The 55,235-nt window shown below is 71.1% G+C and carries 53 protein-coding genes and 1 tRNA gene (2 of these 54 only partly in view); 26 read left to right on the top strand and 28 right to left on the bottom strand.

The features are described 5' to 3' along the window. Window positions 1-348: the beginning of an ABC transporter substrate-binding protein gene (locus tag ASG32_RS17205; protein ID WP_056528456.1), read on the bottom strand. The gene continues 912 nt to the left of window position 1, outside the view; only the first 348 of its 1,260 coding nucleotides appear in the window; its start codon is at window positions 346-348; its stop codon lies off the left edge, out of view. A 119-nt stretch (window positions 349-467) separates the two neighbouring features. On the opposite strand from ASG32_RS17205, the gene ASG32_RS17200 reads away from it, so the two are divergent. The 5 genes from ASG32_RS17200 to ASG32_RS17180 all read left to right on the top strand — a co-directional run bounded on the left by ASG32_RS17200 (window position 468) and on the right by ASG32_RS17180 (window position 7,811). After that, window positions 468-1,181: a GntR family transcriptional regulator gene (locus tag ASG32_RS17200; protein ID WP_056528453.1), complete on the top strand. Its 714-nt coding sequence runs from the start codon at window positions 468-470 to the stop codon at window positions 1,179-1,181. 2 nt (window positions 1,182-1,183) lie between these two features. After that, window positions 1,184-1,951 (top strand): SDR family oxidoreductase, encoded by a 768-nt coding sequence (locus ASG32_RS17195; protein WP_056528451.1) that lies wholly within the window; start codon window positions 1,184-1,186, stop codon window positions 1,949-1,951. 156 nt (window positions 1,952-2,107) lie between these two features. Then, on the top strand, window positions 2,108-3,913 hold the full coding sequence (locus ASG32_RS17190) for an IlvD/Edd family dehydratase (protein ID WP_056528448.1): 1,806 nt from the start codon (window positions 2,108-2,110) through the stop codon (window positions 3,911-3,913). 208 nt (window positions 3,914-4,121) lie between these two features. Further along, window positions 4,122-7,109, top strand: coding sequence for an FAD-binding and (Fe-S)-binding domain-containing protein (locus ASG32_RS17185; RefSeq protein WP_056528445.1), 2,988 nt, complete (start codon window positions 4,122-4,124; stop codon window positions 7,107-7,109). Between the two features lie 21 nt (window positions 7,110-7,130). Next, a complete protein-coding gene (locus ASG32_RS17180) occupies window positions 7,131-7,811 on the top strand; it encodes a GntR family transcriptional regulator (RefSeq protein ID WP_056528442.1) in 681 nt (226 codons plus the stop codon). A 29-nt stretch (window positions 7,812-7,840) separates the two neighbouring features. Here the strand turns inward: ASG32_RS17180 and ASG32_RS17175 are convergent, their stop codons facing one another. Together ASG32_RS17175 and ASG32_RS17170 are read right to left on the bottom strand one after the other, a co-directional pair. Further along, window positions 7,841-8,770 (bottom strand): class I SAM-dependent methyltransferase, encoded by a 930-nt coding sequence (locus ASG32_RS17175; protein ID WP_056528439.1) that lies wholly within the window; start codon window positions 8,768-8,770, stop codon window positions 7,841-7,843. A gap of 181 nt (window positions 8,771-8,951) precedes the next feature. After that, window positions 8,952-9,605 (bottom strand): GntR family transcriptional regulator, encoded by a 654-nt coding sequence (locus ASG32_RS17170; RefSeq protein WP_056528436.1) that lies wholly within the window; start codon window positions 9,603-9,605, stop codon window positions 8,952-8,954. A 193-nt stretch (window positions 9,606-9,798) separates the two neighbouring features. On the opposite strand from ASG32_RS17170, the gene dctP reads away from it, so the two are divergent. The 4 genes from dctP to ASG32_RS17150 all read left to right on the top strand — a co-directional run bounded on the left by dctP (window position 9,799) and on the right by ASG32_RS17150 (window position 13,523). Beyond that, on the top strand, window positions 9,799-10,821 hold the full coding sequence (gene dctP, locus ASG32_RS17165; RefSeq protein WP_020091898.1) for a TRAP transporter substrate-binding protein DctP: 1,023 nt from the start codon (window positions 9,799-9,801) through the stop codon (window positions 10,819-10,821). Beyond that, window positions 10,818-11,510, top strand: a complete 693-nt coding sequence (locus ASG32_RS17160; protein ID WP_056528433.1) for a TRAP transporter small permease — start codon at window positions 10,818-10,820, stop codon at window positions 11,508-11,510. The genes dctP and ASG32_RS17160 overlap by 4 nt, the downstream gene beginning before the upstream one ends. After that, the gene (locus tag ASG32_RS17155; RefSeq protein WP_020091896.1) at window positions 11,507-12,859 is read left to right on the top strand and encodes a TRAP transporter large permease; all 1,353 of its coding nucleotides are present in this window, start codon (window positions 11,507-11,509) and stop codon (window positions 12,857-12,859) included. Before ASG32_RS17160 ends, ASG32_RS17155 begins: the two co-directional genes overlap by 4 nt. Window positions 12,860-13,055: 196 nt before the next feature. Then, a complete protein-coding gene (locus tag ASG32_RS17150) occupies window positions 13,056-13,523 on the top strand; it encodes a YbaK/EbsC family protein (protein ID WP_056528430.1) in 468 nt (155 codons plus the stop codon). A gap of 254 nt (window positions 13,524-13,777) precedes the next feature. On the opposite strand, the gene ASG32_RS17145 is transcribed toward ASG32_RS17150, so the two are convergent. From ASG32_RS17145 to ASG32_RS17130, 4 genes are all read right to left on the bottom strand, one after another. Beyond that, window positions 13,778-14,590, bottom strand: coding sequence for an enoyl-CoA hydratase/isomerase family protein (locus tag ASG32_RS17145; RefSeq protein WP_056528427.1), 813 nt, complete (start codon window positions 14,588-14,590; stop codon window positions 13,778-13,780). Between the two features lie 24 nt (window positions 14,591-14,614). Beyond that, window positions 14,615-15,835 (bottom strand): CoA transferase, encoded by a 1,221-nt coding sequence (locus ASG32_RS17140; protein ID WP_056528425.1) that lies wholly within the window; start codon window positions 15,833-15,835, stop codon window positions 14,615-14,617. Between the two features lie 6 nt (window positions 15,836-15,841). Beyond that, complete coding sequence (locus ASG32_RS17135; RefSeq protein ID WP_020091892.1) at window positions 15,842-17,134, bottom strand: MFS transporter; 1,293 nt, start codon at window positions 17,132-17,134, stop codon at window positions 15,842-15,844. 225 nt (window positions 17,135-17,359) lie between these two features. Next, window positions 17,360-18,622 (bottom strand): MFS transporter, encoded by a 1,263-nt coding sequence (locus tag ASG32_RS17130; RefSeq protein WP_056528422.1) that lies wholly within the window; start codon window positions 18,620-18,622, stop codon window positions 17,360-17,362. Between the two features lie 512 nt (window positions 18,623-19,134). Here ASG32_RS17130 and ASG32_RS17125 point away from each other — a divergent pair. Next, window positions 19,135-20,082 (top strand): L,D-transpeptidase, encoded by a 948-nt coding sequence (locus ASG32_RS17125; protein ID WP_056528419.1) that lies wholly within the window; start codon window positions 19,135-19,137, stop codon window positions 20,080-20,082. Window positions 20,083-20,139: 57 nt separating this feature from the next. Here ASG32_RS17125 and glpX read toward each other — a convergent pair whose 3' ends face one another. The 3 genes from glpX to ASG32_RS17110 form a co-directional block, all read right to left on the bottom strand. Further along, window positions 20,140-21,123, bottom strand: coding sequence for a class II fructose-bisphosphatase (gene glpX / locus ASG32_RS17120; protein WP_056528416.1), 984 nt, complete (start codon window positions 21,121-21,123; stop codon window positions 20,140-20,142). Window positions 21,124-21,268: 145 nt separating this feature from the next. After that, complete coding sequence (locus ASG32_RS17115; RefSeq protein ID WP_056528413.1) at window positions 21,269-22,585, bottom strand: homoserine dehydrogenase; 1,317 nt, start codon at window positions 22,583-22,585, stop codon at window positions 21,269-21,271. 109 nt (window positions 22,586-22,694) lie between these two features. Continuing rightward, window positions 22,695-23,381: a ceramidase domain-containing protein gene (locus tag ASG32_RS17110; RefSeq protein WP_056528411.1), complete on the bottom strand. Its 687-nt coding sequence runs from the start codon at window positions 23,379-23,381 to the stop codon at window positions 22,695-22,697. 95 nt (window positions 23,382-23,476) lie between these two features. Between ASG32_RS17110 and xth the strand changes: the two genes are divergently transcribed. Both xth and ASG32_RS17100 read left to right on the top strand, forming a co-directional pair. Continuing rightward, window positions 23,477-24,271, top strand: a complete 795-nt coding sequence (gene xth / locus ASG32_RS17105) for an exodeoxyribonuclease III (protein ID WP_020091886.1) — start codon at window positions 23,477-23,479, stop codon at window positions 24,269-24,271. 23 nt (window positions 24,272-24,294) lie between these two features. Then, window positions 24,295-24,918 (top strand): glutathione S-transferase family protein, encoded by a 624-nt coding sequence (locus ASG32_RS17100; protein ID WP_056528408.1) that lies wholly within the window; start codon window positions 24,295-24,297, stop codon window positions 24,916-24,918. Between the two features lie 36 nt (window positions 24,919-24,954). On the opposite strand, the gene ASG32_RS17095 is transcribed toward ASG32_RS17100, so the two are convergent. The 6 genes from ASG32_RS17095 to ASG32_RS17070 all read right to left on the bottom strand — a co-directional run bounded on the left by ASG32_RS17095 (window position 24,955) and on the right by ASG32_RS17070 (window position 32,325). Further along, window positions 24,955-25,857: a tetratricopeptide repeat protein gene (locus ASG32_RS17095; protein WP_056528405.1), complete on the bottom strand. Its 903-nt coding sequence runs from the start codon at window positions 25,855-25,857 to the stop codon at window positions 24,955-24,957. Beyond that, window positions 25,844-27,574, bottom strand: coding sequence for a dihydroxy-acid dehydratase (gene ilvD, locus ASG32_RS17090; RefSeq protein WP_020091883.1), 1,731 nt, complete (start codon window positions 27,572-27,574; stop codon window positions 25,844-25,846). Before ilvD ends, ASG32_RS17095 begins: the two co-directional genes overlap by 14 nt. A 736-nt stretch (window positions 27,575-28,310) precedes the next feature. After that, a complete protein-coding gene (locus tag ASG32_RS17085; protein WP_020091882.1) occupies window positions 28,311-29,171 on the bottom strand; it encodes a transglutaminase family protein in 861 nt (286 codons plus the stop codon). A 240-nt stretch (window positions 29,172-29,411) separates the two neighbouring features. Further along, entirely contained in the window at window positions 29,412-30,017 is a 606-nt protein-coding gene (locus tag ASG32_RS17080; RefSeq protein ID WP_056528402.1) for an LUD domain-containing protein, read from the bottom strand. Next, window positions 30,014-31,585: a lactate utilization protein B gene (locus ASG32_RS17075; RefSeq protein WP_056528400.1), complete on the bottom strand. Its 1,572-nt coding sequence runs from the start codon at window positions 31,583-31,585 to the stop codon at window positions 30,014-30,016. The genes ASG32_RS17080 and ASG32_RS17075 overlap by 4 nt, the downstream gene beginning before the upstream one ends. Continuing rightward, window positions 31,582-32,325 (bottom strand): (Fe-S)-binding protein, encoded by a 744-nt coding sequence (locus ASG32_RS17070; RefSeq protein WP_056528397.1) that lies wholly within the window; start codon window positions 32,323-32,325, stop codon window positions 31,582-31,584. Before ASG32_RS17070 ends, ASG32_RS17075 begins: the two co-directional genes overlap by 4 nt. Window positions 32,326-32,541: 216 nt before the next feature. Here ASG32_RS17070 and ASG32_RS17065 point away from each other — a divergent pair, with 216 nt between their 5' ends. Then, window positions 32,542-32,934 carry a DUF2267 domain-containing protein gene (locus ASG32_RS17065; protein ID WP_012319882.1) on the top strand — a complete coding sequence of 131 codons (393 nt, stop codon included), beginning with the start codon at window positions 32,542-32,544 and terminating at the stop codon, window positions 32,932-32,934. A gap of 174 nt (window positions 32,935-33,108) precedes the next feature. Further along, entirely contained in the window at window positions 33,109-33,327 is a 219-nt protein-coding gene (locus ASG32_RS17060) for a hypothetical protein (RefSeq protein WP_012319883.1), read from the top strand. A 3-nt stretch (window positions 33,328-33,330) separates the two neighbouring features. On the opposite strand, the gene ASG32_RS17055 is transcribed toward ASG32_RS17060, so the two are convergent. Next, a complete protein-coding gene (locus tag ASG32_RS17055; protein WP_056528394.1) occupies window positions 33,331-34,224 on the bottom strand; it encodes a hypothetical protein in 894 nt (297 codons plus the stop codon). 84 nt (window positions 34,225-34,308) lie between these two features. Continuing rightward, the gene (locus tag ASG32_RS17050) at window positions 34,309-36,378 is read right to left on the bottom strand and encodes a M3 family metallopeptidase (RefSeq protein WP_056529264.1); all 2,070 of its coding nucleotides are present in this window, start codon (window positions 36,376-36,378) and stop codon (window positions 34,309-34,311) included. A gap of 183 nt (window positions 36,379-36,561) precedes the next feature. Between ASG32_RS17050 and ASG32_RS17045 the strand changes: the two genes are divergently transcribed. The 3 genes from ASG32_RS17045 to ASG32_RS17035 all read left to right on the top strand — a co-directional run bounded on the left by ASG32_RS17045 (window position 36,562) and on the right by ASG32_RS17035 (window position 39,415). After that, the gene (locus tag ASG32_RS17045; protein WP_082557922.1) at window positions 36,562-37,569 is read left to right on the top strand and encodes an extensin family protein; all 1,008 of its coding nucleotides are present in this window, start codon (window positions 36,562-36,564) and stop codon (window positions 37,567-37,569) included. Window positions 37,570-37,645: 76 nt separating this feature from the next. Further along, window positions 37,646-38,755, top strand: coding sequence for a L,D-transpeptidase (locus ASG32_RS17040; RefSeq protein ID WP_056529258.1), 1,110 nt, complete (start codon window positions 37,646-37,648; stop codon window positions 38,753-38,755). Window positions 38,756-39,025: 270 nt separating this feature from the next. Further along, window positions 39,026-39,415, top strand: a complete 390-nt coding sequence (locus ASG32_RS17035; RefSeq protein ID WP_012319888.1) for a response regulator — start codon at window positions 39,026-39,028, stop codon at window positions 39,413-39,415. Between the two features lie 38 nt (window positions 39,416-39,453). Here ASG32_RS17035 and ASG32_RS17030 read toward each other — a convergent pair whose 3' ends face one another. Together ASG32_RS17030 and rsmI are read right to left on the bottom strand one after the other, a co-directional pair. Beyond that, window positions 39,454-39,843, bottom strand: coding sequence for a YraN family protein (locus tag ASG32_RS17030; protein ID WP_056528391.1), 390 nt, complete (start codon window positions 39,841-39,843; stop codon window positions 39,454-39,456). Then, complete coding sequence (gene rsmI / locus ASG32_RS17025) at window positions 39,840-40,811, bottom strand: 16S rRNA (cytidine(1402)-2'-O)-methyltransferase (protein ID WP_056528388.1); 972 nt, start codon at window positions 40,809-40,811, stop codon at window positions 39,840-39,842. The genes ASG32_RS17030 and rsmI overlap by 4 nt, the downstream gene beginning before the upstream one ends. Before the next feature lie 135 nt (window positions 40,812-40,946). On the opposite strand from rsmI, the gene ASG32_RS17020 reads away from it, so the two are divergent. Further along, a complete protein-coding gene (locus ASG32_RS17020) occupies window positions 40,947-42,209 on the top strand; it encodes a penicillin-binding protein activator (RefSeq protein ID WP_056528385.1) in 1,263 nt (420 codons plus the stop codon). On the opposite strand, the gene hemW is transcribed toward ASG32_RS17020, so the two are convergent. Genes hemW through rph form a run of 3 tightly spaced genes read right to left on the bottom strand, consistent with a single transcriptional unit; the run spans window position 42,210 to window position 44,763 of the window. Further along, window positions 42,210-43,397 carry a radical SAM family heme chaperone HemW gene (hemW, locus tag ASG32_RS17015; protein WP_199866131.1) on the bottom strand — a complete coding sequence of 396 codons (1,188 nt, stop codon included), beginning with the start codon at window positions 43,395-43,397 and terminating at the stop codon, window positions 42,210-42,212. A 26-nt stretch (window positions 43,398-43,423) separates the two neighbouring features. Beyond that, complete coding sequence (rdgB, locus tag ASG32_RS17010; protein WP_020091869.1) at window positions 43,424-44,053, bottom strand: RdgB/HAM1 family non-canonical purine NTP pyrophosphatase; 630 nt, start codon at window positions 44,051-44,053, stop codon at window positions 43,424-43,426. Then, complete coding sequence (gene rph / locus ASG32_RS17005) at window positions 44,050-44,763, bottom strand: ribonuclease PH (protein WP_056528382.1); 714 nt, start codon at window positions 44,761-44,763, stop codon at window positions 44,050-44,052. The genes rdgB and rph overlap by 4 nt, the downstream gene beginning before the upstream one ends. A gap of 167 nt (window positions 44,764-44,930) precedes the next feature. Between rph and hrcA the strand changes: the two genes are divergently transcribed. Further along, entirely contained in the window at window positions 44,931-45,986 is a 1,056-nt protein-coding gene (gene hrcA, locus ASG32_RS17000; RefSeq protein ID WP_020091867.1) for a heat-inducible transcriptional repressor HrcA, read from the top strand. Window positions 45,987-46,193: 207 nt separating this feature from the next. Here hrcA and ASG32_RS16995 read toward each other — a convergent pair whose 3' ends face one another. Then, on the bottom strand, window positions 46,194-47,000 hold the full coding sequence (locus ASG32_RS16995) for a DUF1236 domain-containing protein (protein ID WP_056528376.1): 807 nt from the start codon (window positions 46,998-47,000) through the stop codon (window positions 46,194-46,196). Window positions 47,001-47,239: 239 nt separating this feature from the next. Here ASG32_RS16995 and ASG32_RS16990 point away from each other — a divergent pair, with 239 nt between their 5' ends. The 3 genes from ASG32_RS16990 to ASG32_RS16980 all read left to right on the top strand — a co-directional run bounded on the left by ASG32_RS16990 (window position 47,240) and on the right by ASG32_RS16980 (window position 50,228). Then, a complete protein-coding gene (locus ASG32_RS16990) occupies window positions 47,240-48,604 on the top strand; it encodes an MFS family transporter (protein WP_056528373.1) in 1,365 nt (454 codons plus the stop codon). An 82-nt stretch (window positions 48,605-48,686) separates the two neighbouring features. Next, a complete protein-coding gene (locus tag ASG32_RS16985) occupies window positions 48,687-49,892 on the top strand; it encodes an alpha/beta hydrolase (RefSeq protein WP_056528370.1) in 1,206 nt (401 codons plus the stop codon). A 54-nt stretch (window positions 49,893-49,946) separates the two neighbouring features. Further along, window positions 49,947-50,228, top strand: coding sequence for a DUF2312 domain-containing protein (locus ASG32_RS16980; protein ID WP_020091862.1), 282 nt, complete (start codon window positions 49,947-49,949; stop codon window positions 50,226-50,228). Between the two features lie 54 nt (window positions 50,229-50,282). Here ASG32_RS16980 and ASG32_RS16975 read toward each other — a convergent pair whose 3' ends face one another. Beyond that, window positions 50,283-51,260, bottom strand: a complete 978-nt coding sequence (locus tag ASG32_RS16975) for a phosphoribosylaminoimidazolesuccinocarboxamide synthase (protein ID WP_056528367.1) — start codon at window positions 51,258-51,260, stop codon at window positions 50,283-50,285. Window positions 51,261-51,472: 212 nt separating this feature from the next. Between ASG32_RS16975 and ASG32_RS16970 the strand changes: the two genes are divergently transcribed. Beyond that, window positions 51,473-52,225, top strand: a complete 753-nt coding sequence (locus ASG32_RS16970) for a Crp/Fnr family transcriptional regulator (RefSeq protein ID WP_056528365.1) — start codon at window positions 51,473-51,475, stop codon at window positions 52,223-52,225. A gap of 104 nt (window positions 52,226-52,329) precedes the next feature. On the opposite strand, the gene ASG32_RS16965 is transcribed toward ASG32_RS16970, so the two are convergent. The 3 genes from ASG32_RS16965 to ASG32_RS16960 form a co-directional block, all read right to left on the bottom strand. After that, a tRNA-Phe gene (locus ASG32_RS16965) sits at window positions 52,330-52,405 on the bottom strand. A 103-nt stretch (window positions 52,406-52,508) separates the two neighbouring features. Continuing rightward, window positions 52,509-52,694 (bottom strand): DNA gyrase inhibitor YacG, encoded by a 186-nt coding sequence (gene yacG / locus ASG32_RS32660; RefSeq protein WP_082557921.1) that lies wholly within the window; start codon window positions 52,692-52,694, stop codon window positions 52,509-52,511. Then, complete coding sequence (locus ASG32_RS16960) at window positions 52,691-53,344, bottom strand: Maf-like protein (RefSeq protein ID WP_056528362.1); 654 nt, start codon at window positions 53,342-53,344, stop codon at window positions 52,691-52,693. Before ASG32_RS16960 ends, yacG begins: the two co-directional genes overlap by 4 nt. A 379-nt stretch (window positions 53,345-53,723) precedes the next feature. Here ASG32_RS16960 and ASG32_RS16955 point away from each other — a divergent pair, with 379 nt between their 5' ends. The 3 genes from ASG32_RS16955 to phaZ all read left to right on the top strand — a co-directional run. Continuing rightward, entirely contained in the window at window positions 53,724-53,933 is a 210-nt protein-coding gene (locus tag ASG32_RS16955) for a hypothetical protein (RefSeq protein WP_020091857.1), read from the top strand. Window positions 53,934-54,103: 170 nt separating this feature from the next. Further along, window positions 54,104-54,349, top strand: coding sequence for a hypothetical protein (locus tag ASG32_RS16950; protein ID WP_056528359.1), 246 nt, complete (start codon window positions 54,104-54,106; stop codon window positions 54,347-54,349). A gap of 235 nt (window positions 54,350-54,584) precedes the next feature. Beyond that, window positions 54,585-55,235 carry the 5' portion of a polyhydroxyalkanoate depolymerase gene (gene phaZ, locus ASG32_RS16945; protein WP_056528356.1) on the top strand. Its footprint extends 558 nt past the window's final position, so only the first 651 of its 1,209 coding nucleotides appear in the window; the start codon lies at window positions 54,585-54,587; its stop codon lies off the right edge, out of view.

The following is a 55,235-nucleotide window of genomic DNA, read 5'->3' as shown; positions in this document are numbered from 1 at the left end:
GGAGTTGATCTCGCCGACGAGGCAGGCCACGCGGTCGCGCTGGACCATGCGCTCGGCCTTGGCCGAGGCGGTCTGCGGATTGACGCTGTCCTCCGACAGGAGCTCGACCTTCCGGCCCGCGATGCCGCCGGCGGCGTTGATCTCCTCGACCGCGAGCTGGGCCGCCTGCACGGCGAATTCGCCGAGCGGCCCGAGGAAGCCGGTCCGCGGCGTGAGGTGACCGATCCGGATCACCTCGGACTGTCCCTGGGAGAGCGCCGGGCTCGCGAGGGCCGGCGCAAGGAGCGCCGCGCCGCCGGCGCGCAGGAAGCTGCGGCGAGAAAGGGAATTCCCGTACCGGTCCGTCATCGTTCCGCTCCCGTGCGTGTCCTCCAGCCGGGTTGTTGTGGCGGGCTCTGACGGCCCTCACCCGAACTGTGATCACAGATCACTAGCGCGATAGTGCCGGATCCGTCTAGTGTCGGCATATGAATTCCACTTTGGCCCTCGCCGACCTGCCCCAGCTCGCGCGGCGGACCCTGTCGGACACCGTCTACGAGGCCCTGTCGGATCTCCTCGCCTCGGGGCGGCTGGCGCCGGGCGACCGGCTGTCCCTCCGGCAGAGCGCAGCGGCGCTCGGCGTCTCCGTCATGCCGGTGCGCGAGGCGGTGAGCCGGCTCGCGGCGGACGGCGTGCTGGAGGTGGCGCCGAATCGCGTGATCCGGGTGCCGGTCATGGGCGCGGCCGCGTTCCGGGCCCTGGTCGAGACCCGCATCGCGGTCGAGGGCATCGCGGTGGCGCGGGCGGCCGAGCGGCGGACGGCCGCCGAACTCGCGGCGATACGGAGGGCCGAGGCGGCCTTCCGGGCCGAGGCCGAGGCGGCGGAGCCCGACAGGGCGCGCGCCGTCCAGCTCAACCGCGACCTGCATTTCGCCATCTACGGTGCCTGCGGGCTGGCACCCCTGCAGGAGATCATCGCGCGGCTCTGGCTGAAGGCCGGCCCGGTGATCAACCTGGATCTGCGCGCCCACCCGGAGCGCCTGCTCCAGGGCTTCGCGCTCCGGCGGCACGCCGAGGCCGTGGCGGCCATCGAGATCCGGGACGGCGCGGCGGCCGCGGCCGCGATCGCCGCCGACATCCGGGAGGCCGCGGAGTTCATCTTGACCCGCGGCGGATTGCGGGACGTTCAGGGAGAGGATTGATCATGGATCTGGGGATTGCCGGCCTGCGGGTCCTGGTGACGGCGGGCGCTGCCGGGATCGGCCGCGAGATCGTCGACGCCTTCCTGGACGAAGGCGCGCGCGTCTTCGCCTGCGATATCGACACGGACGCCCTGGCCGCGCTGCCGGACACCGTCGGGCGCAGCCGGACCGACGTCGCCGACCGCGACGCCGTCGCCGCGATGATGGACCAGGCGGTCGAGTTCCTCGGCGGCCTCGACGTGCTCGTCAACAATGCCGGGATCGCCGGCCCGACCGGTCGGGTCGAGGAGATCGCGCCCGAGGAGTGGGATCGCTGCCTCACGGTCTGCCTGACCAGCCAGTTCAACTGCGCGCGGCTGGCTGTGCCGCACCTGCGCCAGAGCGCCAACGCCTCGATCGTCAATCTCTCCTCGGCCGCGGGCAAGTTCGGCTTCGCGCTGCGCAGCCCCTACGCGGCCGCCAAGTGGGGGGTGATCGGCTTCACCAAGTCCCTGGCGATCGAGCTCGGCGGCGCGGGGATCCGGGTGAACGCGATCCTGCCGGGCCTCGTCGCCGGGGATCGCCAGCGCCGGGTGCTCGAATCGAAGGCCCAGCAGCAGGGCACGAGCTTCGCCGACATGGAGGCGCGGGCGTTCTCGTTCGTGTCGGTGAAGGAGTACGTCACGGCGCGGCAGCTCGCCGACCAGATCCTGCTGCTCTGCTCGCCGCGTGGCCGGACGATCTCGGGGCAGGCCATCTCCATCGACGGTGACACGCGGATGCTGTCCTGAAATCAGTTCAGGCCCGACGATGCTGCGGCAGATGAATTGCCGGCGTATTGCACTATCGAGTTCGGGGCGCCGCGATCGTGGTCGCGATGCCCACGGCGTCAGCGGAAGACGGAAGCCGGGCCGCCAGCGCCGGCCCCAGGATGCGAGGAAGCGACCATGAGCGACAAACGCCGGATCACGCCCGCCGACCTGCGCTCGAAGGCCTGGTTCGACAACCCGCACAACCCGGGCATGACCGCCCTCTACCTGGAGCGCTACCTCAATTACGGCCTCACGCCGGAGGAGCTGCGGTCGGGCAAGCCCCTGATCGGCATCGCCCAGACGGGTTCCGACCTGTCGCCCTGCAACCGCCATCACGTCGAGCTCGCCAAGCGGGTGCGGGACGGCATCACGGCGGCCGGCGGCGTCGCCTTCGAGTTCCCCTGCCACCCGATCCAGGAGACCGGGAAGCGGCCGACCGCGTCGCTCGACCGGAACCTCGCCTACCTGTCCCTGGTCGAGGTGCTGTACGGCTACCCGCTCGACGGCGTCGTGCTGCTGACCGGTTGCGACAAGACCATGCCGGCCTGTCTGATGGCGGCGGCCACGGTCAACATCCCGGCGATCTCGCTGAACGTCGGACCGATGCTCAACGGTTACTTCCAGAAGGAGCTGACCGGGTCCGGCACGATCGTCTGGAAGACGCGCGAGCGGCATGCCGCCGGCGACATCGACTTCCAGCAGTTCATGGACATCGTCGGGTCGTCGGCACCGTCCACGGGCCATTGCAACACGATGGGCACGGCCTCGACGATGAACGCCCTCGCCGAGGCGCTCGGCCTCGCGCTGCCCGGCTCGGCGGCGATCCCGGCGCCCTACCGCGAGCGCGGCCAGGCGGCCTACGCCACCGGCCAGCGGATCGTCGAGATGGTCTGGGAGGACCTCAAGCCCTCCGACATCCTGACTCGCGAGTCCTTCGAGAACGCGATCGTGGCCAACGCCGCGATCGGCGGTTCGACCAACGCGCCGATCCACATCAACGCCATCGCCAAGCATATCGGCGTGCCGCTGAGCTGCGACGACTGGGAACGGGTCGGGTTCGAGATCCCGCTGCTCGTGGACATGCAGCCCGCCGGCCGCTGGCTCGGCGAGGAGTATTTCCGCGCGGGCGGCCTGCCGGCGGTCTTCGCCGAGCTGATCGAGGCCGGGAAGGTCCACGAGGGTGCCCTGACCTGCAACGGCCGGACCGTCGGCGAGAACTACCGCGGGCGGCACAGCTGGAACCGCGACGTGATCCGCGCCTACGGCGAGCCGCTGATGGAGCGCGCCGGCTTCCTCAATCTCAAGGGGAGCCTGTTCGATTCCGCGATCATGAAGACCTGCGTGATCTCGGAGGAATTCGCCGCCCGCTACCTGCGCAATCCGAACGATCCGATGGCCTTCGAGGGGCGGGTGATCGTGTTCGACGGTCCCGAGGACTACCACACGCGGATCGACGACCCGGCGCTCGACATCGACGAGAACACGATCCTGATCATGCGCGGGGCCGGTCCGATCGGCTATCCCGGCGCCGCCGAGGTGGTGAATATGCAGCCGCCCGGCGCCCTGATCCGGCGCGGCGTCACCTCGCTGCCCTGCATCGGCGACGGCCGGCAATCCGGCACCTCCGGCACGCCCGCCATCCTGAACGCGTCTCCCGAGGCGGCCGCGGGCGGCGGGCTGGCCCTGTTGCAGAGCGGCGACCGCATCCGGATCGACCTCAACCGCCGGAGCGCCGACATCCTGCTCCCGGCCGAGGAGATCGCGCGCCGGCGCGCGGATCTGGCGGCGCGCGGCGGATATCCCTACCCGGCGACGCAGACGCCCTGGCAGGAGATCTACCGCGATCAGGTCGACCAGCTCGACCAGGGCATGGTGCTGAAGGGCGCGGTGAAGTTCCAGAAGGTCGCGCAGGCCTCCGGGGTGCCGCGGGACAACCACTGAGGCCGTTACCGGAACCCCCCCGACGGGCGGACGCGGGGCTGCGACGGCCCGCACGCCGGGCGAGGTTCGTGGCAGCCCGCGAGGCCGACCGCGGAACCGGGCCCCGGCAGCCCGTCACCAGCGTGACACCGCGGCCGATTTGCGCCGCAGTGAATTTTGAATACATTTCCCCGCGGGTGGGCGCGTCCCATCTCGGGAGGGATCGATCGTGACGGAAGCGAGGGCGGATGCCCCGGCGCCGCGTGCAGCGGCGCGCCTCGAGGCCGGTTTGCCGCGCCGGCTGGCGGAGCAACTCCAGGGTGAGGCGCGCTTCGACGCCTTCACGCGCGGACGCTACAGCACCGATGCGTCGATCTACCAGATCATGCCCGCCGGCGTGGTGCTGCCGCGCTCCGCCGCCGACATCGCCGCGACCCTGCGCATCGCCGCCGAGCACGGCGCCCCGGTAATCCTGCGTGGCGGCGGCACCTCGCAGAACGGCCAGCCGATCGGGTCCGGCCTCGTCGTCGACTGCTCGCGGTACTTCAACGGCGTCCTGGCCTACGACGCGGAGGCCGGCACGATCACCGTCGAGCCCGGCATGGTGCTGGAGCGCCTGAACACCCGGGTGAAGGCCGACGGCTGGTTCTTCCCGGTCGAGCCCTCGACGGCGACCCGCTGCACCATCGGCGGCATGGCGGGCAACAATTCCTGCGGGGCCCGCTCCCTGCGCTACGGCAAGATGAGCGACAACGTCCTCGCGATCGAGGCGCTGCTCCACGACGGCGAGGCCTTCGGCTTCGGCCTGACCGGAAACGCGCATCCGGGCGTGAACGGGTCGGATCGGGCCGCGGCGCTCGCCGCGCGGATGCGCGGCCTCGCCGAGGACCACCGCGCCGAGATCGAGGCGCACTACCCGAAGGTTCAGCGCCGCGTGGGCGGCTACAACCTCGATTCGCTGATCGAGGCCCAGCCGAACCTCGCGCACCTGCTCGTCGGGTCCGAGGGCACGCTGGCCGCGACCACCGCGGTGACGCTGAAGCTCTCGCGCCTGCCGACACACCGCGTGATGGGCGTGTGCCACTTCCCGTCCTTCCGGGCGGCCATGGAGACGACGCGGCACATCGTCGGCCTGGACCCGGTGGCGGTCGAGCTGGTCGACAACAACGTCCTCGTGCTCGGTGCCGATATCCCGCTGTTCCGCACGACGCTCGCCGACATCACCAAGGGCAAGCCGAACTGCCTTCTGCTGACGGAGTTCGCCGGCGACGACCTCGCGTCGCTCCGGCGCGACCTGAAGCGCCTCGACGCCTGCATGGCCGATCACGGCTTCCCGGACGCCGTCGTGGAGGTCGTCGAGCCCGCGCGCCAGAAATCCGTCTGGGAGGTGCGCGAGGCCTGCCTCAACATCATGATGTCGATGAAGGGCGACGCGAAGCCGGTCTCGTTCATCGAGGATTGCGCCGTCCCGCTGGAGCACCTCGCCGACTACACCGACGCGGTGACGGAGGTCTTCACCAAGAACGGCACCCGCGGCACGTGGTATGCCCACGCGTCTGTCGGCTGCCTGCATGTCCGCCCGATCCTCGACATGAAGGAGGCCGGTGACGTCCGGCGGATGCGGGCGATCGCGGAGGAGACCTCCGAGCTGGTGCGCCGCTACAAGGGCTCGTATTCCGGCGAGCACGGCGACGGCCTCTCACGCTCGGAATTCGTCGAGCCGCTGTTCGGCGCGACGCTCACCCGCGCCTTCGAGACCGTGAAGGACGCGTTCGACCCGGACAACCGGCTCAACCCCGGCAAGATCGTGCGGGCGCCGAAGTTCGACGATCGCAGCCTGTTCCGGTTCAAGCCGGACTACGTCGTGTCGGCGCCGATGAAGACCGCCCTCGACTGGTCGGACTGGGGCGGCTTCGGCTCCGCCGTCGAGATGTGCAACAACAACGGCACCTGCCGGAAGCTCGTCGGCGGCGCCATGTGCCCCTCCTTCCGGGCAACCCGGGAGGAGCAGCACCTGACCCGGGGCCGGGCCAATTCCCTGCGGCTCGCGATCTCGGGCCAGCTCGGCAAGGACGCCTTCACCAGCCCGGAGATGAAGCGCACCCTCGATCTCTGCGTCTCCTGCAAGGCCTGCCGCCGCGAGTGCCCGACCGGCGTCGACATGGCCAAGATGAAGATCGAGTTCCTGCACCATTACCACGCCCGCCACGGGCTGCCCCTGCGGGAGCGCCTCATCGCGACGATGCCGCTCTACGCCGGGGCCGCCGCGCGGCTGGCGCCGCTCCTCAACCTGCGGGACCGGTACCCGGCCCTCGCCGCCCTCTCGGAACGCGTCGCCGGCCTCTCGGCCAGGCGCTCGCTGCCGCGCTGGCGCCGGCCCTGGAGCGAGCAGGGCGAGCCCGCCCACGCGCAGGACGTCGCGGGTGATTTCCGCGACGTGATCCTGTTCGGCGACACCTTCAACCGGGCCTTCGAGCGGGAGAATCTCGAGGCGGCCGAGCGGGTGCTTCAGGCGGCCGGCTACCGGCTGCACCGGGTCTACCCGTCGCGCGGGCGGCGCCCCCTCTGCTGCGGCCGGACCTGGCTCTCCGCCGGCCAGACCGACCGGGCGCGCCAGGAGGCGCGCCGCACCCTCGACGCGCTGCTGCCGTTCCTGCGCGCTGGGGCACGGGTTGTCGGCCTTGAGCCGTCCTGCCTGCTCACCTTCCGGGACGAGTTCGCGGTGCTCCTGCCCGGCGAAGAGGCCGCGCTGCTGGCCAAACAGTCGTTCCTCTTCGAGGAGCTCCTGGCCGCCGACCTGACGGCCGGACGCATCGCGCTGCCCTTGGCCGACCAGGGCGGCCGGGTCGCGCACCTGCACGGCCACTGCCATCAGAAATCCTTCGGCGTCATGGGCTCGGTCGAGACGGTGCTCCGGTCGGTGCCGGGGCTCGACCTGCGGGTCATCGAGTCGAGCTGCTGCGGGATGGCGGGCGCCTTCGGCTACCGGCCGGAATCCATCGAGACGTCCTTCGCCATGGCGGAGCTGTCGCTGTTCCCGGCGCTGCGCGCCGCAGGGCCCGACGACCTCGTGGTGGCCGACGGGACGAGCTGCCGTCACCAGATCCACGACGGGCTGGGTCTCCAGGCGGAACATGTGGCCCGCGTGCTGGATCGGGCCCTCGTGCCTCGACACTCCATTGCCGGGCACCTACACATAGACCACAGGTCGCACTGACCTGACGTGTGTCGGGGGACCATGAACAAAATCGAGCCCGGGATCGGCATCAGCCGCCGCTACCTCCACGACGAGGTCGCCGAGCGCATGCGCGAACTGATCCGGTCCGGCGAGATGGAGCCGAAGGCGCGGATCAACGAGAGCGAGCTGACCGAGCGCTTCGGGATCTCGCGGACGCCGCTCCGCGAGGCGATCAAGATCCTTGCGACGGAGGGACTGCTCGAACTGCTCCCGAACCGCGGGGCGCGCGTCGCCAGCATCTCGGACGGCGAACTCGAGGAGATGATGGAGGTGATCGCCGGCCTCGAGGCGACGGCCGGTGACCTCGCCTGCCGCACGATCACCGACGCCGACATCGACGCCCTGGTGGTCGACCACGACGCGATGGTCGAGGCCTGGAAGTCGGGCGACGAGGCCGGTTACTTCAGCCACAACCGGCGCATCCACGAGGGGATCATGGCGGCAAGCCGCAACACGATCCTCGCCAACATCTACGAGAGCCTGTCCGGCCGGATCCAGCGCTCGCGCTACTCCGCCCACCAGACCCCCGAGCAGTGGGCCCGCGCCGTCTCCGAGCACGAGCGCATGATCGCGCTGCTGCGCGCTCGGGACGGTGCGGCGCTGGCCGTCCTGATGCGCGAGCATATCCGCGGGAAGAAGTCGGTGATCGCCGCCAATTACGGTGCGGCGGAGACCACCTGAGCCTCAGCCGCGATAGACCGCGCCCGCGATCAGCCGGGCGTCCCGGTCATCTCGAACCAGAACGACGCGCCCGGCGTGCGCGAATCGTTCGCGTAGAGGAACGGGATGTCGGGGCCGGTGCCGCGGGCGGCGAAGACCGTCTTGACCCGGGCGCTCATCGCCGGGTCCTGGCAGATATACATCACCGGCACGGTCACCCGGAACGGCGGCGCGCCGCACAGCAGCATCGCCGCCAGAAGGTACTGCTCGTTGTACAATCGGCAGTTCCAGGCGGACGGGTAGTCGTCCGGGATGAAGATGTCGTGGATCTGCACGATCACGCCCGGTGCGAGGCGCGGCATCACCTCGAAGAAGAACACCGTCACATCCGAATTCGCGAAGGAGCGGTGCGAACCGTCGAAGAAGAGGATGTCGCCCGCCTTCAGTTCCTCGAAGATCTTCAGATCACAGGATTCGAGCGGGCTGCGCACGGTCCAGTCGCAGAGCGCGTCGATCTCGCGGCGGGGCATCGGATCGATCGAGGTGATCCGCGTCGGAAGGTTCAGGGTGTCGATCGCGTGCCGCGCGAAGCAGGTCGAGCAGCCCGAGCCGATCTCGAAGAACCGAGACGGGCGCTTCCAGGCCAGCATGGTCATCAGCGCGGCGCCGTCGAGGGCGGTGAACCACGTGTTGTTCCAGTGGGGTATCGCCCCGCCGGTCACGGGCGCGTCGTGCGGGACGCTGTGCAGCAGGTCCGCCCGCGCCTCGAGTTCCGTCAGGAAGCTGTCGTAGGCCGCGTGCGACCGGGCGAGCACCGCCTTGAGCTGGCCGTGCGGCGCCCGGCCCGGCGACCAGCGCGCGGACGGCACGACGGGATAGTAGTCGTGGACCGTGTGGCTCCAGCGGAACGCTTCCCGGCTGGCCCGGAAGATATCCACCCCCGCGCGACGGCCCGCGCTCCTGACGACGTCCTTCAGCATGATCGATCCCCGGCTCCGGATCGACAATGCCGGGACTGCAACTTATGGTCGAGTCGGGCGGAACACCTACGCAGTCCGACCTGCCGACAGGGTTAGGGCGCGATGAAGGGACGATCCCGGGCCGGGCCCGGATTCGGACAGACCGCCGACGCAATTATCGCGGGCGACGCACCCCCGCCGCTCAGGCGGCGCTCGGCGCCCGCAGGCCGGCCACGAGATCGGTGAACCGGTCGCCCTGGACGATCACGTGGCCCCGGAGGGCCTCCGCGGCGCCGGCCTCGTCGCCCGCGATGATCGCGGCGACGATCGCCTCGTGCTCGGCCAGCGATTGCGGCAGGCGTTGGCGCACGCGCAGCTGCAGCCGGCGATACGGGGCCAGGCGGCGATGGAGCGACAGCGCCTGCTCCGCCAGGAAGGCGTTCCGGCTCGCCCGGTACACCACCGTGTGGAACACGTAGTTCTCGGCGTAGTAGGCCTCGGTGTCCTCGGTGGTCAGGGCGGCGCGGCAGCCCTCCAGCGCGGCGCGCAGCGCGGCGGCGTCCTCGGGGACGAGGCGGCGCGCCGCGAGACGGCCGCAGGCCGCCTCGATCTCCGCCATCGTCTCGAACATGGCGAGCAGTAGGTGCGGCTCGGGCGCGCTGACGATCGCTCCCCGCCGGGGCTTCGTCTGCACCAGCCCGGTGACGGCGAGCTGCAGCAGCGCCTCTCGGATGGGCGTGCGCGAGACCCCGAAGCGGGCCGCGAGCTGGTTCTCGTCGAGTCGCGATCCCAAGGCGAGCTCGCCGGAGACGATCTCATCCTCGATTCGCTGCCGCAGCCGCTGCGCGTGGCTCATGCCGCCGTTCCCTCCCCCGATGAACGGGTCGCGCGCCGCCCCGCCCTTGAGGCCGGCGGATGTTCGGCGCGCGCGAACATTATGCTGGAGCATTGACAAAATATACAAGCCGGTTTTCCATGCATACAACGAGGCGTCGCACTATTGCAGCGCACAAAATGACGCCGCGTTGTTTGCGGTGCGGGGGAGCTCCATGACGCCAACTCGTCGATCGCTGATCGCGGCCACGCTCGCGGCACCGGCCATCCTGCGGTTCGGCCTGAACAGCGCGCAGGCGGCCACGACGCTGAAGCTGTCCCACCAGTTCCCCGGCGGCACGATCGACGAGGGCGATTTCCGCGACCGCATGTGCCGGAAGTTCGCCAAGATGGTCGGCGAGCGCTCGAAGGGCGCCCTGGACGTCCAGGTCTACCCGGGCTCCTCGCTGATGAAGACGAACGCCCAGTTCGGCGCCATGCGCAAGGGCGCGCTCGACATGTCGCTCTACCCGAGCCCCTACGCGGGCGGCGAGATTCCGGAACTCAATATCGGCCTGATGCCCGCCCTGGTGACGTCCTACGCGCAGGCCGTGGCGTGGAAGGCGGCCCCGGTCGGCCGCAAGCTCACCGAGATCCTGGACGCGAAGGGGATCATCCTGGTCTCCTGGGTCTGGCAGGCCGGCGGCGTCGCGAGCCGGGAGCGCGCCCTCGTGGCGCCGGCCGACGCCAAGGGGATGAAGGTCCGCGGCGGCTCGCGCGAGATGGACATGATGATGAAGGAGGCCGGCGCGGCCACCCTCTCGATCCCGTCGAACGAGTCCTACGCGGCGATGCAGACCGGCGCCTGCGACGCGGTAATCACCTCCTCCACCAGCCTGATCTCCTTCCGCCTGGAGGAGCTGTCCAAGGCGCTGACCTCGGGGCGCGAGCGCTCCTACTGGTTCATGCTCGAGCCGATCATGATGTCCAAGATCGTGTTCTCGGGCCTGCCGAAGGAGCAGCAGGACCTGATCATGGCGGTCGGCACGGAGCTCGAGGCCTTCGGCCAGGCCGGCGCGAAGGAGGACGACACCCGCGTCGAGGAGATCTTCGCGAAGGCCGGCGCCAAGGTCGTCCAGGTCGACGAGAAGTCCCTCGGCCAGTGGCGTGATCTCGCCCGCAGCACGGCCTGGAAGGACTACGCCGCCAAGAACGCGAACTGCGCGGAACTGCTGAAGCTCGCGGAGCAGGTCGCGTGAGCCACGGCTTCGACGCGGCCACGGCCGCTCCGGAGGCGCGCGGGGCCGAGGAACCGCGCCTTCCGGGCCTCCTCGGCACCTTCGATCGGGGCATGCGCCTCCTGAACAAGGTGATCCTGGCCGTCGGCGGCCTCTGCCTGGTGGCAGCCTGCCTCGTCCTGACCCACAGCGTCGTCGTCCGCTACCTCCTGAAGGAGCCGACGGAGTGGCAGGACGAGATGGCGGTGTACCTCATCATCGGGGCCACCTTCCTGTCGGCGGCCGGCGTGCAGGCCAAGCGCGGGCACGTGGCGATCGAGGCCCTGACCGGCCTCCTCCCGCCGGCGGCGAACAGGGTCCGGCTCCTGCTGGCCGACGTCGTCAGCCTCGCCTTCTGCCTGTTCTTCGCGTGGAAGAGCTGGTCGCTCGATCACGAGGCCTGGGTCGACGGTCAGGTCTCGCAGTCGACCTGGGGACCGCCCCTCTGGATCCCCTACACGCTCATGTCCGTCGGCATGAGCCTGCTGTGCCTCCAGTTCGTCCTGCAGATCGCCGAGGCCCTCGCCTACGGGCCCCGGGCCGCCGGCTGGGCGCAGCCCAAGATCGGGCTCGGGGCCGACGTGAATCGCGACATGCACGGGGCGGCCGAGGTCGCGCCCCGGGGACCGGACCCGATGGGTCAGACCGTTTCCGCGAAGGTTGAACGATGAGCACGGCCGCGATCGGCTTCCTGTACGCGGGCGCGACCCTCGGGGCGATGCTCTCGGGCATCCCCATCGCCTTCGCGCTGGGCTTCGTGGCGCTCGCCTTCATGGTGGCGTTCATGCCCGGCGCCTCCCTCGATACGGTGGCGCAGAACGTCTACGAGGAGATGGCCTCCATCACCCTGCTGTCGATCCCGCTCTTCATCCTGAAGGGCGCGGCCATCGGGCGGTCCAAGGCGGGCCAGGATCTCTACACGGCCATGCACGCCTGGATGCACCGCATCCCGGGCGGCCTGGGCATCGCCAACGTCTTCGCCTGCGCGCTGTTCGCCGCCATGGCGGGCTCCAGCCCGGCCACCTGCTCGGCGATCGGCTCGGCCGGCATCCCGGAGATGCGCAAGCGCGGCTACTCGCCGGGCTTCGCGGCCGGGATCATCGCGGCGGGCGGCACGCTCGGCATCCTGCTGCCGCCCTCGATCACCATGATCCTGTACGCGGTGGCGGCCGAGCAGTCGCTCGGGCGCCTGTTCCTCGCGGGCATCGGGCCGGGGCTCCTGCTCGTGGGCCTGTTCGCCGCATGGTCGATGGTGCGCTTCCGCTCGGAATACGCCGCCGCGAAGGTGGCCCTGGAGCGCGGCGGGCCGGCCTCGCCGATCCTGGCGGACGAGCAGTACAGCATGGCGCAGCGCTTCTCGACGCTGCCGCGGGTCCTGCCCTTCGTGGTCCTGCTCACCGGCGTGATGGTCGCGCTCTACGGCGGCTACGCCACGCCGTCCGAGACCGCGGGCCTCGGCGGGCTGATGGCCCTGGCGCTGATCGCCGCGATCTACGGCGTCTGGCGCTTCCGCGACGTCACGCCGATCCTGACGGCGACGCTGCGGGAATCGACCATGCTGATGCTGATCATCGGCATGTCGCTGCTCTACGCCTACGTGATGAGCTACCTGCACATCTCGCAGTCGGCCGCCGCCGCGATCGTCGCGATGCAGCTGTCGCCGTGGGTGCTGCTGGTGACCATCCTGGCGCTGGTGATCGCGCTCGGCTTCTTCCTGCCGCCGGTCTCGATCATCCTGATGACGGCGCCGATCATCCTGCCGCCGCTCAAGGCCGCCGGCTTCGACCTCGTCTGGTTCGGCGTCGTGATGACCATCACCATGGAGATGGGCCTGATCCACCCGCCGGTGGGCCTCAACATCTTCGTCATCAAGAACATCGCCCCGGATATCCCGCTCTCGGACATCATCTGGGGCACCCTGCCCTTCGTGATCCTGATGGCGGTGGCGATCCTGATCCTGTGCCTCGTCCCGGGCATCGCGATGTGGCTGCCGGACCTGCTGCTGACGACGACGCGGTAGGTCGCAACACGCAGTGAGTCTGCCGGGCAGGCCCCTCTCCGCCGGGAGAGGGGCCTGTCGCGTGAGGGGACACGGTCGCGCGAGCGCCGCGTTCCGCGCAGCGGCGGCCCGCGTCGGCGCGCTGGCCGGCGCGACCGGAGCCGCCTATGGCAGCGCGCGCCCCGCCCCGCCCCGATCCCGAGCTTCGGACCGAACCATGAGCCTCGCCTCCGTGCGCGCCTTCTTCGCCGAGAAGGTGCCCGACATCGCGGTCATCGTGCTGGAGACCAGCACCGCGACCGTCGCCGAGGCGGCGGAGGGCCACGGCGTCGTCCCGGCCCAGATCGCCAAGACGCTCTCGATCCGGGTCGGCGATCAGGTCGCCCTGGTGGTGACGCGCGGCGACGCGCGGCTCGACAACCGGAAGGCCAAGGCCGCCTTCGGCGGCAAGGTGCGGATGCTCGACCTCGGCGAGGTCGAGGCGCTCACCGGCCATCCGGTGGGCGGCGTCTGCCCCTTCGGCCTGCTGACGCCGCTGCCGGTCTACTGCGACGTCTCCCTGCGGGCGTTCGACGAGGTGGTGCCGGCCGCCGGCAGCACCCACAGCTCGGTGCGGATCGCGCCGGCGCGGATGGCCGCGCTCACCGGCGCCGCCTGGGTCGATGTCTGCGCGCTGCCGGGCTGAGCGGCGCGGTCAGCGACGTTCCCGCTCCGCACGAGGCGCGGGTCCGCTCTCCCGTGCGGGAGAAGGACAGGGTGAGGGATCAGGTCTGTCCGGACGAGGCGCGCGCCGTCGACGCAGGATCGCGCGCTTGATGCTGAACGTTCTCGTCCCTCACCCCAACCCTCTCCCGCACGGGAGAGGGGGCATGGCGCCACTGTCTCGACACCGAAGACGCCTTCCCTCCGGACCGTCGCATCACGTGACAGGGTGCGGCCCTAGCGCCCGGTCCAGTTGGGCGGGCGCTTGCCGAGGAAGGCCTCCATGCCCTCGCGGAAATCCTGGCTCATGTAGCACATGAGGATCAGGTCATCGCCGGGATGCGGCGCGACCTCGGCGCCGGCCTCCTCCTCGGCGAGCCGCCGCAGCCCCTCCTTGGTCGCCTGCATGGTCAGCGGCGCGTGGTTGGCGAGGAGTTGCGCCAGCGTATCGACCCGCTCCGTGAGCGCGATCCGATCGTCGACCACCTCGCCCACGAGGCCGATGGCGAGCGCCTCCTCGGCGCCGACGAGGCGGGCGGTGAAGATGACATCCTTGACCCGCGCCGGGCCGATCAGGCCGGAGAGCCGCTTGAGGTTGCCCTGGCTCAGGCAGTTGCCGAGGGTGCGGGCGATCGGGAAGCCGAAGCGGGCGTCGCGCGTGGCGATGCGCAGGTCGCAGGCCGCCGCGATGGCCGCGCCGCCGCCCGTGCAGGCGCCGGCGATCGCCGCGATGGTCGGCACCCGCAGCCGCTCCAGGGAGCCCAGCACTTTGTCCATGAAGCGCTCGTAGCCCAGCGCGTCCTCGGCGGTGCTGAAGTCGCGGAACTGGGCGATGTCGGTCCCGGCCGCGAAGGCCTTGTCGCCCGCACCGGTGATGATCAGCGCCTTGACCGCGGGGTTCCCGGCGATCGCCTCGCAGCAAGTGATCAGGCCCTGATACATCGCGAAGGTCAGCGCGTTGCGCGCCTGCGGACGGTTCAGGACGATGCGGGCGATGCCGGCCTCGTCGGTGGTGAACAGCAACTCGTCGGTCGCGGGCTTGGCGGTCATGCGCGGCGTCTCCGGGTGGCGGCGTCAGGCCGCGGTCTCGCGGACCACGCCCCGCGCGATCAGCGCGTCGATCTCGGCCGGCGCGTAGCCGGCCTCCGCCAGGATCGCCCGGGAATGCTCGCCGAGCAACGGGGCCGGCCCGTGCACGCGTCCCGGCGTCTCGGAGAACTTCACCGGCAGGCCGAGCGTCTTCATGCGGCCGACCCGCGGGTGATCGACCTCGACCACCATCTCGCGGGCGAGGGTCTGCGGGTCCCGGTGCATCGCGTTCACGTCGAGGACCGGGCCGGCCGGGACGCCGCCGGCTTCCAGCCGGGCGAGCCAGTCGGCCGAGCCGTGGGCCCGGAAGATCGGCGCGAGGGTCGCGGCGAGCGCGTGCCGGTTGGCCATCCGGTCGCGGTTCAGCGCGAAGCGCGGGTCCTCGGCGAGGTCGTCGGCGCCGATGGCCTTGAGCAGGCGCAGCCAGTTGGTCTGGTTGGCCGCGCCGATCGTGATCCAGCCGTCGGCGGTCTCGAAGGCCTCGTAGGGGGCGTTCAGCGGATGGGCCGAGCCCATCGGCCCGGGCGCGATCCCGGTCGCCATGGCGATGGCCGACTGCCAGTAGGTGTGGGTGATGCCGGCCTCGAACAGCGACGTGTCGACCGCCTGGCCCCGGCCCGTGCGGAGCCGGTTCGCGTAGGCGGCGAGGATGCCCATGGCGGCCAGGATGCCCGCGGTGATGTCGGTGACTGGCGGCCCGCACTTCATCGGCGGCCGGCCGGGCCCCTCCCCGGTCACCGACATGAGGCCGCTCATCCCCTGCGCCACGAGGTCGAACCCGGCCCGGTCGGCGTAGGGACCGGTGCGGCCGAAGCCGGAGAGCGAGCAGTAGACCAGCTCCGGAAACTCGACCTTCAGGGTCTCGTACCCGATCCCGAGGCGCTCCATCGTGCCGCCGCGGTAGTTCTCGATCAGGGCGTCCGCGCCCTTCAGCAGGCGCCGCAGGACCGCGACGCCGTCCGGATCCTTCAGGTCGAGGCTGAGTCCGCGCTTGCCGCGGTTCATCATCATGTAGGCGGCGCTCTCGCCCTCGAGGGCGGGCGGGACGGTGCGACGGGTGTCGTCGCCCTCCCTCTTCTCGACCTTGATCACCTCCGCGCCCATGTCGGCGAGCATCAGCCCGCAGACCGGCCCGGCCATGATGTGGGCGAGCTCGATCACCCGCATCCCGGCGAGGGGACCCGACCGCTTCATCGTCTCCGCCATCGCGCGCTACTCCCCGGCCGGGACGGTGGCCGCGGGGCCGACCGGCGGCGTGACGGGATCCACGAACTCCCGCTCGGGGTGCATCGTGAAGGCCAGCGCGGCGCCGAGCAGGCACAGGCCGATCGAGCCGACGAAGGGCAGCGTCCAGCTCCCGGTCACGTCGACGATGACGCCGAAGACGATCGGCGAGACGATCGCCGCCACCGCTGAGCCGGTGTTCATCAGCCCGCTGGCGGTGCCGGCGTATTTCGGCGCGATGTCCATCGGCACGGACCAGATCGGTCCGATCACCAACTCGGCGAAGAAGAAGCCCGAGGACAGGAGCAGCGCCACGAGGGTCAGGTCCCGGGTCATGAACACGCCCGCGAGGCTCGCGGCGGCCCCGAGGAAGCCGATCACGATCACCGACAGGCGCGCGAGCTTCACCTTGCCGGTGCGGTGCAGAATCGAGTCGCTGAGCAGGCCGCCGACCGTGTCGCCGACGACGCCGGCGAAGAACACGCCCGAGGCGAACAGGGCCGAGTTCTTCAGGTCGAGGCTGTAGTTCTCCTTGAAGAAGCTCGGCAGCCAGCCGAGGAAGAGCCACAGGGTCCAGCCGTAGCAGAAATACGTGACGGTGACCGGCAGCATCCGGCGCGTCAGGGCGCCCCACGGCACGCTCTGCTTCGCGCCGACTTGGCGGGGCGGCGGCAGCGTCGCGAGCTCGGCCTCGGTGATCGCCGGATGCTCGGACGGGTCGTCGCGGAAGTACAGCCACCAGATCGCGACCCAGACGAAGCTCACCGCGCCGAGGATGACGAAGCTGGTCCGCCAGCCGAAATGGTAGATCAGGAAGGCCACGATCGGGGGCGCCACCGCGTTGCCGAGCCGCGCGAAGGCGTGGGTTATGCCCTGCGCGAAACCGCGCCGGCCGGGCGCCGTCCAGTTCTGCATGGCGCGGGTGGCGGTCGGGAAGGTCGCGCCCTCGCCGAAGCCGAGCAGCACCCGGGCCATGAACAGGCTGACGAGGCCGCCGACCATGCCGGTCAGGATGGTCGCCGAGGCCCAGATCACCCCGCAGGCGAGCAGCGTGCGCCGGGCGCCGAACTTGTCGCCGACCGAGCCGCCGATCACTTGGAAGATCGCGTAGGGGTACGCGAAGGCCGACAGGATCAGACCGAAATCGGTCTTCGACATGCCGAAATCGCGCATGATCTCCGCACCGGCCGTGGCGATGTTCACCCGGTCCAGGTACGTGATGAAGTACATCAGACAGAGCAGGCCGAGCACGCCGTTCGTGGCGCTGAAGCGCTTCGACATCGACCGTTCCTCCCATGGGGGCGCCGCCTCGCGCGGTCGCCGGGCACCTCGGCTCTCGGACCGGGCGCTCTTTCGTAATGCATTATTCAAACGCGTCGCGCGGCGGAACGCAACCGCCGACGTGCATCCGGCACGTGAATTCATTCCACGGGGTGCAACTGAAAACGGGGGCCGCCCGGGCCCCCGTCTCGTGTCGGTCGTCGCCGGGAGGCGCCGCGGCGCCGGTCAGGCCGTCGCGGGCCGGAGCTGACCCTGCTCGGCCTCGGTCGGGGCGCCGATCGCCTTGCCGAGCGCCTTGCCGCGCGGTCCGACCCAGCTCCCGACCCACTTGCGCTGCCAGAGGGCGAGGCAACCGAGCACGATCGCGGTGAAGACGGCGTAGCCGACGAAGCCCAGCGAGAACGAGCCGGTATACTGCTTCGACAGGCCCATGACGTTCGGCAGGATCGCGCCGCCGAGCGCGCCGATCTCGCCGATCATCGAGCCGGCCACCGCCGTGTTGGTGGGCCAGCGCAGCGGGACGAGCTGGAACAGCGCGCCGTTGCCGGCGCCGAGCGCCGCGAAGCACAGCATGAACAGGAGCGTCGTGAGCGCCAGCGACGGGGTCGCGGTCAGCGAGAGCAGGGTCGCGATCGCCGCCAGCAGCACCACCGACAGCACCGCGATGCCGCCCATCCGGTCGGCGAAGTAACCGCCGACGATCCGGATGCCGGAGCCCATGAAGGCCGCCAGCATCGTCAGCCGCCCGGCCTCGACCTTCGTCACCGCGAACTGCTCGTAGAAGAAGGTCGGCAGGAAGTTCGACAGGCCGATGAAGCCGCCGAAGGTGATCACGTAGATCAGCGAGAACGCCCAGCCATCCTTCGTGAACAGGCAGGAGACGTGTTCCTTGAAGGACTGGTGCTCGCAATCCGGCGGCTCTTTGGCGAGCACGATCATGACCGCCAGCGGCAGCAGCATGACGAGGCCCGCGAAGGCGTAGGTGGTCTGCCAGCCGTAGGCCTGGGCCAGCGGCGGGGCGAACAGCACGGCCAGCACGGTGCCCGAATTGCCGGCGCCCGCGATGCCCATCGCCAGCCCCTTGTGTTCCGGCGGGAACCAGCCGGAGCCGAGGGAGAGCGCGACGCCGAAGGACGCGCCGGCGATGCCGAGCAGCACGCCCATGGCGAGCACGTCGTTGTAGGAGGAGACGAAGAGATAGCCGTAGGCCATTGCCAGCATGATCACGACCATCTCGGTGATCGCGGCGTTCTTGCGGCCGATATACTGGGCCAGGACGCCGAGCGGGAAGCGCATCAGCGCACCGGCGAGGATCGGTAGCGAGATCATGAAGCCGGTCTGGGCCGGCGTCAGCTTGTAGGTCTCGGTGATGAACGGGCCCATGGCGCCGTTCAGGACCCAGATGGCGAAGCAGAAATCGAAGTAGAGGAATGCCGCGAACAGCGTCGGGGGGTGACCCGACTTCATCACCGTTTTGAAGCTGGCCATAGCTGGTGCTCGTCGTAAGTGGGCGAACCGCCGTGCGGTCGCTCATGCCGGGGATCCGGACTCACACCGTCCGCTGTTTGGAGCGTCGTTGCTCCGCCGCCGCAGCAGGCGCGGCTGACTGGGCAATGCAGCAAGCGTGCCATCCCGGACGGACGCCCGCCGACCGGATCGCTCGGCCGTCGCGGCGCCGCGGCCGAACCGCAATCCGCCAAGTCGCTGGCGCCGAGTCGCTGCCGCTCGGCGAGGCAGGCGTGCCGAGTAAACGGGCGCTCGCCCGACGCCCTCACGGATCGGTGAGCGGCGCGGCCGAAATCGTTGCTGCACGAAGGCAACACACGCGGCGAGAAACGATCCGGAAGACCCTGTAAGTTGCCCTTGATGACCGTCAGCAACTTGGCGGTAAAGCGCGACCTTTGCTAAGCCCCGGGATGAGCTGTGCCGCGACTTCGTGCCGGCCCGCTCGCCTGCGCGTCGCGGCAAGCCCCGGCGGCGCCTCCCGAGGAATTCGAACCATGTCCGCCCCGATCCGTCGCCTTCTCCTGGCCGGCTTCACGGTCCTCGCCCTCGCCTCCGCCGCAAACGCCCAGGGCCGCGGCCCCGTGGGCGATGCCGGGATCGACGGGTTCGGCGACGATGGTCAGCTCTACCAAGATCAAAACGGCGCGCTCTACGTGCGTCGCGGCGGCCGCTACCTGCCCTATACCGGCCGCACCGACTTCGTGCGCCCGGCACCCTCGCCGCCCGCCGCGCAGGCCCCGGTCGCGCCGCCGCCGGCCGCCAACCTGGAGACGGACCCGACGGTCCCGGCACGCCCGGGCAGCGCGCCCCCGGCCGAAGGGCTCTCGCCGCTGGAGGCCGCGAAGGCCAAGGCCGTGCTCCGCGCGCCCGACAACGAGCCGATCGACTACGCCAAGATCTACGGCCCGATCACGGACGACGTGTTCCCGGTCCAGGCGTTCAATTACAAGAAGATGAACCCCGCGTTCCTCCGTCAGGAGATCGCCTATCACGGTCCCTACGAGCCGGGGACGATCATCGTCGACCCGCGGGCCCACCAGCTTACCCTGGTCGAGGCGAACGGCCGGGCCCGCCGCTACGGCGTCGGCGTCGGCAAGCAGGGCTTCTCGTGGTCGGGCACCGCGACGGTGAATTCCAAGCAGGCGTGGCCGGACTGGTATCCGCCGAAGGAGATGATCGCCCGCAGCCCGAAGCTCGCCAGCGAGGTCGACAAGCTGCAGAGCGGTCTCGGCGTCGCCGGCGGTCTGCGCAATCCGCTCGGCGCCCGCGCCATGTACCTTTGGCAGGGCAACAAGGACACGCTGTTCCGCATCCACGGAACCCTCGAGCCCTTCTCCATCGGCAAGAGCGTGTCGTCGGGCTGCATCCGGATGATCAATCAGGACGCGATCGACCTGTTCAGCCGGGTCGGCGTCGGCAGCAAGGTGGTGGTGCTGAACTGAGGCCGGGCCGGGCCCACCGCCCAAGCGCCGCCGGTCCGGGACCGGCGGTCCGCCGGTTCAGGTCAGCCCGCGCCGGTGCTCGCCGAGGATCCGGCGGACCGTCCCGGCCTCGGACCGGTACACCAGGGTCTCGGTCTGGATCTTGTCCGGCCGGAAGCGCACGCCGCGCAGGAGGGCCCCGTCGGTGATGCCCGTGGCGGCCACGATGACGTCGCCGCTCGCGAGATCGGTCAGGTCGTATTTCCGGTCCAGATTCTCGATGCCCATCTCGGCGGCCCGGCGCCGACGGTCCGGGGTGTCGAGGATCAGGCGTCCCTGCATCTGGCCGCCGATGCAGCGCATCGCGGCGGCCGCCAGCACGCCCTCGGGCGCCGCGCCGGTCCCGAGATAGAGGTCGATGCCCGTCTCCTCAGGGCTCGCCGTGAAGATGATGCCGGCGATGTCGCCGTCCGAGATCAGGCGGACCGCAGCGCCGGCCGCCCGCACCTCGGCCACGAGCGCCGCGTGGCGGGGACGGTCGAGGATCAGCGCGGTGATCTGCTTCGGGTCGACGCCCTTGGCCCGGGCCAGCGCCGCGATGTTGTCGGTCGGGCTGGCGTCGAGATCGACGAGGCCGAGCGGGTATCCGGGCCCGATCGCGATCTTCTGCATGTAGACGTCCGGCGCGGCGAGGAGCGAGCCGCGCTCGGCCATGGCCATGACGGCGATGGCGCCGGGCATGTCCTTGGCGCAGAGGGTCGTGCCCTCCAGCGGGTCGACCGCGATATCGACCTCGGGCCCTTCCCCGAGACCGAGCTGCTCGCCGATGAACAGCATCGGCGCCTGATCGCGCTCGCCCTCCCCGATCACCACGGTGCCGCGGATCGGCAGGCCGTTGAGTTCGTCGCGCATCGCGTCGACCGCCGCCTGGTCGGCCGCCTTCTCGTCGCCCTGCCCACGCAATCGGGCGGCGGCGATGGCGGCACGCTCCGTCACGCGGGCCAGTTCGAGGGCGAGCGTGCGCGGGACGCCGCGCGATGCCGGCTTGGGGGCCTCTTCCATGGTTTCCTGCCTCTGGCCGGGTCCGATCTTGGGGTCGGATCCCGGATGGATACCGTCGGATGACGGCCGCGCAGCGTATACGCCGGTTCGCTAATGCCCACTATCCTGCATCAAGCGGTGGGGGGTCACGCTACCGTATGCACTGTTATTCACGCTCGATCCGGATCAGCTGCGGCGGCTCCGCCAGCAGCCCGTCGGCGCCGATGGCGTCGAGGGCGTCGCGGATGTTGCCCTCGGTCGCCGCGTAGGTGATCAGCACCAGCGGCACCGGCCGACCGGAGCGGCCGCGCGGATCGGCCTCCGGCCCCTCGACGCGGCGCTGCAGGATGCTCTCCAGGGAGATGGATCGCTCGGCCATCCGCTGCGCGACCCCGGCCGCGACGCCCGGGCGGTCATGGACGGTAAGGCGGATGTAGTAGCCGCCCTCGTGACGCTGCATCTCCACGCGCTCGCTGGCGCGCATCGCCGCGGCCGGAACGCCGAAGGTCGGGCGGATCACGCCGCGCGCCACGTCGGCGATGTCGGCCACCACCGCGGAGGCCGTGGCCTCGCCGCCAGCGCCCGGACCGATGAGCGTGAGCTCGCCCACCGCGTCCGCGTCGATCGTCACGGCGTTGGTCACGCCCATGACCTGCGCGATCGCCGAGGATTTCGGCACCATGGTCGGGTGGACCCGCTGCTCGATGCCGGCCTCGGTTGCCTGCGCGACGCCGAGCAGCTTGATCCGGTATCCGAGCTCGTCCGCCATGCGCAGATCGAGGGGCTGCACCCGGGAGATGCCCTCGACCGACACGCCGTCGGCGTCGACGGCGGTCCCGAAGGCGAGGCTCGTCAGGATCGCGAGCTTGTGCGCGGTGTCGAACCCCTCGACGTCGAAGGTCGGGTCCGCCTCGGCGTAGCCCAGGGCCTGCGCGTCCTTCAGGCAGGCCTCGAAGGTCAGCCCCTCGCGCTCCATGCGGCTGAGGATGTAGTTGCAGGTGCCGTTGAGGATCCCGTAAACGCGGGAGACCGCGTTGCCCGGCAGGCCCTCGCGCAGGGTCTTGATCACCGGGATGCCGCCGGCCACCGCCGCCTCGAAGGCGAGGGCCACGCCCTTCGCCTCGGCCTGCGCGGCCAGGGCGGCGCCGTGACGGGCCAGCAGCGCCTTGTTGGCGGTCACCACCGGCTTGCCCGCCGCGAGCGCCGCCTCGACCACGGCCTTGGCCGGTCCCTCGGCGCCGCCGATCAACTCGACCACGCAGTCCACGGATTCCGACCGGGCGAGCGCCACCGGATCGTCGAACCACGCGATGCCGGACAGGTCGAGGCCGCGGTCCCGGCCACGGTCGCGCGAGGAGACCGCGGTGACGCGGATGTCGAGGCCCGCCGCAGCGAAGGCGGCGCGGCGGCGCTCGACCATCCGGACAACGGACGCACCGACGGTCCCGAGTCCGGCGATCCCGAGGCGAAAGCTCACTGTCATGACCCCTTCCGTGCCCGGGCGACCGCGATGGGCCGGGCGCCCGATGCGGCGCACTTCTGCAAGAATTCCGCCCCGCCCGCAAGGAATTGGCCCGGGACCGCGGGGCGTGTCACCCGGTGGTCTCCCGGTGGCGGATCGCCGTCGCCACGAGGGCGTACAGGACGACGGCGTTCAGCACATGCCAGAGCGGGTGCGTGCCGGTCGGCAGCAGCGCGCAGGCCGCCCGGTCGCCGGTTCGCGCCGCGAGCGAGATCAGGAAGAGCAGGCCGATGCCGGCGAGCCGCCGCCCGGTCCCGACGAAGCGCTCCTCCGGCCGCCGCGCAGCCGCCCAGGCGACGCCGAACAGCGCCAGCAGGGCCGGCAGGTAGTCGACCGAGCCGTTGGTCAGCCGCGCGACGTCGAGGCCGGTCAGCCCGTCGAGCAGGGGCGTGAGCGCGAATCCGAGGAGCGCGAAGCCGCCCGTCGCCGCCGCGACCCGGACCGGCGCCAAGCGCAGGAACCGCGAGAGGGCCAGCGCGAGATAGGCGTAGATGAACAGCGCGATCGGGACGACGTCCGCGAGCATCGCCCAGTAGACCGCCAGGGTGTGGAACAGGAACGAGCCGACGCCCACCACGGCGATCAGGGCCGCCAGCCCGAGGCAGGTCCGGTCCGGCGGATCGGCCACGGCGGCGCGCCGCGCCGCGGCGGCGGCGGCCAGCAGGAAGGCCGCGTTCGACAGCGCGTTCGCGGGCTCGGCCCAGAAGTCCGGCCCGCCCCGCTCGCAGTAAGCCGACACCGGCTCGAACCAGTTCATCCGCCGACCCTACTTCCCCGTCCTTGCGCCGGGATGGCCTTGTCAGCGCGACGCGAAGCGCGGATGACGGCCGGGCGGCGACCGGAAGCGAGGCGATGCGGATCACCACCTGGAACGTCAACTCGATCAAGCAGCGGCTCCCGCACCTCCTCGGCTTCCTGGAGGAGGCGCGGCCCGACGTGGTCTGCCTGCAGGAGCTGAAATGCCAGGACGAGGCCTTCCCGCGCGCCGACATCGAGGCAGCGGGCTACGCGGTCGAGACGCTGGGCCAGAAGGCCTATAACGGCGTGGCGCTGCTGGTCCGGGCGCCGCTGGCCATGTCGGAGATTCGGCGCGGGCTGCCGGGCGACGCCGCCGACGAGCAGGCCCGCTACATCGAGGCGCTGATCTCGGGCGCGGACACCCGCCCGGTGCGCGTGGCGTCGATCTACCTGCCGAACGGCAACCCGGTGGACAGCCCGAAATACCCGTACAAGCTCGCCTTCATGGAGCGGCTGCGGCTCCACGCCCGGGCGCTGCTGGACGACGAGATCGCGGTGGTGCTGGCGGGCGACTACAACGTCATCCCGGAGGCGGCCGACGCGGCCGATCCGGAGGCGTGGCGCTCGGACGCCCTGTTCCTCGGGACGACCCGGGCCGCGTTCCGGGCGATCCTCGCCGAGGGCTACACCGACGCCCTGCGCGCCTGCGACCCGCGCGACGGGCTCTACACCTTCTGGGACTATCAGGCCGGGTGCTGGCAGCGGAATGCCGGCATCCGCATCGACCATCTGCTGCTCTCGCCCCAGGCCGGCGACCGCCTGGTCTCGGCCTCGGTCCAGAAGCACATGCGCGGGCTCGACAAGCCGTCGGACCACGTGCCGGTGACGGCGGAGCTGGCGGCCGGTTAGAGCCGCGATCGGGGGGAACGACGATGATCATCTACGGCAGCAGCGTGTCGCCCTACGTGCGCAAGGTGCTCGCGGCGCTCTACGAGAAGGGCGTCGCCTTCGAGCACCGCCCGGTCGGCTTCCACGCGCAGGATCCCGGCTTCCGGGCGGCGAGCCCGATGGGGAAGATCCCCGCGATGGAGGATGCCGGGTATCGCCTCGCCGATTCGAGCGCCATCGTGGACTATCTCGAGCGGCTGCATCCGGCGCCCGCGCTGATCCCCGAGGACGCGCGGGACGCCGCCCGCGCCCGCTGGTTCGACAAGTTCGGCGAGTGCGAGCTGACCCGGCAGGTGCTGGTGCCGTTCGTCGAGCGCTTCCTCAAGCCCCGCCTGTTCAAGGTCGAGGGCGACGAGGCCCTGGCGCAGCGGACCGTCGACACGGCGCTGCCGCTGCTGTTCGACTACCTCGAATCGCAGATCGACGGGCCCTACCTCGTCGGCGGCCGGTTCGGCATCGCCGACATCGCCGTGGCGGCGCCGTTCCACAACCTGCGGCTGGCCAAGGTCGCGGTCGACGGCGCCCGGTGGCCGAAGCTCGCCGACTGGGTGGCGGCGACGCTGGAGCAGCCGTCCTTCACCGCGGCGATCGCCGCGGCGAAGAGCTGAGGCCGCTCCAGCGCCGCTTGCACAGTCGAGGGCGGTTCAGCGCCGCTTGCGGATCGAGCCCACGGTCTGGAGCTGCGTCTGTGCCTCGGCGCGGTCGTCCTCGCTGGCGGCCGCCCAGTTCTTCTCGTAGAGCGCGACGATCCAGTCGTCCTTGCGGCTCTCGGCGCCTTCCCGGGCGAGCGAGAGCCACATCAGGCCGCGCACCCGCTGGACCGGGATGCCGCCCAGGCCGTTGACTAGCATGTCGCCGAGCAGCGCCTGCGCCGGGTGGTGGCCCTTCTCGGCGGCGAGGTTGAACCAGCGCGCGGCCTGCCGCGGGTCGGCCTCGACGCCGGTGCCGTCGAGGTAGAGCCGGGCGAGATTGTACTGCGCGTTGGGGTCCCCGTAGTAGGACGCCGCGTAGTTGAACATGTCGTAGGCGCGCTCGGGATTGGGGCGCACGTAGGTGCCCTTGATCCCCTCCAGGAAGTAGGTGCCCAGAGCCGTGAAGGCGCTGCCCAGGACCGCCGAGTTCTGCGGATCGGGCCCGTCATCGGTGCTGGCGTCGGCGATCCGCGAGAAGAACTCGAACGCCTTCAGGTCGTCGTGCGGGACGCCGTCGCCGTCGGCGTACATCCGGCCGAGCTTCCACAGCGCAAGGGCGTGGCCCTGGCCGGCCGCGTATTCCAGCGCGCGGGCGGCGCCCTGCTTGTCGCCGGCATTGTACTCGCGCATGCCGGCGCGCAGCGCGTCCTTGGCCGAGCGGTAGCTCTTGTCGGCGACCGGGACCTGCACGGGCGTGCGGACATTGGCGTCGAGGGCGCGCGACGGCGCGACCGGCAGCGCGACCAGGGCGAGCGCCCAGGTCGCGACCGCGAGCCGGCCGACGGACCGGAACCGACCGGGATCGGCCCCGGCCGGCGTCCTGCGCCGGCTGAGGTCAGTCCTAGACGTCCGCATAGCTCTGCGTCTCCTTGGCACCTCCCGGATGGGTGACGGCGCCGTACAAGGCCGGGCCGACGCCCTGCGCGTATTTCCAGAGGTAGCCGGAGGTCGCGGTGTTGGGCCGCGCGGTCCAGGCCTTGCGCCGCTCGGCCAGCTCCGCGTCCGACAGGGCGACGCTGAGCGTGCCCTGGATCGCGTCGAGGGTGATGACGTCGCCGTCGCGCAGCAGCCCGATCGGGCCGCCCACGGCGGCCTCGGGGCCGACATGCCCGACGCAGAAGCCCCGGGTCGCGCCCGAGAAGCGCCCGTCGGTGATCAGCGCGACCTTGTCGCCCATGCCCTGGCCGTAGAGGGCCGCGGTGGTCGACAGCATCTCGCGCATGCCGGGGCCGCCCCGCGGGCCCTCGTAGCGGATCACGAGGACGTCGCCCTCCTCGTAGCTGCGGGCCTGCACGGCCGCGAAGCAGGCCTCCTCGCCGTCGAACACGCGGGCCGGGCCGGTGAAGACCTGCTTCTCGGCCGGGATGCCGGCGACCTTCACGATCGCGCCCTCGGGGGCGAGGTTGCCCTTGAGGCCGACGACGCCGCCGGTCGGGGTGATCGGCCGGTTCGCCGGATAGACCACGTCCTGGTCCGGGTTCCAGGTCACCCGATCCATGTTCTCCGCGATGGTGCGGCCGGTGACCGTCAGGCAGTCGCCGTGCATGAAGCCGTGGTCGAGGAGCGTCTTCATCAGCAGCGGGATGCCGCCGACCTCGAACATGTCCTTGGCGACGTAGCGCCCGCCGGGCTTCAAGTCGGCGATGTAGGGCGTGCGCCGGAAGATCTCGGCCACGTCGAACAGGGTGAACTCGATGCCGCACTCGTGGGCGATCGCCGGCAGGTGCAGCGCCGCGTTGGTGGAGCCGCCCGAGGCCGCCACCACCGTGGCGGCGTTCTCCAGCGCCTTGCGGGTGACGATGTCGCGCGGGCGGATGCGCTTCTCCAGGAGCTCCATCACCTTCTCGCCGGCGGTGGCGCAGAACTTGTCGCGGATCTCGTAGGGAGCCGGGGCGCCGGCCGAGTAGGGCAGCGCCAGGCCGATCGCCTCGGAGACGGTCGCCATGGTATTGGCGGTGAACTGCGCGCCGCAGGCGCCGGCCGACGGGCAGGCGACCTGCTCCAGCTCGTCGAGGTCCTCGAGGCTCATGTCGCCGACGGCGACCTTGCCGACCGCCTCGAACAGGTCCTGGACGGTCACGGGCTTGCCGCGGAACGAGCCGGGCAGGATCGAGCCGCCGTAGATGAAGATCGAGGGCACGTTCAGCCGGACCATCGCCATCATCATGCCGGGCAGCGACTTGTCGCAGCCCGCGAGGCCGACGAGGGCGTCGTAGGCGTGGCCGCGCATGGTCAGCTCGACCGAGTCGGCGATGACCTCCCGCGACGGCAGCGACGCGCGCATGCCGCCATGGCCCATGGCGATGCCGTCGGTGACGGTGATCGTGCAGAACTCGCGCGGCGTCCCGTTGGCGGCGGCGACGCCCTTCTTCACCGCCTGCGCCTGGCGCATCAGCGAGATGTTGCAGGGCGCGGCCTCGTTCCAGCAGGAGGCGACACCCACCAGCGGCTGGTGGATCTGCTCGCGGGTCAGGCCCATGGCGTAGAGGTAGGAGCGGTGCGGGGCGCGGTCGGGCCCCTCCGTGACGTGGCGACTCGGCAGCTTCGACTTGTCGTTCAAACGCGTCACCATGACTTCAGACCAAGCCTTCGCAGCCGATCCCGAGGGTGCGTTGAACCGCGGCGCGTCGCCGTTCGCGAGGCGCCGGGAGATCCGTCCGCGTGCTCGGGAAGTCCTCGTTTCCGAACGGTAAACCGTTGTCGAATTTGCCGTTTACCGCGGATGTTGAGGTGGGCCCGGACTATGGCGGGATCGCGGCGTTTACGGGCAGGTCTCGGGGCGGAGCGGGGATCGTTTTACGGTGTTGCGACCCCGCCACAGCCACGCTTGCGGCCATTTCGGCGGTGACGACAAGATGAAGGACAACCGCGCGGCGCTGACTAGGCGCTTCGTCGAGACGCAACTTGTCTTCGGGCAAGCCGAGGATCTCCCGGCCGCGATCCGGACGGGACGCGGCAATCCGGCACCCGGAAAGTCGCTGTATCACTATCCCTGCGCGGGACCGGCGCCGGCAATACGCCGATCGACGGGCGGAACGACATGTCGCGCCGCCGCCGCGGCGGGTCCGGCGCGCCAATCTGCTTGCGCGCCGCGCGGTCCTCGCTCGCCGGAACGGCGGGTCCGGCGCGCGTCCGTGGCGGCGTCGCGGGCCTGATCGAATGGAGCCCGCGTGCCGCTCATCGCGGCCGACGCGCCGCTCTTCGCCGACGCAGGCCGGGATCGGGCGTCCTGCACCGGCACCCGCTTCGCCGCGGCGCGGCCGGGATCACGGGATCACAGGACGACGTGATCCCGGCCGGATCCGCGCTCAGGCCGCTCCGGCGTGCGGCGCCGGGATCTCGGTCGAGATGGCGTCCACCGTGCGCGGCATCGGGCTGCCCTGCCCGTCCGCGCGCTGGATCCGGACCTGCTGATTGACCGGCTGCATGTTGCCGAAAGGCGTCGAGAAGGCGATCTCCGCGGCGTCGCGCCCGACGCCGATCCGCACCAGCCCGTCGAGGTCGGCCTGCCGGGTGGCGTCGAACAGCCACCAGCGCCCGTCGAGATAGGCCTCGAATACCGCGTGGAAGTCGCTCGGGACGAGGCCGTGGGCGTAGCAGCTCACGAACCGGGCCGGGATCCCGAGCGCCCGGCAGAAGGCGGCGCCGATATGCGCGAAGTCGCGGCAGACGCCGGCGCGTTTCAGGAGCGACTCGTGGGCGGTCGTCTCGCCGTCGCTGGAGCCGGGCTGGTAGGCGATGTGGTCGTGGATCCAGTTGCAGATCTGGTTCACGCGCGCATGGCCCTTGGGGAGCGCCCCGAACTCGGCGAGCGCGAAGGGCGTCAGCCGGTCCGATGAGACGAACCGGCTCGGCAGCAGGAACGGCAGGATGTCGAGGGGCAGCTGCCCGATGGGCGTCTCGTTGACGGTCGCCGGGTCGGCCCGGTGCACGGTCAGGTCGACCTCGGCATTGTACTCCAGCGCGAACTGACCGGTCGGGACGTTGACCGCGAGATAGCGGTTCTGGAGATCGGGGGTCGTGTAGAGATCGCGCTTGAGGTTCGGCGTCAGGACCAGGCTCTCGCTCAGGATCTCGACGCTCTTCAGCTTCGCCACCTCCAAATTGAAGATGAAGGTGGTGTCCGAGAGGATGTTGTAGGACAGGCTGCAACCGAGAGTGTAGCGCATCGGATCTCCTTGCCGGATGACGGCCCATCCGCCGTCCAAGCAAGGGGCGCGCCCGACCGTCGGTTCCGGCTCGATCGGGGGGGCGCGGGCGAGACGGGGGCGCCGCGTGCGTCGGACGGCGCCACCGTCATCGCGAGCGGAGCGAAGCGAGCCAGGGCGGCGCGACATCGCCGGGCACATAGTGCGTCCCTGGATTGCTTCGCTCCACTCGCAAGGACGGTTGAAGCGATCGATACGGTCTCAGCCGCGCTCGGCGGCATCCCTCGGGAGCAGCACCACCGTCAGAGAGCGCACGCCCTGCGCGCCGTGGATGAGGACGCCCTCGATGTCGGCGGTGGCCGACGGGCCGGTATGCAGCACCGCGTAGGCCGAGCGGCCGAATTCCGGCCGGCGGTAGGCCGCCTGCACGTTCGGCACGATGTCGGCCGGGTCGAGCAGTACGACGAGGTGCTGCGCGAGATAGGCGACGGCGTTGACGATCAGCTGGTCCTGCGTGAACAGCACCGAGCCGGTCTCGGCGATGCCGAACACCGCGCGGACCACCGCCACGTCCACGTCCTCGACCTCCTGGGGCGCGCGCACGCTCCGCAGGTCGCGGTTGCCGGTCAGCTCCGGCACCGCGGAGGCGATAACCTTGGCGGCGTCGAGGCGCTCGCGCACGCCCGCGAACACGTCGCCGGTGCCGGGCTCGGCCACGCGGCCGCCCATGCGCTTCAGCCGCTCGCCGAACTCGGCGACCAGGTCCTCGCCGACCAGCGGCGCGAACAGCGGCACCTCCGGCAGCGGGAAGTCGCCGGCCGGCCGGTTCCTGCGGATGCCGTCGAGGATCGCGTCGCGGGCGCTCATCGACCCGTGTCCTTCATGCGGTTCTGCTTGTACCAGGCGTGGAAGGTCTGGCGCGGCGCGTCGGGCATCTCGCGCTTCTTCCCCCAGGTGTTGAGCGGGTTGTAGACCGCGAAGCGCGGCAGGACCTTCAGGGCGGAATCCGCCGCGCCGATCGCCGCCCGGTAGGCGGCCGGGCGCGAGAGCACGGCGCCCGCGGCCTTCATCATGCCCTGCTTGAGCGCCGGGATCTGGTGCTCCTCGACCAGCACCTTCCGCCACGCGAAGATCTGCTCGTGGATGTTGATCTTCACCGGGCAGACGTTGGTGCAGGAGCCGTTCATCGTCGAGGAGAACGGCAGCGTCGAGTATTTCCGCTTGTTGAAGGTCGGATCGATGATCAGCCCGATCGGCCCCGAATAGGTCGCGCCGTAGGAGAGGCCGCCCGAGCGCCGGTAGACCGGGCAGGTGTTCATGCAGGCGCCGCAGCGGATGCATTTCAGCGAGGTCCAGAACTCCTCCATGCCGAGGCGCTCGGAGCGGCCATTGTCGACCAGAACCATGTGCATCTCGGTGCCCGCGCGGGGGCCGCGGAAATGCGAAGTGTACTGGGTGATCGGCGAGCCCAGCGCCGAGCGCGACAGCAGGCGGATGAACACCCCGAGGTGCTCGACCTTCGGGATGATCTTCTCGATGCCGATGGAGTGGATCTGCAGCGGCGGCACGTTGCCGGACAGGTCGGCGTTGCCCTCATTGGTGCAGGTCACGACCGTGCCGGTCTCGGCGATCGCGAAGTTGCATCCGGTCATGCCGGCATCGGCCTTCAGGATGTAGGGCCGGGTGGTCTCGCGCTGGCTCTCGGCGAGGTAGTGCGCGTCGTCGTTGTCCGGATCGGTGCCGAGCGTCTTGGCGAAGACCTCGGCCACGTCCATCCGGGTCTTGTGGACGGCGGGCGCCACGACGTGGCTCGGCTCCTCGTTGTCGAGCTGCTGGATCCGCTCGCCGAGATCCGTCTCGATGACCTCGATGCCGTTGGCCGCCATGTGGTGGCGGAAGCCGCACTCCTCGGTGAGCATCGACTTCGACTTCACCAGCGTCTTCGCGCCGTGACTCCGCAGGATGTCCAGCACGATCCGGTTGTGATCGGCGCCGTCCTTCGCCCAGTGCACGTGGACGCCGTTGGCCTTCGCGGCCGCCTCGAACTGCTCGAGGTACCGGTCAAGGTGGCTCAGCGTGTGGGTCTTGATCTGCGAGGCGAGCTCGCGCAGCTCCTCCCACTCCGGGATGCCGTGCGCGGAGGCGTCGCGCTTCTTGCGCAGGTCCCACAGGCGCTCGTCGTGGGCGGCCTGGTGCAGCGGCGCCGCGAGGAAGCGCTCGGCGGCCTCCGACTGGTTGATCGGCCGGTCGCCCCGGATCTTCGCGCCGCGCGGCTGCGGCTCCCGGGTCTGCGGGGCGCGGATCGGCTTCGAAGCGGCTTCCGCGTGCTGGAGACGCCGGCCGTCCGGCGCCCGCTCGCTCTCGTCGTGGCCGGCCCGCACCTCGGGGTGGATGACGCCTTCGCGCTCGCGGGGGTTGAGGTCCTCGGCGCTCATGCGGCGGCTCCGTTCAGCACCTGCGCGATGTGGATGTACTTGAGCGGCAAGCCGAGCCGTTCGGCGCAGCCCTTCTGGTGCATGAGGCAGGAGGAATCCGCCGAGACGACGTAGGCGGCCCCGGCCCGGTTCTGATCGGCGACCTTGTCGTAGCCCATCTTCGCCGAGACGGCGGGCTCGAACACCGAGAAGGTGCCGCCGAAGCCGCAGCACTCGTCCGGCCGGGCGAGGTCGACGAGCTCGACCCCCTTCACGAGGCGCAGCAGGTCGAGGGGCTTCGAGAAGTAGGGCTTCACCAGCTCGGTCGGCCGCGCGTGGTGGATGCCGCGCAGGGCGTTGCAGTTGGTGTGATAGGCGACCTTGTGGGGGAAGTTCGCCCAGGGCAGGTCCTCGACCTTCAGCACGTCGTGCAGGAACTCCACGAGCTCGTAGGTGCTGGCGCGGACGTGCCGGACCTCGTCGGTCTGCGGGATCGCCGTCAGGTGCTCGCGCACCTGATGGACGCAGGATCCCGACGGGGCGACGATATAGTCGAATTCGGAGAAGTTCTTGACGAACAGCGCCTCGGTCGCGGCGGCCTCGGCGTGGCAGCCGGTGTTGGTCATCGGCTGGCCGCAGCAGGTCTGGTCGAACGGGTACTCGACCGTGCAGCCCAGGCGCTCCAGGAGCTCGAGGGTGGCGATCCCGACCTCGGGCTCGAAGGCGTCGACGTAGCACGGCACGAACAGGCCGACCCGCATGGTCCGGCAACTCCCTGGATCATCCAGCCCGGCGGCCTGGAACGGTTCAAGACTGACCGTGGGTCTACCGGAAGGGGCGGCCCTTGGCGAGGTCGCGCGCTGCGGCACCGTGCCCGCTGTAACCGGGGAGTTTTCCTGGGAAGCGATGCCGCGCGCTTGATTTCCGACGCCTCAGAGTCGAAGGACGTCTGGAAGCGTTCCGAAGAGATCATCACCATGGAAGAACTGCTCGCCCGCGTCACCACCCGCACTGGGCTCGACGCCGCGACCGCTCAGACCGCCATCGGGCACATCCTGGCCTTCCTGCAGAAAGAAGGGCCCGCGGCCGAGGTCGGCCAGCTGCTGGCGGCCCTGCCGGGCTCCGAGGCGCTGATCGCCGAGTCGAATGCCGGCGAGAGCGGCGGCGGCGGGCTGATGGGCATGCTCGGCGGGATGATGGGCGGCGGCGGCGTCATGGCGCTCGGCCAGAAGCTGATGGCCGCCGGCGTGCCGATGGGTCAGATGCAGCCGCTCGGCCAGGAGCTGTTCGCCTTCGGCCGCGAGAAGGTCGGCGAGGACGCGATGGGCCCGATCATCGGCTCGATCCCGGGGCTGAACCAGTTCGTCTGACCGCGGGCCGGTGTGCGCGGCCGCACTGCATTCGGGTGGCGCCTGGACGAAAGTAAAAAAGAGGTTGCGGAGCGAAAGCTTGACGGAACCTGTCCACGCGATCCCCGTTATTGGGGATGTGGCCCGGATCGACGCCTTCGGCAGTGTCCGGCACCGCACTCAAGCAGGCCGGCCATGCCCGTCTTCGAAGCCAAGAACCTGGACAGCGAGTTCGAAGGGCAGTCCCTGCTCGCTGCGATCCTGCACCCGACCCGCGCGGCGCAGACCCGGGCCCTGCGGCACGGGCGCAGGCGCGCTGAGCGCGCGGCGGCCCTGGCCGATCCGATGACGATCGAGCCGCGCTTCCCGATCGCGCCCGGCGAGCTGGCGCCGACCGGGTTCACGGGCCGCTGAGGGCTACCAAGCCTGCGCGGTGACGAGGCCCTGGCGGGTCACCACTACCCATTCCCGACCGTGGCGCTCGACGCCCTCGACGCGGCCGACGCCCGGGATGACGTCGCCGGGCGCGACCTCGACGAGGCGGCGCCGGCGGTTCTCCAGGATCGCGGTGCCCTCGTAGACGTCCCGCAGGGCCCAGCCCTCGATGACCGGCGGCTTGTCGGACGCGGCCGGCTTCGGCTTGGGCTCGCTCACCTTGGCGTCCGCGACCTTGACCTCGGGCTTCGCCTCGGCGGCGCGGGCGGGCTCGCCGATGCTGCCGGTCTGGGTCGGCTCCGCCTTCGCGACGGCCGGAGTCGCGGCCGCGCGGCGGTCGAGCTGCGCGGCGAGGCCGCTGAGGCGGGTGTTGTGGTCGCGCTCGACCTGCTCGAGCCGCTCGCCGAGGGCCGTGATCTTGCCGTTCAGGCTCTTGTCGACCTGCGCCAGGCGCTCGCCGAGGGCGGTGCTGCGGCTGGCCGCCTCCTTCCGCGCCACGTCGGTCGAGGCGCGCAGGTCGGCGAGCACGGTGTGGAGCTGCGCGATGTCGGCGGCGAGGCGCACGGTCTCGGTGCGGCCGGCATCGAGCGTCGTCTCGAGGGCCGCGAGCGCGTCGGGCCGGACCGAGGCCGGGCGGGAGAGCGCCATGACGCCCCCGCCCAGGAGGACACCGACCGCCAGGGTCGCGCCCGGGATCGCGAACCGCTTCGGATCCAGGCGCGCCAGCGACGCCAGCGCGAACTTCCCGCGGGCCGGCGAGGCCGCGGTCTCGGTCGCGGCGGCCGCGGCGTCGGTCTTGCCGGTCACCGCGGCCTTGAGCAGGTCGGCCGGCGAGATGCCCTGGGAAACGCCCTGCTTGGCTTCGATCTTCGTCATCGCCCCGAACTCCGCACGCGGCCTCGCGCTGCAAGCGTTCGTTAAGGACGTTTGTTTACGAAACCCTTACCGCACGCCCGTCGCTCAGGCCGCGAGCCCGCGCTTCTTCAGGAGCGGCTCGATGCTCGGCATCCGCCCGCGGAAGGCCGTGTAGGCCTCGCGCGGGTCGCGCAAATTGCCGGCCCCGTACACGAAGGTCCGCAGCCGCTTCGCCGTCTCCGGATCGAAGATGTCGCCGGCCTCGCGGAACGCGTCGAAGGCGTCCGCGTCCAGCACCTCAGACCAGAGGTAGCTGTAGTATCCGGCGGCGTAGCCGTCCCCCGAGAAGATGTGGGCGAAGTGCGGCGTCCGGTGCCGCATGCTGATCTCGGCCGGCATGCTGATCCGCCGCAGCGCCTCGGCCTCGAAGGCGGGCACGTCGAGACCGCCCTCGCCTTCCGCCGAGAGGTGCAGGGTCATGTCGACGATCGCCGAGGACGTGTACTCCACGGTGGCGAAACCCTGGTTGAAGGTCCGCGCGGCGAGCAGCTTCCGCAGCAGGGCGTCGGGCATGGGCTCGCCCGTGCGATGGTGGCGCGCGTGGGTCCGCAGGACTTCCGGCTGCTCCAGCCAGTGCTCGTAGAGCTGCGAGGGCAGCTCTACGAAGTCGCGCGACACCGCCGTCCCCGACAGGAGCGGGTAGGTCACGTCCGAGAGCAGCCCGTGCAGGGCGTGGCCGAACTCGTGGAACAGGGTGCGCGCGTCGTCGAAGGACAGCAGCGTCGCCTCGCCGTCCGGCGCCTTGGCGAAGTTCATGACGTTGACGATGATCGGCGTGACCGTCCCGTTCAGGCGCTCCTGCGAGCGGAAGGCGCTCATCCAAGCGCCGGACCGCTTCGAGGCGCGGGCGAAGTAGTCGCCCAGGAACAGGCCGACCTCGGACCCGTCGGGATTGCCGACCCGCCAGACTCGGACATCGGGATGGTAGCGCGGCACGTCGGCGAGTTCCGTGAAGGTCAGACCGAACAGCCGCGAGGCCGTGTCGAACGCCGCCTGGATCATCCGCTCCAGCGGCAGGTACGCCTTGATCTCGCTCTCGTCGAGGTCGTGCTCGGCGCGCCGCACCTTCTCGGCGTAGTGCCGCCAATCGTGCGCCTGGAGGGGAAAGTTGTGCCCCTCCGCCTGGATGGTGGCCTGGAGACGGTCGCGCTCCTCCGCCGCCCGCGCCCGGGCCGGCGTCCACACGTCCCGCAGCAGCCCGGTTGCCGCGTCCGGGCTCGCCGCCATCGTGTCGTCGAGGGCGAAATGGGCGAAGCTCTCGAAGCCGAGGAGCCGCGCCCGCTCGGCGCGCAGCCGGATGATCTCCGCGATGATCGCCCGATTGTCGGTCGCGCCACCGTTCTCGCCGCGCCGCGTCCAGGCCGCGTAGGCGCGCTCGCGTAGGTCGCGCCGGGTCGAGCAGACCAGGAACGGCTCGATCAGCGAGCGGGACAGGGTGATGACGTGCCCGTCGAGGCCGCGCTCCTTCGCGGCGCTCTCGGCCGCGGCCCGCAGGAACGGCGGCAGGCCGGCCAGATCCTCCTCGCCCTGCAGCGGCAGGGTGAAGCTGCTCTCGTCCGCCAGGAGGTTCTGGCTGAACGTGGTCCCGAGTTCCGACATGCGCGCCGCGATCTCGGCGATGCGGGCCTTGTCCTCGGGCCCGAGATCCGCCCCCGACCGACGGAAGCGGATCCGGTACCGGTCGAGGACCCGGCGCTGCTCCGCGCTCAGGCCCTCGGCGTCGATCGCCGAGATCCGGGCCCAGAGCTCGGGGTTGAGGTAGATGGCGCTGCCGTGCCGGGCGAGCTTCGGCCCGATCTCCCGCTCGATGGCCTGCAGCTCGGGGTTCGTGTGGCTGCCTGTCAGGTTGTAGAACACGCCGGCGACGCGCTCGAGGGCGAGGCCGGCCCGCTCCATCGCCTCGACGGTGTTGCCGAAGGTGGCGGGAGCGGACTCATTCGCGATGGCGCGGATCTCGGAATCGTGCGCCGCCAGGGCGGCGTCGAACGCGGGCCGGTAGTGCTCCGGCCGGATCCGCTCGAAGGGCGGGAGGCCGTGCGGGGTGCTCCACTGCGCCTCGCGGAAGGGATTGTCCGGCGGCAGGCTCGGAAGCCCGGCATCAGCTGCGTCCGACATGCAGTCCTCGATCTCGACGTCCACGCGACGGCGCGATCGTCCGCGCCGCAGGTGCGCCGACATGGGGTGTGCCGGCGCGATCCGGAAGACAGTGGTCCGATCGGCGCGGCCGTCAACCGGGTCCGGGCGATCCGAATGGCGTCTCGCCCGTTGTAGAGGCCAACGCCCACGCTTCGAGGCCCCATGCCGGGACGCAGCCTGTCGATCCTCCGATCCGCGACGCTCCTGGCGGGCGGCGCCCTCGCCGCGGGGCTCGCCCTCTCCGCCACGCCGGTCGGCGCCGTCGAAACGCCGGCGGCCACGGTGCCGACGCCCCCGCCCCTACCGCCGGAGCGCCCCGAGGCGCTGAAGCCGCCCGTCGCCGAGCCGGCGCCACCGACGCCGCCGGCGCGGCCGCCCGAGCTGAAACCTGCCGCGGCTGAGCCGAGCAAGGAGCCGAGCAAGGACCTAGCCCGTGAGCCGTCGAGGGAGAATGGCCGGGACCAGCCGCCGGAGTCCGGGCAGGAAGCCGGGAAGGAAGCCCCGAAGGAACCCGCGAAGGAGACAGCGAAGGAGACAGCGAAGCCCGAGATCCCCTCACCGCCGCCAGCGCCGCCCGCGCGGCCGCCCGAGCTGTCGGGCGCGGCCGCCCTGGCGCTCAAGGTGACACCGCCGGACGATTCCGCCTGCCGGACGCGCCTCAAGCGTCTCGGGGTCGAGTTCGAGCCGCTGCCGCCGATCTCCGAAGGCCAGTGCACCGCGCCGCTGCCGCTCAAGGTGACGAAGTTCGCCGACGGCGTGACGCTGCCGCAGGGCGCCACGCTGACCTGCCGAACCGCCGAGGCGCTGGCGCGCTGGGTCACGGAGGTGCAGATCGAGGCCGATCGAACGCTGAAGCATCCGCTGACCGCGCTCGAACTCGGCGGTTCCTATGTCTGCCGGGGACAGAACCACGACGTCGACGCCAAGCTCAGCGAGCACGCCTTCGCCAACGCCGCCGACATCATGGGCTTCGCTTTCGCGGGGCGCGCGAGCATCCCCGTCAAGGCGATGCCGGACGGTTCCGAGGAGGCACAGTTCCTCGGCGCGGTGCGCGCCAAGGCCTGCGGCTTCTTCCGCACCGTCCTCGGCCCGGGCTCGAACGCCGCCCACGCCAACCATTTCCACCTCGACGAGCGCGAGCGTAACGGCGGTCACCGCCTGTGCCAGTAGAGCGAAGTGGAACGTTCCCGCAGATCCGGCATTTCTCGGCTCGGGAGCGCGCCCGCTCCCCGGAATGACGACGGCGATGATCCCGAAACCTTGGCGGCCGGTCTGCGTGGCTCTCCTGGCGAGTTGTCTGGCCGCGCACGGCGCGGCTGCCCGGACCGGGAAGGGCCGGAAGGCCGAGACGGCGCAGCCGCCGGCGCTGACCGCCGAGGCGGTGAACGCCGCGACGCTGGCGGAGCCGGGCGCCGGGAGGACCGAGGGCACGAAGTCCGAGAAGGCGCGTCGGGCCAAGTCGTCGGACGAGAGGCCCGATCCGCTGATCGTCAAGGCCCAGGTGCTGCTCGATCGCGCGCGCTTCTATCCCGGAGCGATCGACGGCCGGAAGGGCGACAATTACCGGCACGCCCTCTCGGCCTTCGCGGTGGCCCAGGGGCTTCCTGCCGGCGAGGACCTGACGCCCGAGATCTGGGACAAGCTCCAGGCGACCAGCGACAAGCCCGCCGTCACCGACTACACGCTCTCCGAGGCCGACGCCGTGGGCCCCTACGTCGAGCGGATCCCGCCCAAGATGGAGGAGCAGGCCGAGCTCAAGTCGATGGGCTACACCAATCCCCGCGAGATGCTGGCCGAGCGCTTCCACATGAGCCGCGACCTCGTCAGCGCGCTCAATCCCGGCAAGCCCCTCGACAAGGCCGGCACGACCATCGCGGTCGCGGCGGTGGACCCGATGGGCACGGACAAGCCGAAGGGGAAGGACCTGCCTCAGGAACCGAAGGTCGAGCGCATCGAGGTCGACAAGACGAGCCGCGACGTCCGCGCCTACAGCGCCGACGGCAAGCTCGTGGCCTATTATCCGGCGTCGATCGGCAGTGCAGAGAAGCCGGCCCCGAGCGGCGAGACCAAGGTGAAGGGCGTCGCGTTCGATCCCGACTATACCTACAACCCGAAATACGCGTTCAAGGGCGTGAAGGCGCAGCACAAATTCATCATCCAGTCGGGCCCCAACAACCCGGTCGGACTGGTCTGGATCGACCTGGCGATCCCGAGCTACGGGATCCACGGGACGCCGGAGCCCGAGAAGGTCGGGAAGACCGAGTCCCATGGCTGCATCCGGCTGACCAACTGGAACGCCCGCGACCTCGCCGCGCATGTGACACGGGGCGCCAAGGTCAGCTTCAAGGACGACTAAGCGGCCGCGCGGCGACACTCGCATACGCCCGCGCGAAGCCGCCCGCACAAAAATGTATCATCGGTTAACATAGCGCCCGGTTTGGGTGTCGGAACGGGCCGGGAACGCTTGACACATTGCGCATTACGGGCGACGCCTCAGGTTGTCTCGCGGGCTGACCCTCGGGCCGCGTTCACCCGTCCGGACGCTGCTCACGCGGTGCGCAAGGCGTGACCAGCCGCATGGCAAGATCCCCGGCGACGGGGGCATTCGAAGGGAAGACGGCCCGGCGTGATTGCTGACCCCAACGACGACGTCCTCAACGGCGTCCGTGTTCTCGTCGTCGAGGACGAGGCCGCGATCTCGATGCTGCTGGAGGACATGCTCCTCGATTTCGGCTGCGCCGTGGTCGGGCCGGCCGCGCGGCTGTCCTCCGCGCTGGAGATGGCGTCGCAGGAAGCGTTCGAGGTCGCCATTCTCGACGTGAACGTGGCGGGTGAGCCGATTTACCCGGTGGCCGAGGCCATCGCCAAGCGCGACCTGCCGCTGGTCTTCTCGACCGGTTACGGCGGTGCCGGCATCCGCGAGCCGTTCCGCGACAGGCCCGTCGTCCAGAAGCCGTTCAGCCAGGCTGACCTGAAGCGGACCCTGATCGGGGCGATCCGCGCCGCTCGGGACTGAGACCCGGCGCGTCGGCTCCGGCGGCCTCGGGCCGCTCGTCAGAGACCCTCGATGGTGAAGACCCGCTCGACATGGGCGGGCCAGGTGCGGGATCCGACGAACACGGCGTCGGCCCGGAACGTCGACCCGGCACACCACGCATTGCGTCCGATCCAGGCGCGGACCGCGCGGGAGAACCGCCGCCGCTTGGCGGCGTCGATCGCCTCCCGGGCATCGTCGCGGCGCGCCCGCGCCTTCACCTCCACGAACACGACGGTCTTCCAGCGCCGGACGACGAGATCGATCTCGCCGCCCGCGACGCTCACGCGCCGGCCGATCGGCCAGTACCCCTTGAGCATCAGCGCGGCGAGCGCCAGCCACTCGGCGCGGTGGCCGAGCCGGTAGGCGGCGCGGCGCCGGCCGGTCCGGTCCGGCAGGGCCCCGGTCATCCCTGGTCCCGCGCCAGCGCCAGCGCGCGGGTGTAGACGAGGCGCCGCGGCTGACCGGTCTCGTCGGACACGAGGCTGGCGGCATCCTTGATCGAGTGCCGCTCCAGCGCCGCCAGGATCAGGGCGTCGAGGGCGGCATCCGAATCCGCGCTGCGCTCCGGCGCCGTCGCCGCACCGATGATCACCACGATCTCCCCCTTCGGCGGTCCCTCCTGGGCGAAGCGCGCGCTCAGGCTGCCCAACGTATCGCGCCGGATGGTTTCGTAGAGCTTGGTCAGCTCGCGGGTCACGGCCGCCGGCCGCTCCGAACCGAGCACCGCGGCGGCGTCGGCCAGCATGTCGGGCAGGCGATGCGGCGACTCGAACAGGACCAGGGTGCCGGGAACCTGGATCAGCGCCTCAAGGCGGTTGCGCCGCGCTCCGGCCTTCTGCGGCAGGAAACCCTCGAAGAAGAACCGGTCGGTCGGCAGGCCCGCCGCGACCAGCGCGGTCATCACCGCGGACGGCCCCGGGACGGGCGTGATGGCGATCCCGGCCTCGATGGCGGCCTGGACCAGCTTGTAGCCGGGATCCGAGACGAGCGGCGTCCCGGCATCCGAGACCAGCGCCAGGGCCTCGCCGGCGGTGAGCCGCGCCACCATCCGCTCGCGCACCGCGTCGTTGGAATGCTCGTGATAGGCGAGCAGCGGCGTCGTGATCCCGTAATGCGCCAGCAGGTTCCGGGTGACGCGGGTGTCCTCGGCCAGGACCGCGTCGGCGGCCGCCAGCGTCGCCAGCGCCCGGATGGTGATGTCGCGCAGGTTCCCGATCGGCGTCGCCACGATGTGCAGGCCCGGCGACAGGGGTTCGGTCTCGCTCGCGAGGCCGAAGGCCGTGAAGGTCGTGCTGCGCGGGCGGTCGGGGGCGAGCTTCGGGGACGGAGCTCGGGTCGGGGCGGCGGCCCCCGGGTCGTCGAATCTGCGGGTCATCACCGGCGATCTTGCCACACTGGTCGCCTCTCGTCGCGGCGAGGCCGCGTGGCCGGGGGGCAAGTCCCCGCCGCCGCGTTTACATTTGAGAATCCGCCGGTCAGGCTGCGGAGCCTGCCCGAAGGAGTACGCGCCATGGCGCGCCCGACAAGCGCGCGGGACCGTCTCGTGCGTGTCACCGCCCAGACCGCCGCGCTCTGCGCGATCCTGCTCACGCTCGGCGGTTGCGTCGGCAGCGACCTCGCGCGACGCGCGACCGGGCCGCAGGCCGAGCTGTCACCGCCGGCCGCCGTGCCGGATGCACCGGGCACCGCGCCCGCGGCGCCGATGCCGGCCGCGGGTGGCAGCGGGCGCATCGGGGCGGGCTCGGTGAAGGTCGCCCTGGTGCTGCCGCTGACCGGCCAGGGATCGACCGTGGGGGCCGCCATGCGCAACGCCGCGCAGCTCGCCTACGACGAGGCCCAGCAGCCCGACCTGACGCTCATCGTCGAGGACGACCGGGGCAGTCCGGACGGCGCCCGGGAGGCGACCCAGGAGGCGCTGCGGCAGGGCGCCGAGATCGTCCTCGGCCCGCTCTTCGCCGGCAGCGTCCAGGCCGCCGCGGCCGTCGCCAGGACCGCCGGCAAGCCGGTGATCGGCTTCTCCACGGACGCGACCGTGGCGAACCAGGGCGTCTACCTGCTGAGCTTCCTGCCGCAGCCGGAGGTGGACCGCGTGGTCGAGGACGCGGTCGCGGGCGGGAAGAGGTCCTTCGCGGCGCTGATCCCCGAAACCGCCTACGGCAACGCCGTCGAGGCGGCGTTCCGGGAGGTCGTCGCCCGCAAGGGCGCGCGCGTCGCCGCCGTGGAGCGCTACCCGGCCGGCGCGCCCGGCCCGGCGGTCGAGCGGCTCGCGCGAGTGATCGCCGGGCCCGGCGCCACCGCCGACGCGCTGTTCATCCCCGAGACCGCGGACGCGATGCCCGCCGTGGCGGCCGCGCTGACGAAGGCGGGCTTCTCGCCGGCCCGGGTGCGCCCCCTCGGCACCGCCCTCTGGAACGAGCCGTCACTGTTCGCGCTGCCGGCCCTCCAGGGCGGCCGCTTCGCCGCGCCGGACCGCGTCGGCTTCTCGAATTTCAGCGCGCGCTACCAGGCCCGGTTCGGCGCCGTCCCGCCGCGGGTGGCCTCGCTCGCCTACGACGCGGTGCTGCTCGCGGCGGCCCTGTCGCGGCGCTACGGCTCGCAGCGCTTCGCCGAGGCCACCCTGACCAACGGCCTGGGCTTCGCCGGCGTCGACGGGACGTTCCGGTTCCGGCCGGACGGTCAGAGCGAGCGGTCCCTCGCCGTCTACGAGATCCGCAACAACGCCGCGACGCCCGTCAGCCCGGCGCCCCGGGTTCTCGCCAAGCCGGCGATCTGATCAGGCGGCGAGTTCGGCGACCAGGGCGTTGAGCACCGGCGCCCCCTGCGCCGTGGCGGCGATGCGGCCGCCCGGCAGCCGCTCGAGCAGGCCGTCCCCGATCAGCATGCCGATGCGGTTGCCGTTCAGGGGCCGGCCCTTGAGCGCCGCGTAGCGGTCGGGATCGATCCCCTCGCGCAGGCGCAGGCCCATCACCAGGAACTCGTCGGCCTGGTCGGCGGCCGAGAGGCTCTCGGTCTCGACAATCCCGTGGCCCTCGGCCTCGACGCGGGCGAGCCACGCCTCGGGCGACCGCTCCGTCACGGTTCCGACCCGGCCCCGGCCCGTCACGAGCCGTCCGTGAGCGCCCGGACCGATGCCGGCATACTCGCCGTAGCGCCAGTAGAGCAGGTTGTGCCGCGATTCCGCTCCGGGCCGCGCGTGGTTCGAGATCTCGTAGGCCGGGAGGCCGGCCTTCGCGCAGAGCTCCTGGGTGACGTCGTAGAGGGCGCGACCGACCTCGTCGTCCGGCGTCACCAGCTTGCCGGTGGCGGCGAGCCCGTGGAACGGCGTCCCGGGCTCGATGGTGAGTTGGTAGAGCGAGAGGTGCTCGGCGGCCCGCGCGAGCGCGTCGTTAAGCTCAGCCCGCCACAGGTCCGGCGTCTGTCCGGGCCGCGCGTAGATCAGGTCGAAGGAGGTCCGCGCGAAGGCCGACTGCGCCAGGGCGATCGCGCCGAGCGCCTGCGCGGTGTCGTGCAGGCGCCCGAGGGTCCGCAGCGAGGCGTCGTCGAGGGCCTGGATCCCGAGCGACACCCGGTTGACCCCGGCGGCGCGGTAGCCCTGGAAGCGGCCAGCCTCCACGCTCGACGGGTTGGCCTCGAGGGTCACTTCCGCGTCCGGCGCGACCGCCCAATGCTCCGCCACCGCGTCGAGCAGGCCGGCCACGGTCGCGGGCTGCATCAGCGAGGGCGTGCCGCCGCCGAGGAAGATGCTGGTCACGGTCCGGCCCGGCGTGCGGGCGGCGGTGTGGCCGATCTCAGCGCGGAAGGCTGCCAGGAAGCGCGGCTCGTCCACGCCCGCGTGGCGGACGTGGCTGTTGAAGTCGCAGTACGGGCACTTCGCGGCGCAGAAGGGCCAGTGCAGGTAGATCCCGAAGCCCGCGTCGCGGGTCGGATGGTCCGGGCCGGTCGATGACATGATGGCGGGCATGTGAGCGCCCGCGCGCCGTTTGGCAATCAGGCGCCGGGCGCGAGGCAGGCGCGGCTCAGCTCGACGAAGGCCCGCGCCCGGTGCGACAGGCCCCGCCCCTGCTGCCAGTCGACCCCGTGCTTCTCCTCGGCGCTCATCTCGCCGAAGGTGCGGTCGTGGCCGTCCGGCCGGAAGATCGGGTCGTAGCCGAAGCCCGCGGAGCCCTTCGCGGCGACAAGGTCGCCGAAGACCCGTCCCTCGAACAGCTCGGTGTGCCCGTCCGGCCAAGCCAGCACGAGGGCGGACACGAAGTGCGCCCGGCGCTCGGCGGCCCCGCGCCGGTCGAGTTCGGCGAAGATTCGCGCCATCGCGCCGGTGAAGTCTTTGGTCGCGCCGGCCCAGCGGGCCGAGAAGATGCCCGGCGCGCCGTCCAGGGCGTCGACGCACAGGCCGGAATCGTCCGCGAAGGCCGGCAGCCCGGTGGCGTCGGCCGCCGCCCGCGCCTTGATCGCCGCGTTCTCGGCGAACATCGTGCCGGTCTCGTCGGGCTCGGGCAGGCCGAGCTCGCCCGCCGACACCGCCTCGATCCCGAACGGCGCGAGCAGGTCGCGCATCTCGGCGAGCTTGCCGGCATTGTGCGTGGCGATGACCACCTTCCCGGTCAGACGGCGGCTCACGCGAGGGCCTCCTTCTGCAGGGCGACCAGCCGCTCGGTGCCGGCGCGGGCGAGGCCGAGGAGCTCGAGAAGCTGCTCCTGCGTGAAGGGTTCCATCTCGGCGGTGCCCTGCACCTCGACGATGCCGCCCCGGCCGGTGAGCACGAAGTTGGCGTCGGTCTCGGCCGCCGAATCCTCGGCGTAGTCGAGGTCGAGGACCGGCGTGCCCTTGTACAGGCCGCAAGAAACGGCGGCGACGTGGTCGCGCAGCGGATCGACGGAGATGATCGAGCGGGTCCGCATCCAGGCGAAGCAATCGTGCAGCGCCACCCAGGCGCCCGTGATCGCGGCCGTCCGGGTGCCGCCGTCGGCCTGGATCACGTCGCAATCGATCGTGATCTGGCGCTCGCCCATGGCCGGGAGGTTGGTGACGGCGCGCAGCGAACGGCCGATCAGTCGCTGGATCTCCTGGGTCCGCCCCGACGGCTTCCCGGAACCGACCTCGCGGCGGGTGCGTTCGTGCGTCGCACGCGGCAGCATGGCGTACTCGGCCGTGACCCAGCCCTTGCCGGAACCGCGCAGCCACGGCGGCGCGCGCTCTTCCAGCGACGCGGTGCAGAGCACACGGGTGTTGCCGAAGCTGACGAGGCAGGAGCCCTCGGCGTAGCGCGAGACCGCGCGCTCCAGGCTCACGGGCCGCAACTCGTCGGCGGCACGCTTGGAAGGCCGCATCGCGGGCCCCTTCTGTCGAGAGTGTCGAGGGCCGGGCTCTTAGGCCGCCGCGCCACCGCGGGCAAGCATCGCCGTACGGATTGATCCGCGCGGGACGGTTGGACATGATCGGACCACAGGATGACCCCGTGACACACCCCAGTCCCAACTTCTCGAACGGCCAAGCGATGCAGGCGCTCGCCGCCCTCAACGAGCGCGCCCGGGAGATCTTCCGGCAGATCGTGGAGAGCTACCTCACGACCGGCGAGCCGGTCGGCTCCCGGAATCTCGCGCGCATCCTCCCGATGGCGCTGTCGCCGGCCTCGATCCGCAACGTCATGGCGGATCTGGAGCATTCCGGCCTCATCTTCGCGCCGCACACCTCCGCGGGCCGCCTGCCGACGGAGCTCGGCCTGCGCTTCTTCGTGGACGCGATGCTCGAGCTCGGCGACGTCAGCCAGGACGAGCAGGCGCGCATCGAGGCGCAGATGCGCGCCGCCGCCTCGGGCCACACCTTCGACTCGGCCCTGGCCGAGGCCTCGACCATGCTGTCCGGCGTCTCCCGGGGCGCCGGGGTCGTCCTGACCACCAAGGCGAACGTCAACCTGAAGCACATCGAGTTCGTGCGCCTCGATCCGGCCCGCGCCCTCGTCATCCTCGTCTCGGACGACGGCTCGGTCGAGAACCGCCTCGTGGACCTGCCGGCGGGCCTGCCGGCCGGCGCCCTCCAGGAGGCGACGAATTTCCTGAACGCGCGCCTGCAGGGCCGCACCCTGGGCACGCTGCGCGCCGAGATCGAGGCCGGCCGCAAGGCGATGAAGCGGGAGCTCGACGCGATCACCGAGCGCCTCGTCGACGCCGGGCTCGCCACGCCGGTCGGACCGACGGAGGCCCGCCAGCTGATCGTGCGCGGGCAGGCCAACCTGCTCGACGACCTGCGCGCGGTCGAGGATCTCGAGCGGATCCGCCTGCTGTTCAACGATCTGGAGACCCAGAAGGACGTGATCGATCTCCTGTCCCGCGCAGAGGGCGGCGAGGGCGTGCGGATCTTCATCGGCTCGGAGAACAAGCTGTTCTCGCTGTCCGGATCCTCGCTGATCGCGGCGCCGTTCCGCGACGGCTCGCAGAAGATCGTGGGCGTCGTCGGCGTGATCGGTCCGACCCGGCTGAACTACGCGCGGATCGTGCCGATGGTCGACTACACGGCGCGCGTGGTGTCGAAGCTCCTGGACGGCGGACGGTAGTGCCGTTCTTGGTCGGGTTGGGACGGAGGCGATCGCCGAGCCCGTGCCGAACGGGGCGCGGGTCCCCTCTCCCGTGTCGGAAAGGGGGCACGGTGCAACTGTCTCGAGCCGAGTCGCCTTGCAAACCGTGGCGACACGATCGGCAGCAGCTCTAGCGGGCGCCGGGCAGAAGGCCCGCCCGGCGCCGACCTTATCGTTTCGCCTGAATCAGGCCGGGATCACGTCCACGATCTCGTAGGTGTCGGGATCGATGATCACGATGTCGTCGCGCACCAGGACGAAGTCGTAGCCTTCGTATTCCGGCACCAGCTCGATGATCGCCGGTGGGAGCCGGTGGAGGGTGACCGAGCGGGGGATCGCCGTGCCCACCGCGAGGCCGAACGCCACGTCCCGGAGCGGCGAGACGCCCAGACGGGTGATCGAGCTGCGGAACTCGGTCCGCTGGCGGGTGTCGAGGCGGCCGACAGCGCCGCGGACGGCGCCCCGGTCGCGGGCACCGGCACGGCCGTCCCGTTCGCCGGCCGGACCGCGGCCGCGCTCGGGACCGGCCGCGTCGCGGTTGCCCCGCTCGGGTCCGGCACCCGGCTCGCGGCCACCCCGATCGCCGGCACCGCGTTCACCCGCACCGCGTTCACCCGCACCGCGGTCGCCCGCACCTGGATTCGCGGCCGCGCCGCCCCGGTCCGCCGGTCCGTTGCGCTCGGCCGCGCCGCCCGGGCGACCCGGTCCCTCGGCGCCGCGCGGCCCACCCTCGGCACCGCCGGGACCGCGCATCGCCCCGCCTTCGGGCGCGCCGCCCCTCATCCCGCCGCCGGCACCGCCAGCAGGGCCGCCGGCCGGGCCGCCGCCGGACGGACCCGCGCCCGCTCCGGCCCCACCACCCGGGCCGCCGGCGCCGCCGCCCGCACCACCGGGTCCGGCCCCTCCGCCGCCCGGGCCGCCCTGCGCGAACGCCGTCGCCGCGCCGGCGACGACGATGGCGGCCGCGACCGCGTCTCTCAGAACTCGCTTCATGGCCTCTTCCTCCTGCGGTGGTCGGAACGCCATCGACGCCCACGCCGGCCCGCAACGGGGTCCTGAGGCGAACCGTTCCCTCCCGCGGCACTGTGGACCCGCGGCCGGTGACACCGCCCTGCGCTGTCCTCGGCTAAGTCGGATCACGGCCTTGCGATCGGGCGCGTCACCTGTAACGTCGCGCCGCACCAAGAAGAGACCGGCCTCGGCCGGCACCAAGATTGATCGACGGAGACGCCATGTCCGCCTCGCGCGACGATACGATCGGTATCGCACCGAGCGACCTCGATGATGCTGCGGACCGCAAGCGCCGGATCTGGGCGATCGTCGGCTCGTCGTCGGGCAATCTCGTCGAGTGGTACGACTTCTACTGCTACGCGTTCTTCGCGCTCTATTTCGCGCCGGCCTTCTTCCCGAAGGGCGATTCGACCAGTCAGCTCCTGCAGACCGCCGGCATCTTCGCGGTGGGCTTCTTCATGCGGCCGATCGGCGGCTGGCTGTTCGGGCGCATCGCCGACCGGGTCGGCCGCCGGACCTCGATGGTCATCTCGGTGCTGATGATGTGCTTCGGCTCGCTGCTGATCGGCATCCTGCCGACCTACGAGCATGTCGGCACGCTGGCGCCCGTGCTGCTGCTGCTCGCGCGCATGCTCCAGGGCCTGTCGGTCGGCGGCGAGTACGGCACCTCGGCGACCTACATGAGTGAGGTGGCGATCAAGGGGAAGCGCGGCTTCTTCGCCTCGTTCCAGTACGTCACGCTGATCGGCGGCCAGCTCCTCGCCTCGCTGGTCCTGGTTCTGCTGCAGACGGTGATGACCGGCCCGGAACTCACCGCCTGGGGCTGGCGCATCCCGTTCTTCATCGGCGCCGCGCTGGCGGTCGTCGCGCTCTATCTCCGGCGCTCCCTGGCCGAGACGAAGGACAGCAGCGACAAGGAGACCGCCGGCACCTTCGCCGCGCTGGCCAAGCACTGGCGGGCGTTCCTGGTCGTGGTCGCCTACACGGCCGGCGGCTCCCTGAGCTTCTACACGTTCACGACGTACATGCAGAAGTACCTCGTCAACACCGCCGGTATGCCGAAGACCTCGGCCTCGCAGACGATGACGGTGGTGCTGTTCGTCTACATGATCATCCAGCCGATCTTCGGCGCGCTCTCCGACAAGATCGGCCGCAAGGCGAACATGCTGCTCTACAGCGGCCTCGGCACGCTCATGGTGGTGCCGCTGATGACGGCCCTCGGCACCAACAAGGACCCCTACCTCGCCTTCGCGCTGATCACCCTCGGGCTCGCCGTGGTGTCGTTCTACACGGGCATCAGCGGCATCGTGAAAGCCGAGCTGTTCCCCACCAACGTCCGGGCGCTCGGGGTCGGCCTCTCCTACGCGATCGCCAACGCCACCTTCGGCGGCACCGCCGAGTTCGTCGCCCTGTGGTTCAAGGACGCCGGCATGGAGAGCACGTTCTTCTGGTACGTGACCGTCCTGATGGCGATCGCCTTCGTGGCCTCGCTGATCATGCCGAACCCCAAGGTCCACGGCTATCTCGACGGCGCGGGCACCGTCGAGGAGGCGCTGGGGAAGAAGCCGCGCCTCGCCCACGCCTGATCGGCCGCCCGGCTGGACCGGGCCGGACTTTCGCGCTGATATGCCTCCCGCCGGGCGCGCCAGACGCCCGCGGGAGGACGCCATGTTCAGGAACGCCGCCGCCGGGGCGCTGGCCCTGCTCTGTCTCGCCATTGCATCCCCGTCCGGGGCCGCCGAGCCGGGTGCCGCCGACAGGCCGTTCAGGCCGACGCAGCCCGCGGGCTACTTCTTCGTCGGCGGCCGCTACGCCACCGCGGGCGGCAAGACGACGGCATCCGGCCAGATGTTCGTGGAGTACCGCGTTCCGGAGCGGGTGACGCAGCCCTACCCGATCGTCCTGGTGCACGGCACCGCCCAGACCGGGACCAACTTCCTCGGGACGCCCGACGGCCGGCCGGGCTGGGCCGACCGCTTCACCGCGCAGGGCTTCGCGGTCTACGTCGTCGACCAAGTCGGTCGCGGCCGCTCGGGCGGCGACCCGGACACCTACGGCCCCTACGCCCGCCTGCCCGCCGAGGATCTGGAGACGGTGTTCACCGGGCAGGAGCGCTCCGCGCTCTACCCGCAGGCGAAGCTCCACACGCAGTGGCCGGGCGGCGCCGGGATCCGCGGCAACGCCGCCTTCGATCAGTTCTACCTCTCCCAGGTGCCCTACATCGCCAGCGCGCTGCGGAGCGAGGAACTGGTCGACCCGGCGCTGATCGCCCTGCTGGAGAAGATCGGCCCGGCGATCCTGCTGACGCACTCGCAGGCGGGCGTCTTCGGCTGGGCGGTGTCGGATCAGCGGCCCGACCTCGTGAAGGCGCACGTCGCCGTCGAGCCGAACGGGCCGACCTTCTACGACATCCGCTTCAAGGGCGGCGCGGACTGGTACGAGCGCGTCGGCGAGGCGCGGGCGCGGCCCTACGGCATCACCCGGGTGCCGCTGCACTTCGAGCCGCCGGTGAGCGGCCCGGCCGACCTGACGGTGGTTCAGGCGGAGAGCGCCGCCGCGCCCGACAGGATCCGCTGCTGGCTCCAGGCCGAGCCCGCGCGCCGATTGCCGAACCTCGCCCGGGTGCCGGCGGTGATCGTGACCGCCGAGGCGTCGTTCCGGGCCACCATGGACGATTGCACGGCGGCCTTCCTGACTCAGGCGGGCGCGAAGCCGGACCGGCTGGCGCTCGCCGACCACGGCATCCGCGGCAACGGCCACATGATGATGCTGGAATCGAACAGCGACGCCGTGGCGGACGCGATCGCCGGGTGGATCCGGAACCGGGTCCAGGGCCCGGTCCAGGGCCAAGTCGAAGCGCCGGCCCGGCCTTAACCCACCGCTTACCCTGTCGGGCGAGGGTGCCCCCGTCATCCGACGAGGGACTGCATGACCGACATGACCGACACCGTGGGCGTCGCGGGCGACCGCATCCGCTCGATCATCGAGCGCGTGGAACGGCTGGAGGAGGAGATCAAGGACCTGATGGAGGCCAAGAAGGAGGTCTTCGCCGAGGCCAAGGGCGAGGGTCTCGACGTGAAGGTGCTCAAGGAGATCCTGAAGATCCGCAAGCAGGACAAGGACGAGCGCGACGAGCAGGAGACGCTCCTCGACGTCTACCTGCGCGCCATGGACGCGCCGTCGCCGGCCCCGATCGCCGCGGCGGCCTGACAGGCTCGACCGGGTGCGGCGCCTGGCGCCGCACCTCCTGTCCCGACCCCGAGGCTACGCCGCGAGATAGGCGGCGATGTTGCGCCGGATCCGCTCCAGGGGCTCCTCGGCCGGGTCCGGCAGGACGAAGCGCTTGCCCGTGATCGTCTCGTAGGCGCGGATGTAGACCGCGGCGGTCTCCAGGACGACCTCGGCGGGGATCTCGGGGATCGGGTCCTTGTACGGGTCGCAGCGGGCGACGACCCAGTTGCGCACGAAGTCCTTGTCGAAGCTCTCCGGGGCCGAACCCGCGGCGAAGCGCTCGGGATAGCTCTGCGCGAACCAGTACCGGCTGCTGTCCGGCGTGTGGATCTCGTCGGCGAGGACGATCCGGCCCTCGGGATCCGTGCCGAACTCGTACTTCGTGTCGGCCAGGATCAGGCCGCGCTCCGCCGCCAGGGCCGTGCCGCGCGCGAACAGCGCCAGGGCCGCCCCCGACACGGTCTCCCACTGCGCGCGCGTCAGCAACCCGCGCTCGAGGATCTCCGCCTCGGTGAGCGGCTCGTCGTGGCCGCCGTCGAACGCCTTGGTGGTCGGCGTGATGATCGCCTCCGGCAGGCGCTGGTTCGGCCGCATCCCGTCGGGGAAGGTGTGGCCGTACATGTCCCGCTCGCCCGCGCGGTAGCGCGTCAGGATCGAGGTCGACGTGGTGCCCGCGAGGTAGCCGCGCACCACCACCTCCACGGGCAGGATCTCCAGGCGCCGGCCGACCACCACGTTGGGATCGGGATAGGCGAGGACGTGGTTCGGGCACAGGTCGGCGGTCTGCTCGAACCAGTAGCGGGCGGTCTGGGTCAGGACCTGGCCCTTGAACGGGATCGCCGCGAGCGCCCGGTCGAAGGCGCTGATCCGATCCGACGTGATGAGGATGCGACGGCCGTCGGGAAGGTCGTAATTGTCCCGGACCTTGCCGCGGTAGTGCCGGGGCAGCTCGGGCAGGGTCGCGTCGCGCAGGACCTGATGCGCGTGCGGGGCGAGATCTGCCGTGTTCATCGGGCTTTCCGTCAGGCTGAACGGCGACCGCGCCGCCGGACTTCTGTGCGCGGACGGGCCGGGAAATTCCAGTCCCGGCCTCACCGAGGGCGCCCGGTGCCGGCCCTCGCCCTGGTCGCGCCCGACCGGGACCCTACACTTACGCGGGGACCAACGACGGTGGACGACCGGCCGCGCGACGCCGAGCGCTTCTGCCGGACGGCCGAGGCGCGATGAACGAGACACCCCAACCGTCGGTCAGAGATCCGTTCCTGCGCCGGATCGAGACCGTGGCCCTGTTCCGGCTGTCCGACGCGGAGCGCGCCGCCCTCGTCGCGCTCCCGCTGCAGGTCGCCCAGTTCGAGCCCAACCAGGACATCATTCGGGAGGGCGACCGGCCGTCCCGGAGCTTCACGCTGCTCAGCGGTATCGCCTGCACCTACAAGTCGACACGCGCGGGCAAGCGGCAGGTGATGAGCTACCACGTCCCCGGGGACGTGCCGGATTTCCAGAGCCTGTTCCTGGAGGTGCTCGACATCAACATCGCCACGGTGAGCGCCTGCCGCCTCGGCTTCGTCCAGCACGACGCGGTCCGGGCGATGCTGCGGGCGCAGCCGCGCCTCAACGAGGTGTTCTGGCGCGCGACGCTGATGGACGCCGCCCTGGTCCGGGAATGGATGCTCAACACCGGGCGCCGGGAAGCGTATGCGCGGATGGCTCACCTGTTCTGCGAGCTGATGACCCGCCTCGACGCCGTCGGTCTGGCACCCGACCGGACCTGCGACCTGCCGATGACGCAGCCCGAACTCGCGGATGCCCTCGGGATCACGTCGGTCCACGTCAACCGGACGATCCGCGATCTCAAGGCCGCCGGCCTGATCACGCTCCGGGGTCGCCGCCTCACCGTCCACGACTGGGCCGGGCTGCAGGAAGCGGCCGAATTCGATCCGACCTACCTGCACCTGCGCGACGCGGAGACGCGCTGATCGGGACGCGCGGACGCGCGCGACCTGCAGCCGAGTATTGTCAGAAGATCGAGGATCCTGTCGCCGGCTCTACCGATCCGATGGTCGGGCGCTCAGCGGGATGATGGTGCCCAGGGACGGAGTCGAACCGCCGACACTGCGATTTTCAGTCGCATGCTCTACCAACTGAGCTACCTGGGCGTCGTCCGCGCCGGTGCCGGCCTCGGACGTCGCGGGGTATAGTGAGTGCTTGGCGGCCTGTCCAGCCTCGCGTGACATCGACGGGACCGGAAGGCCGAAAAATTCAGCGCTCCGGATCCGGCGGGGGCGGCGGCGCGTCGGGATCGAGCTCCTCGGGGATCGCGTAGCGCTCGTTGAGCCAGCGCCCCAGATCGACGTCGGCGCAGCGCTGGGAGCAGAACGGCTGGAACTCCGGCGCGGATGGTTTCCGGCAAATCGGACAGGGCGGCGGCCGGCGTTCCCGAGTCATGCGAGGGCGCCCCACCCGGCCCGTACGGGAAAGCCCTCGCCGTCGAGCAGGCTCAGGGTCTCGTAGAGCGGCAGGCCAACCACGCCGCTGTACGAGCCGACCAGCTTGACCACGAAGGCCCCGGCCAGGCCCTGGATCGCGTAGCCGCCGGCTTTGCCGCGCCACTCGCCCGAGGCCACGTAGCCCTGGATGTCCCGGCCCGAGAGCCGCTTAAACCGGACGCGGCTCTCGACGATCCGCTCGCGGCGCCCGCGGGGCGAGAGCACGCAGACCGCCGTGTAGACCCGGTGCTGCCGGCCCGAGAGCAGGCGCAGGCAATCCGCGGCCTCGTCGGGGATCTCGGCCTTCGGCAGGACGCGCCGCCCGACCGCGACGACCGTGTCGGCCGAGAGAAGCCAGGTCGGCGTCGTCGTGTCCTCCAAGTGGAGCGCCGCCTCGGCGGTGGCGAGCTTCGTCCGCGCGAGGCGCCGCGCCAGCTCGCGCGGCGGCTCGGCCTTGCGCGGTGTCTCGTCGATCTCGGCGGGCAGGAGCGCCGCGGGCTCGATCCCGATCTGCTGGAGCAGCGCGAGACGGCGGGGCGAAGCGGACGCGAGCACGAGTCGCGCCGTCGGCTCATGCGTCGCGCCGATCGCTTCAGGTTTGGCGTCCATGATGTCCCGTTCGCACAATCGACCGGAGCCGCGCGACCGGAGCCGTGCACGCCCTGCGCGGCGGCACTTCGTCGGCCGGGACAGGCTCGATGCGCCTGCCTGATAAGGGAAGGGGTCCGGCTTGTGAACTCGAGCGGGTGCCGACGCCCTGGCGAACGCGCGTGGATTCGCCTGGGCGATCCCGCGCGGCCCGGTGCGTCCGCGGGCAGCGTTGCTCAGGTCTGGCGGCGCCTCGGCGTGACCGGGGGCGCCGGCGAATCCAGCTCAGAGCCCGGCGCGAAAGCGTCCGCAAGAACAGCGCAAGATGTCGAGGCGGCACGTAACCCATCGTTAACCACGATCGACGCAGGATGGCGTCACTCCAATGGGATCGTCATCGATGCTGAACGCTGACCCGCTCGTGCCGCGCCCGAAGCTCGTCAATGCGGCCCTGCTCGCCCGCGCCCTCGACGGGCTCCGGCCGCAGGTCGCCTCGCCGGTCGAGATGTGGCAGCGTCTCACCGATCAGTACGTGGTCGACCTCGACGCGGTCGCGGCGCTCCTGCCCGCCGACGAGCCGGAGACGCGCTGGCTTCCCGCCCGCGACTGAGTCCGGCCCAGACGGCGTTGCACCTCTCAAGGGACGCGTCGTGCTGCGCTGGCACATGACGTGCTTCAAGTCTTCAGCAACCGGAGGAAGCGACCAGGCAACGACAACGCGGTGGCTCGCACGCCGGAGCACCCCGCGGACCTTTCGATCACTCGAAGCTGAGGTCCGTCATGTCGGAATTGCTCTCCGTTGCCCTCGTCTGTGCCGGCACGCTGCTGGCCCAGGACTGCTCGCGCGACACCGCCCTCGACGTCATCATCGCGCCGGCGCACACGCCGATGGAATGCCTGATGCACGCCCAGACGATGGCCGCCCAGGCCGGGTTGCCCGGGGGCAGCGACCGGTACCTCAAGGTCGCCTGCGAGCATCGTCGGAGCGAGTCCGACCCGCGCCCGGTCATTCGCCGCGCCTCGTGACGGCGGGGGTGTGCCGGACGATTCGGCACACCCGAATGTGATCGGCGCGGCGCGTGGTGCATCAAAGTCACGTCACGACAATTCTTGTTCGCATCCGCCTATCGGACAGTTGCCGCCTCCGGGAACGGGACCCATCCTGCACGGCCACGCTGATGCAACCCTCACTCCGGCATCCGCCAACGTTGCCGCCCCGATGGCCCGCGTGCCGGGCAGGGCTCAAGCGAGTGCCTGCCCGATGCTGTACGACGCGTTCGATCTGCAGACCGACATGGCCGCCCAGACCCGGGCGTGGGGGCGGCTGCTGAACGACATCTGGTCGCCCTGGATCGGGTGGGGCGAGCCGGCGACCTGGATGTCCGCCGGGGCCCGGATGATGATGCGCGCGGGCCTGACCTTCGCGCGGCCGCCCTACGGCATCGAGTCGGTGAATGTCGGGAACCGGAGCGTCCCGGTCTCCGAGGAGGCGGTCGAGGTCACGCCCTTCGCCACGCTGCTCCACTTCAAGAAGGACATCCACACCGAGCAGCCCAAGGTGCTGATGGTGGCGCCGATGTCGGGCCACTTCGCCACGCTGCTCCGCGCCACCGTGCGCACGATGCTGCCCGATCACGACGTCTACATCACCGACTGGCACAACGCCCGGGACGTGCCGCTCTCCGACGGGACCTTCGGCTTCGACGACTACGTGAGCCACCTCATCCAGTTCCTGCGGACCATGGGCGAAGGCGCCCACATGGTGGCGGTGTGCCAGCCCGCCGTGCAGGCGCTGGTGGCCGCCGCCGCGATGGCGCAGTCGAAGGACCCGGCCGCCCCGCGCAGCATGACCCTGATGGCCGGCCCGGTGGATTGCCGGATCAACCCGACGGGCGTGAACGAGCTCGCGACC

The organism is Methylobacterium sp. Leaf361 (assembly GCF_001424445.1).
Taxonomy (GTDB): Bacteria; Pseudomonadota; Alphaproteobacteria; order Rhizobiales; family Beijerinckiaceae; genus Methylobacterium.
This window is presented reverse-complemented; position numbering and strand designations above follow the sequence as displayed.

Bases quoted from the DNA above. Each gene is read 5' to 3' on its own strand.
- ASG32_RS17200 (WP_056528453.1), top strand. From the start codon at position 468: ATGAATTCCACTTTGGCCCTCGCCGACCTGCCCCAGCTCGCGCGGCGG.
- ASG32_RS17195 (WP_056528451.1), top strand. From the start codon at position 1,184: ATGGATCTGGGGATTGCCGGCCTGCGGGTCCTGGTGACGGCGGGCGCT.
- ASG32_RS17190 (WP_056528448.1), top strand. From the start codon at position 2,108: ATGAGCGACAAACGCCGGATCACGCCCGCCGACCTGCGCTCGAAGGCC.
- ASG32_RS17180 (WP_056528442.1), top strand. From the start codon at position 7,131: ATGAACAAAATCGAGCCCGGGATCGGCATCAGCCGCCGCTACCTCCAC.
- ASG32_RS17175 (WP_056528439.1), bottom strand. From the start codon at position 8,770: ATGCTGAAGGACGTCGTCAGGAGCGCGGGCCGTCGCGCGGGGGTGGAT.
- ASG32_RS17170 (WP_056528436.1), bottom strand. From the start codon at position 9,605: ATGAGCCACGCGCAGCGGCTGCGGCAGCGAATCGAGGATGAGATCGTC.
- dctP (WP_020091898.1), top strand. From the start codon at position 9,799: ATGACGCCAACTCGTCGATCGCTGATCGCGGCCACGCTCGCGGCACCG.
- ASG32_RS17155 (WP_020091896.1), top strand. From the start codon at position 11,507: ATGAGCACGGCCGCGATCGGCTTCCTGTACGCGGGCGCGACCCTCGGG.
- ASG32_RS17150 (WP_056528430.1), top strand. From the start codon at position 13,056: ATGAGCCTCGCCTCCGTGCGCGCCTTCTTCGCCGAGAAGGTGCCCGAC.
- ASG32_RS17145 (WP_056528427.1), bottom strand. From the start codon at position 14,590: ATGACCGCCAAGCCCGCGACCGACGAGTTGCTGTTCACCACCGACGAG.
- ASG32_RS17140 (WP_056528425.1), bottom strand. From the start codon at position 15,835: ATGGCGGAGACGATGAAGCGGTCGGGTCCCCTCGCCGGGATGCGGGTG.
- ASG32_RS17135 (WP_020091892.1), bottom strand. From the start codon at position 17,134: ATGTCGAAGCGCTTCAGCGCCACGAACGGCGTGCTCGGCCTGCTCTGT.
- ASG32_RS17130 (WP_056528422.1), bottom strand. From the start codon at position 18,622: ATGGCCAGCTTCAAAACGGTGATGAAGTCGGGTCACCCCCCGACGCTG.
- ASG32_RS17125 (WP_056528419.1), top strand. From the start codon at position 19,135: ATGTCCGCCCCGATCCGTCGCCTTCTCCTGGCCGGCTTCACGGTCCTC.
- glpX (WP_056528416.1), bottom strand. From the start codon at position 21,123: ATGGAAGAGGCCCCCAAGCCGGCATCGCGCGGCGTCCCGCGCACGCTC.
- ASG32_RS17115 (WP_056528413.1), bottom strand. From the start codon at position 22,585: ATGACAGTGAGCTTTCGCCTCGGGATCGCCGGACTCGGGACCGTCGGT.
- ASG32_RS17110 (WP_056528411.1), bottom strand. From the start codon at position 23,381: ATGAACTGGTTCGAGCCGGTGTCGGCTTACTGCGAGCGGGGCGGGCCG.
- xth (WP_020091886.1), top strand. From the start codon at position 23,477: ATGCGGATCACCACCTGGAACGTCAACTCGATCAAGCAGCGGCTCCCG.
- ASG32_RS17100 (WP_056528408.1), top strand. From the start codon at position 24,295: ATGATCATCTACGGCAGCAGCGTGTCGCCCTACGTGCGCAAGGTGCTC.
- ASG32_RS17095 (WP_056528405.1), bottom strand. From the start codon at position 25,857: ATGCGGACGTCTAGGACTGACCTCAGCCGGCGCAGGACGCCGGCCGGG.
- ilvD (WP_020091883.1), bottom strand. From the start codon at position 27,574: ATGGTGACGCGTTTGAACGACAAGTCGAAGCTGCCGAGTCGCCACGTC.
- ASG32_RS17085 (WP_020091882.1), bottom strand. From the start codon at position 29,171: ATGCGCTACACTCTCGGTTGCAGCCTGTCCTACAACATCCTCTCGGAC.
- ASG32_RS17080 (WP_056528402.1), bottom strand. From the start codon at position 30,017: ATGAGCGCCCGCGACGCGATCCTCGACGGCATCCGCAGGAACCGGCCG.
- ASG32_RS17075 (WP_056528400.1), bottom strand. From the start codon at position 31,585: ATGAGCGCCGAGGACCTCAACCCCCGCGAGCGCGAAGGCGTCATCCAC.
- ASG32_RS17070 (WP_056528397.1), bottom strand. From the start codon at position 32,325: ATGCGGGTCGGCCTGTTCGTGCCGTGCTACGTCGACGCCTTCGAGCCC.
- ASG32_RS17065 (WP_012319882.1), top strand. From the start codon at position 32,542: ATGGAAGAACTGCTCGCCCGCGTCACCACCCGCACTGGGCTCGACGCC.
- ASG32_RS17060 (WP_012319883.1), top strand. From the start codon at position 33,109: ATGCCCGTCTTCGAAGCCAAGAACCTGGACAGCGAGTTCGAAGGGCAG.
- ASG32_RS17055 (WP_056528394.1), bottom strand. From the start codon at position 34,224: ATGACGAAGATCGAAGCCAAGCAGGGCGTTTCCCAGGGCATCTCGCCG.
- ASG32_RS17050 (WP_056529264.1), bottom strand. From the start codon at position 36,378: ATGTCGGACGCAGCTGATGCCGGGCTTCCGAGCCTGCCGCCGGACAAT.
- ASG32_RS17045 (WP_082557922.1), top strand. From the start codon at position 36,562: ATGCCGGGACGCAGCCTGTCGATCCTCCGATCCGCGACGCTCCTGGCG.
- ASG32_RS17040 (WP_056529258.1), top strand. From the start codon at position 37,646: ATGATCCCGAAACCTTGGCGGCCGGTCTGCGTGGCTCTCCTGGCGAGT.
- ASG32_RS17030 (WP_056528391.1), bottom strand. From the start codon at position 39,843: ATGACCGGGGCCCTGCCGGACCGGACCGGCCGGCGCCGCGCCGCCTAC.
- rsmI (WP_056528388.1), bottom strand. From the start codon at position 40,811: ATGACCCGCAGATTCGACGACCCGGGGGCCGCCGCCCCGACCCGAGCT.
- ASG32_RS17020 (WP_056528385.1), top strand. From the start codon at position 40,947: ATGGCGCGCCCGACAAGCGCGCGGGACCGTCTCGTGCGTGTCACCGCC.
- hemW (WP_199866131.1), bottom strand. From the start codon at position 43,397: ATGCCCGCCATCATGTCATCGACCGGCCCGGACCATCCGACCCGCGAC.
- rph (WP_056528382.1), bottom strand. From the start codon at position 44,763: ATGCGGCCTTCCAAGCGTGCCGCCGACGAGTTGCGGCCCGTGAGCCTG.
- hrcA (WP_020091867.1), top strand. From the start codon at position 44,931: ATGCAGGCGCTCGCCGCCCTCAACGAGCGCGCCCGGGAGATCTTCCGG.
- ASG32_RS16995 (WP_056528376.1), bottom strand. From the start codon at position 47,000: ATGAAGCGAGTTCTGAGAGACGCGGTCGCGGCCGCCATCGTCGTCGCC.
- ASG32_RS16990 (WP_056528373.1), top strand. From the start codon at position 47,240: ATGTCCGCCTCGCGCGACGATACGATCGGTATCGCACCGAGCGACCTC.
- ASG32_RS16985 (WP_056528370.1), top strand. From the start codon at position 48,687: ATGTTCAGGAACGCCGCCGCCGGGGCGCTGGCCCTGCTCTGTCTCGCC.
- ASG32_RS16980 (WP_020091862.1), top strand. From the start codon at position 49,947: ATGACCGACATGACCGACACCGTGGGCGTCGCGGGCGACCGCATCCGC.
- ASG32_RS16975 (WP_056528367.1), bottom strand. From the start codon at position 51,260: ATGAACACGGCAGATCTCGCCCCGCACGCGCATCAGGTCCTGCGCGAC.
- ASG32_RS16970 (WP_056528365.1), top strand. From the start codon at position 51,473: ATGAACGAGACACCCCAACCGTCGGTCAGAGATCCGTTCCTGCGCCGG.
- yacG (WP_082557921.1), bottom strand. From the start codon at position 52,694: ATGACTCGGGAACGCCGGCCGCCGCCCTGTCCGATTTGCCGGAAACCA.
- ASG32_RS16960 (WP_056528362.1), bottom strand. From the start codon at position 53,344: ATGGACGCCAAACCTGAAGCGATCGGCGCGACGCATGAGCCGACGGCG.
- ASG32_RS16955 (WP_020091857.1), top strand. From the start codon at position 53,724: ATGCTGAACGCTGACCCGCTCGTGCCGCGCCCGAAGCTCGTCAATGCG.
- ASG32_RS16950 (WP_056528359.1), top strand. From the start codon at position 54,104: ATGTCGGAATTGCTCTCCGTTGCCCTCGTCTGTGCCGGCACGCTGCTG.